The organism is Kitasatospora sp. NPDC005856 (assembly GCF_040629945.1).
Taxonomy (GTDB): domain Bacteria; phylum Actinomycetota; class Actinomycetes; order Streptomycetales; family Streptomycetaceae; genus Kitasatospora.
Genome location: NZ_JBEXWT010000001.1, coordinates 456,793 through 514,463 on the forward strand (window position 1 = coordinate 456,793; position 57,671 = coordinate 514,463).

General features: G+C 73.3%; 46 protein-coding genes, 1 tRNA gene and 2 riboswitches (2 of these 49 only partly in view). Of the genes, 25 read left to right on the forward strand and 22 right to left on the reverse strand.

The features are described 5' to 3' along the window. Nucleotides 1-591: the 5' portion of an aminotransferase class I/II-fold pyridoxal phosphate-dependent enzyme gene (locus ABZ449_RS01960; RefSeq protein WP_360338468.1), read on the reverse strand. The gene continues 459 nt to the left of window position 1, outside the view; only the first 591 of its 1,050 coding nucleotides appear in the window; the start codon lies at nucleotides 589-591; its stop codon lies off the left edge, out of view. A gap of 233 nt (nucleotides 592-824) precedes the next feature. After that, nucleotides 825-1,322, reverse strand: coding sequence for an SRPBCC family protein (locus ABZ449_RS01965; protein WP_360338471.1), 498 nt, complete (start codon nucleotides 1,320-1,322; stop codon nucleotides 825-827). Between the two features lie 248 nt (nucleotides 1,323-1,570). Here ABZ449_RS01965 and ABZ449_RS01970 point away from each other — a divergent pair, with 248 nt between their 5' ends. Together ABZ449_RS01970 and ABZ449_RS01975 are read left to right on the forward strand one after the other, a co-directional pair. After that, nucleotides 1,571-2,377 (forward strand): SAM-dependent methyltransferase, encoded by an 807-nt coding sequence (locus ABZ449_RS01970; RefSeq protein WP_360338474.1) that lies wholly within the window; start codon nucleotides 1,571-1,573, stop codon nucleotides 2,375-2,377. Between the two features lie 163 nt (nucleotides 2,378-2,540). Then, on the forward strand, nucleotides 2,541-4,652 hold the full coding sequence (locus tag ABZ449_RS01975; protein ID WP_360338477.1) for an EAL domain-containing protein: 2,112 nt from the start codon (nucleotides 2,541-2,543) through the stop codon (nucleotides 4,650-4,652). Nucleotides 4,653-4,699: 47 nt separating this feature from the next. Here the strand turns inward: ABZ449_RS01975 and ribA are convergent, their stop codons facing one another. Then, on the reverse strand, nucleotides 4,700-5,329 hold the full coding sequence (ribA, locus tag ABZ449_RS01980) for a GTP cyclohydrolase II (protein WP_360338480.1): 630 nt from the start codon (nucleotides 5,327-5,329) through the stop codon (nucleotides 4,700-4,702). 323 nt (nucleotides 5,330-5,652) lie between these two features. On the opposite strand from ribA, the gene gdhA reads away from it, so the two are divergent. The 3 genes from gdhA to ABZ449_RS01995 all read left to right on the forward strand — a co-directional run bounded on the left by gdhA (nucleotide 5,653) and on the right by ABZ449_RS01995 (nucleotide 9,162). Further along, the gene (gdhA, locus tag ABZ449_RS01985) at nucleotides 5,653-7,059 is read left to right on the forward strand and encodes an NADP-specific glutamate dehydrogenase (RefSeq protein ID WP_360338483.1); all 1,407 of its coding nucleotides are present in this window, start codon (nucleotides 5,653-5,655) and stop codon (nucleotides 7,057-7,059) included. A 182-nt stretch (nucleotides 7,060-7,241) separates the two neighbouring features. Next, complete coding sequence (locus tag ABZ449_RS01990) at nucleotides 7,242-8,117, forward strand: AraC family transcriptional regulator (RefSeq protein ID WP_360338486.1); 876 nt, start codon at nucleotides 7,242-7,244, stop codon at nucleotides 8,115-8,117. A 280-nt stretch (nucleotides 8,118-8,397) separates the two neighbouring features. Then, entirely contained in the window at nucleotides 8,398-9,162 is a 765-nt protein-coding gene (locus tag ABZ449_RS01995; protein ID WP_360338489.1) for a VOC family protein, read from the forward strand. Here the strand turns inward: ABZ449_RS01995 and lnt are convergent. From lnt to ABZ449_RS02010, 3 genes are all read right to left on the reverse strand, one after another. Further along, on the reverse strand, nucleotides 9,138-10,736 hold the full coding sequence (lnt, locus tag ABZ449_RS02000) for an apolipoprotein N-acyltransferase (RefSeq protein WP_360338492.1): 1,599 nt from the start codon (nucleotides 10,734-10,736) through the stop codon (nucleotides 9,138-9,140). The two genes, ABZ449_RS01995 and lnt, sit on opposite strands and share 25 nt — an antisense overlap. A gap of 87 nt (nucleotides 10,737-10,823) precedes the next feature. Further along, a complete protein-coding gene (gene cobN / locus ABZ449_RS02005) occupies nucleotides 10,824-14,447 on the reverse strand; it encodes a cobaltochelatase subunit CobN (RefSeq protein WP_360338495.1) in 3,624 nt (1,207 codons plus the stop codon). Continuing rightward, nucleotides 14,444-14,620, reverse strand: a complete 177-nt coding sequence (locus ABZ449_RS02010; RefSeq protein WP_360338498.1) for a hypothetical protein — start codon at nucleotides 14,618-14,620, stop codon at nucleotides 14,444-14,446. The genes cobN and ABZ449_RS02010 overlap by 4 nt, the downstream gene beginning before the upstream one ends. Before the next feature lie 47 nt (nucleotides 14,621-14,667). Next, a riboswitch (cobalamin riboswitch) is annotated at nucleotides 14,668-14,753 on the reverse strand. 272 nt (nucleotides 14,754-15,025) lie between these two features. Between ABZ449_RS02010 and ABZ449_RS02015 the strand changes: the two genes are divergently transcribed. Genes ABZ449_RS02015 through ABZ449_RS02025 form a run of 3 tightly spaced genes read left to right on the forward strand, consistent with a single transcriptional unit; the run spans nucleotide 15,026 to nucleotide 18,512 of the window. Next, nucleotides 15,026-16,363, forward strand: coding sequence for a hypothetical protein (locus tag ABZ449_RS02015; RefSeq protein ID WP_360338501.1), 1,338 nt, complete (start codon nucleotides 15,026-15,028; stop codon nucleotides 16,361-16,363). Next, on the forward strand, nucleotides 16,360-16,986 hold the full coding sequence (locus ABZ449_RS02020) for a precorrin-8X methylmutase (RefSeq protein WP_360338504.1): 627 nt from the start codon (nucleotides 16,360-16,362) through the stop codon (nucleotides 16,984-16,986). The genes ABZ449_RS02015 and ABZ449_RS02020 overlap by 4 nt, the downstream gene beginning before the upstream one ends. Before the next feature lie 8 nt (nucleotides 16,987-16,994). Continuing rightward, on the forward strand, nucleotides 16,995-18,512 hold the full coding sequence (locus ABZ449_RS02025) for a precorrin-2 C(20)-methyltransferase (protein WP_360338507.1): 1,518 nt from the start codon (nucleotides 16,995-16,997) through the stop codon (nucleotides 18,510-18,512). 65 nt (nucleotides 18,513-18,577) lie between these two features. On the opposite strand, the gene ABZ449_RS02030 is transcribed toward ABZ449_RS02025, so the two are convergent. Then, nucleotides 18,578-20,317 carry a TIGR03767 family metallophosphoesterase gene (locus tag ABZ449_RS02030; RefSeq protein WP_360338510.1) on the reverse strand — a complete coding sequence of 580 codons (1,740 nt, stop codon included), beginning with the start codon at nucleotides 20,315-20,317 and terminating at the stop codon, nucleotides 18,578-18,580. Nucleotides 20,318-20,685: 368 nt separating this feature from the next. Between ABZ449_RS02030 and ABZ449_RS02035 the strand changes: the two genes are divergently transcribed. Both ABZ449_RS02035 and ABZ449_RS02040 read left to right on the forward strand, forming a co-directional pair. Then, the gene (locus tag ABZ449_RS02035; RefSeq protein WP_360338513.1) at nucleotides 20,686-21,915 is read left to right on the forward strand and encodes a cobalt-precorrin-5B (C(1))-methyltransferase; all 1,230 of its coding nucleotides are present in this window, start codon (nucleotides 20,686-20,688) and stop codon (nucleotides 21,913-21,915) included. Nucleotides 21,916-22,061: 146 nt separating this feature from the next. Beyond that, entirely contained in the window at nucleotides 22,062-23,591 is a 1,530-nt protein-coding gene (locus ABZ449_RS02040; RefSeq protein ID WP_360338516.1) for a UDP-N-acetylglucosamine 1-carboxyvinyltransferase, read from the forward strand. Between the two features lie 25 nt (nucleotides 23,592-23,616). Here the strand turns inward: ABZ449_RS02040 and ABZ449_RS02045 are convergent, their stop codons facing one another. The 6 genes from ABZ449_RS02045 to ABZ449_RS02070 form a co-directional block, all read right to left on the reverse strand. Continuing rightward, nucleotides 23,617-24,123, reverse strand: coding sequence for a protein phosphatase (locus ABZ449_RS02045; protein WP_360338519.1), 507 nt, complete (start codon nucleotides 24,121-24,123; stop codon nucleotides 23,617-23,619). Nucleotides 24,124-24,182: 59 nt separating this feature from the next. After that, nucleotides 24,183-24,686, reverse strand: coding sequence for a DinB family protein (locus tag ABZ449_RS02050; protein ID WP_360338522.1), 504 nt, complete (start codon nucleotides 24,684-24,686; stop codon nucleotides 24,183-24,185). 320 nt (nucleotides 24,687-25,006) lie between these two features. Continuing rightward, nucleotides 25,007-25,747: a cobalt-precorrin-6A reductase gene (locus tag ABZ449_RS02055; protein WP_360338525.1), complete on the reverse strand. Its 741-nt coding sequence runs from the start codon at nucleotides 25,745-25,747 to the stop codon at nucleotides 25,007-25,009. Next, nucleotides 25,744-26,505: a precorrin-4 C(11)-methyltransferase gene (gene cobM / locus ABZ449_RS02060; RefSeq protein ID WP_360338528.1), complete on the reverse strand. Its 762-nt coding sequence runs from the start codon at nucleotides 26,503-26,505 to the stop codon at nucleotides 25,744-25,746. Before cobM ends, ABZ449_RS02055 begins: the two co-directional genes overlap by 4 nt. After that, nucleotides 26,502-27,767: a precorrin-6y C5,15-methyltransferase (decarboxylating) subunit CbiE gene (gene cbiE, locus ABZ449_RS02065; protein WP_360338531.1), complete on the reverse strand. Its 1,266-nt coding sequence runs from the start codon at nucleotides 27,765-27,767 to the stop codon at nucleotides 26,502-26,504. Before cbiE ends, cobM begins: the two co-directional genes overlap by 4 nt. A 208-nt stretch (nucleotides 27,768-27,975) precedes the next feature. Next, entirely contained in the window at nucleotides 27,976-28,407 is a 432-nt protein-coding gene (locus ABZ449_RS02070) for a gamma-glutamylcyclotransferase family protein (RefSeq protein ID WP_360338534.1), read from the reverse strand. 131 nt (nucleotides 28,408-28,538) lie between these two features. Between ABZ449_RS02070 and ABZ449_RS02075 the strand changes: the two genes are divergently transcribed. Further along, nucleotides 28,539-29,660: an EamA family transporter gene (locus ABZ449_RS02075; RefSeq protein ID WP_360338536.1), complete on the forward strand. Its 1,122-nt coding sequence runs from the start codon at nucleotides 28,539-28,541 to the stop codon at nucleotides 29,658-29,660. A 121-nt stretch (nucleotides 29,661-29,781) separates the two neighbouring features. On the opposite strand, the gene ABZ449_RS02080 is transcribed toward ABZ449_RS02075, so the two are convergent. The 5 genes from ABZ449_RS02080 to ABZ449_RS02100 form a co-directional block, all read right to left on the reverse strand. After that, on the reverse strand, nucleotides 29,782-30,345 hold the full coding sequence (locus ABZ449_RS02080) for an EF-hand domain-containing protein (RefSeq protein WP_360338539.1): 564 nt from the start codon (nucleotides 30,343-30,345) through the stop codon (nucleotides 29,782-29,784). Between the two features lie 319 nt (nucleotides 30,346-30,664). After that, entirely contained in the window at nucleotides 30,665-32,416 is a 1,752-nt protein-coding gene (locus ABZ449_RS02085) for an ABC transporter ATP-binding protein (RefSeq protein ID WP_360338542.1), read from the reverse strand. A gap of 14 nt (nucleotides 32,417-32,430) precedes the next feature. Further along, nucleotides 32,431-33,423: an ABC transporter permease gene (locus ABZ449_RS02090; RefSeq protein WP_360338545.1), complete on the reverse strand. Its 993-nt coding sequence runs from the start codon at nucleotides 33,421-33,423 to the stop codon at nucleotides 32,431-32,433. A 189-nt stretch (nucleotides 33,424-33,612) separates the two neighbouring features. Further along, the gene (locus ABZ449_RS02095) at nucleotides 33,613-35,373 is read right to left on the reverse strand and encodes an ABC transporter substrate-binding protein (RefSeq protein WP_360338548.1); all 1,761 of its coding nucleotides are present in this window, start codon (nucleotides 35,371-35,373) and stop codon (nucleotides 33,613-33,615) included. Between the two features lie 73 nt (nucleotides 35,374-35,446). Next, entirely contained in the window at nucleotides 35,447-36,427 is a 981-nt protein-coding gene (locus ABZ449_RS02100) for an ABC transporter permease (protein ID WP_360338551.1), read from the reverse strand. A 303-nt stretch (nucleotides 36,428-36,730) separates the two neighbouring features. Further along, nucleotides 36,731-36,827, forward strand: a riboswitch (ZMP/ZTP riboswitch). 20 nt (nucleotides 36,828-36,847) lie between these two features. On the opposite strand from ABZ449_RS02100, the gene ABZ449_RS02105 reads away from it, so the two are divergent. Next, nucleotides 36,848-38,305, forward strand: a complete 1,458-nt coding sequence (locus tag ABZ449_RS02105) for a glycine hydroxymethyltransferase (RefSeq protein WP_360338554.1) — start codon at nucleotides 36,848-36,850, stop codon at nucleotides 38,303-38,305. Nucleotides 38,306-38,478: 173 nt separating this feature from the next. Here ABZ449_RS02105 and ABZ449_RS02110 read toward each other — a convergent pair whose 3' ends face one another. The 3 genes from ABZ449_RS02110 to ABZ449_RS02120 form a co-directional block, all read right to left on the reverse strand. After that, complete coding sequence (locus ABZ449_RS02110) at nucleotides 38,479-39,915, reverse strand: aldehyde dehydrogenase family protein (protein WP_360338557.1); 1,437 nt, start codon at nucleotides 39,913-39,915, stop codon at nucleotides 38,479-38,481. Between the two features lie 375 nt (nucleotides 39,916-40,290). After that, complete coding sequence (locus tag ABZ449_RS02115; protein WP_360338560.1) at nucleotides 40,291-41,931, reverse strand: APC family permease; 1,641 nt, start codon at nucleotides 41,929-41,931, stop codon at nucleotides 40,291-40,293. A 315-nt stretch (nucleotides 41,932-42,246) separates the two neighbouring features. Then, nucleotides 42,247-42,331 (reverse strand) — tRNA-Leu (locus ABZ449_RS02120). Nucleotides 42,332-42,800: 469 nt separating this feature from the next. Here ABZ449_RS02120 and ABZ449_RS02125 point away from each other — a divergent pair. Next, nucleotides 42,801-43,220, forward strand: coding sequence for an ATP-binding protein (locus ABZ449_RS02125; protein ID WP_360338811.1), 420 nt, complete (start codon nucleotides 42,801-42,803; stop codon nucleotides 43,218-43,220). 84 nt (nucleotides 43,221-43,304) lie between these two features. Here ABZ449_RS02125 and idi read toward each other — a convergent pair whose 3' ends face one another. Further along, nucleotides 43,305-43,958, reverse strand: coding sequence for an isopentenyl-diphosphate Delta-isomerase (gene idi / locus ABZ449_RS02130; protein WP_360338563.1), 654 nt, complete (start codon nucleotides 43,956-43,958; stop codon nucleotides 43,305-43,307). A 594-nt stretch (nucleotides 43,959-44,552) separates the two neighbouring features. Here idi and ABZ449_RS02135 point away from each other — a divergent pair. From ABZ449_RS02135 to ABZ449_RS02190, 12 genes are all read left to right on the forward strand, one after another. Next, the gene (locus tag ABZ449_RS02135; RefSeq protein ID WP_360338566.1) at nucleotides 44,553-45,308 is read left to right on the forward strand and encodes a phosphocholine cytidylyltransferase family protein; all 756 of its coding nucleotides are present in this window, start codon (nucleotides 44,553-44,555) and stop codon (nucleotides 45,306-45,308) included. Then, nucleotides 45,296-46,357, forward strand: coding sequence for an iron-containing alcohol dehydrogenase family protein (locus ABZ449_RS02140; protein ID WP_360338569.1), 1,062 nt, complete (start codon nucleotides 45,296-45,298; stop codon nucleotides 46,355-46,357). The genes ABZ449_RS02135 and ABZ449_RS02140 overlap by 13 nt, the downstream gene beginning before the upstream one ends. 91 nt (nucleotides 46,358-46,448) lie before the next feature. Continuing rightward, nucleotides 46,449-47,186: a CDP-alcohol phosphatidyltransferase family protein gene (locus ABZ449_RS02145; protein ID WP_360338813.1), complete on the forward strand. Its 738-nt coding sequence runs from the start codon at nucleotides 46,449-46,451 to the stop codon at nucleotides 47,184-47,186. Continuing rightward, on the forward strand, nucleotides 47,183-48,082 hold the full coding sequence (locus ABZ449_RS02150; RefSeq protein WP_360338572.1) for a glycosyltransferase: 900 nt from the start codon (nucleotides 47,183-47,185) through the stop codon (nucleotides 48,080-48,082). Before ABZ449_RS02145 ends, ABZ449_RS02150 begins: the two co-directional genes overlap by 4 nt. Before the next feature lie 152 nt (nucleotides 48,083-48,234). Further along, nucleotides 48,235-49,176: an ABC transporter permease gene (locus ABZ449_RS02155; RefSeq protein WP_224281122.1), complete on the forward strand. Its 942-nt coding sequence runs from the start codon at nucleotides 48,235-48,237 to the stop codon at nucleotides 49,174-49,176. A gap of 7 nt (nucleotides 49,177-49,183) precedes the next feature. Beyond that, the gene (locus ABZ449_RS02160; protein ID WP_360338816.1) at nucleotides 49,184-49,981 is read left to right on the forward strand and encodes an ABC transporter ATP-binding protein; all 798 of its coding nucleotides are present in this window, start codon (nucleotides 49,184-49,186) and stop codon (nucleotides 49,979-49,981) included. Between the two features lie 271 nt (nucleotides 49,982-50,252). After that, on the forward strand, nucleotides 50,253-51,215 hold the full coding sequence (hpnC, locus tag ABZ449_RS02165; RefSeq protein ID WP_360338575.1) for a squalene synthase HpnC: 963 nt from the start codon (nucleotides 50,253-50,255) through the stop codon (nucleotides 51,213-51,215). A gap of 41 nt (nucleotides 51,216-51,256) precedes the next feature. Next, the gene (hpnD, locus tag ABZ449_RS02170) at nucleotides 51,257-52,114 is read left to right on the forward strand and encodes a presqualene diphosphate synthase HpnD (protein ID WP_360338819.1); all 858 of its coding nucleotides are present in this window, start codon (nucleotides 51,257-51,259) and stop codon (nucleotides 52,112-52,114) included. Nucleotides 52,115-52,241: 127 nt separating this feature from the next. After that, nucleotides 52,242-53,675, forward strand: a complete 1,434-nt coding sequence (hpnE, locus tag ABZ449_RS02175; RefSeq protein WP_360338578.1) for a hydroxysqualene dehydroxylase HpnE — start codon at nucleotides 52,242-52,244, stop codon at nucleotides 53,673-53,675. A gap of 299 nt (nucleotides 53,676-53,974) precedes the next feature. Beyond that, nucleotides 53,975-54,979, forward strand: a complete 1,005-nt coding sequence (locus ABZ449_RS02180) for a polyprenyl synthetase family protein (protein WP_360338822.1) — start codon at nucleotides 53,975-53,977, stop codon at nucleotides 54,977-54,979. Nucleotides 54,980-55,064: 85 nt separating this feature from the next. After that, nucleotides 55,065-57,068, forward strand: coding sequence for a squalene--hopene cyclase (gene shc / locus ABZ449_RS02185; RefSeq protein WP_360338825.1), 2,004 nt, complete (start codon nucleotides 55,065-55,067; stop codon nucleotides 57,066-57,068). After that, a protein-coding gene (locus ABZ449_RS02190; protein WP_360338581.1) for a 1-hydroxy-2-methyl-2-butenyl 4-diphosphate reductase crosses the window boundary here: on the forward strand, nucleotides 57,065-57,671 show its 5' portion. It continues 74 nt past the right edge of the window; the window shows 607 of its 681 coding nt (coding positions 1-607); the start codon lies at nucleotides 57,065-57,067; the stop codon falls past the right edge of the window. The genes shc and ABZ449_RS02190 overlap by 4 nt, the downstream gene beginning before the upstream one ends.

The window sequence follows — 57,671 nt, forward strand, 5'->3', positions numbered from 1 at the left end:
GACGGAGTTGAGGGTGACGACGTGGGACCGGTGCTCCGGGTCGGCGGTGGTGACGGCGACGGGGTGGGCGCGGCCGGGGTGGGTGAGGTCGCCGTGCACCTCGTCCGAGACCAGCAGCGCGCCGCTCTCGGCCGCCCACGCGGCGAGACCGCGCACCGCGCCGATGGGCCACACGGTTCCGGAGGGGTTGTGCGGGTTGCTCAGCAGTACGGCGCCGGCGGGGCGGGGGAGCGGGCCGCGTGGGAGGCGGTAGCCGTTCGTGCCCAGGTGGAGCGGCAGCGCGCGGTACGGGAGGCCGGCCGCGCGGCAGAGCTGGGCGAAACCGCCCCATTCGGGGGTGGGGAAGAGGACGGGGGCCTGCGGCCTCGCCGTCTCCAGCAGGATGCGCAGCGCGGTGCGCGGGCCGCAGGGCAGCAGCAGGACCCAGTCCGGGTCCACCGCGGCGCCGTGCCGGGCGCGGTACCAGTCGGCCACCAGGGTGCGGCCGGCCGGGTCGCACACCGTGTAGCCGTACGCGCGGTGGTGGGCGCGCCGCTCCAGCGCCTCGGCGACGGCGGGCGGGCCGGGCAGGTCCATGTCGGCGAGGCCCATCGGGATCACCCCGGGGGCGTCCGCGCGGGCCCACTTGCTGCTACCGGTGCCGGTCCGGTCGAAGGGGGTGTCGAACCCGAAATCGAACCCGAAATCGGGGTCGAGGGCGGGGTCGAGGACGGGACCGGGGGCGGGGTCGAGGACGGGATCGGGACCAGGTCCGAGGTCGGGGGTGCTGCGAACAGATGACAGATTTCGAAATCTGTCATCTGTTCGCTGAAAGCTGTCGTCCGTCATCTGTTCGCCGCCATCCGTCGCCCGTCGTTCGCCAGGTGGGCGGCGAGCCCCCGCCGCCCCCGGCGCATCATCACCGCGTGGTTGAGCCGGAACAGCGGGTGCAGCGGCAGGGCGAGCCGGCGCAGCAGCGGCTTGCCGGGCCGGGTGTCCTCCTCGAACAGCACCCGGCTGCCCGCGCCGCCCGCGCCGCCCGCGCCGCCCGCCGCGTCCGGCGTCACCGTGAACCGGGACCACCCGGTCAGGTCGCCCCGCATGATCACCTCCAGCACCCCGGCGACCGGGTCGCGCCGGCTCGCCACGAGGCCGACCACCAGTCGGTAGGGCAGCAGGGCGCGGATCACCACGTCCCCGTGGTCCTCGCCGGTCGGCCGGACCTCGCGGATCTCCGGCCACCACAGCGGGTAGCTCCGCACGTCCTCCAGTGCCGCGTACACGGCGGGAGCCGGAGCCGCGAGCCGCCAGACGCCCCGGAATCGGTAGTGGTTGGGATCCACCACCCCACCCTAGTCGGGCCCGGCCGGTCCCAGGGGCGAACAGCGTTGGACCGTTGCCGAGTTGGTTCACGGCGTCGGTCCGAACCGGATGGCGGGCGGTCCGGTGGGGTTCGCCGTGTTGGAACGGTGCACTCCGCTTGCACGCGTTCGGGGTGCGGGGGAGGATCTTGTGTGCTTGTAGTCTCAACAGTCACAGCAGTGCCCCCCGGGTGCTGCCGTCCCAGAACCGGAGTGAAGGAGTCACAGGCATGCGGCGACCGAGCTGGGTACCGGAGGGTACGGACCTGGACAAACCGAACGCCGCGCGGGTCTACGACTACTACCTCGGGGGCTCGCACAACTTCGAGGTCGACCGGGAGATGGCCCGCAAGGCGATCGCCCTGTGGCCGGAGCTGCCCCAGATCATGCGCGCCAACCGCGCCTTCCTGCGCCGCGCCGTGACCTTCCTCGCCGAGCAGGGCGTCACCCGCTTCCTGGACATCGGCTCCGGCATCCCGACCTTCAGCGCGGTGCACGAGATCGCCCGCGAGATCCGCCCCGAGGCGAAGGTCGTCTACGTGGACCGCGACCCGGTCGCCGTCGCGCACAGCCGCCTGCTGCTGGAGGGGGACCCGGACAGCGCCGTCGTCCAGGCCGACCTGCGCGACGTGGCCGACCTGCTGGCCCGCCCCGAGGTCGCCGAGCTGCTGGCGGCCGGCGAGCCGGTGGCCGTGCTGCTGGTCGCCGTCGCCCACTTCGTCAGCGACGAGGAGGACCCGTGGAAGCTGATCGGCACGATCCGTGACGCCCTCCCGCCCGGCAGCGCGCTGGTGCTCTCGCACGCCGCCCTGGAGAGCCGCCCGGACCAGGCGGAGGACCACCAGAAGCTCTACCGGATGACGCCGACCCCGCTGACCATGCGCACCCACGAGCAGATCACCGCGATGTTCTCCGGCTTCGAGCTGGTCGAGCCGGGCGTGGTCCACCTGCCGCTGTGGCGTCCGGACCAGCCCGGGACGGTCGGCGAGCACCCCGAGCGGATCGCCGGGGTGGCGGGCGTGGGGATCCGCCCTTGAGCGGACGCGACGGACGGGGCACCGGCGGTCGTACGCCCGTCGGCGGTACGCCCGCCCACGGGACGCGTGGCAGCGGTCGCGGTGGTGGCGGCCGTACCCGCCGAGCGGCCGTCGCCGGGCCCGCCGGAGCCGGCGAGCACACCAGAGGAACCAGGTCCAGCAGATGAGTACCACCCCGGGGCGCGGCAACGCGGAGCGGTTCCACGAGGACTGGGCCCGGCTGCTCTCCGCCGACCACGGCATCGCCGTCCACCCCGGTCTGCTCGGCCGGCTGGTCGCGCGCACCGCCGCGCTGCTGCACCGGGCCCAGGAGAACGACCCGTTCGAGCCGCGGCTGGCCGCGCAGGCCGGCGCCGAGCTGGTCGACGCGCACTTCACCGACCCGGTCCTGCTGGCCCGGGCGGTCGAGCTGCTCCAGGCGCAGCCCGTCCACGACGACCGCGGCCCGGCTCTGACCGGCGCCTTCGCGGCCGGCTGGGCCGGCGCCCTGCGCGAGCGCACGCTGATCGAGCAGGAGGCGATCCGCACCGCCGCCGACGCCGCCCGCAAGGAGGCCGAGCGGGCCCTGCGTGCCTCCGAGGCCCGGTTCCGGGCGCTGTTCGAGAGCGCCGCGATCGGCATCGCCATCGGTGACACCGACGGCAACATCCTGGCCGTCAACAAGGCCGTGCAGGAGCTGTTCGGCGCGGGCCCGGACGACATGGTCGGGCGCCGGGTCGACGACCTCGTGCACCCCGAGGACACCCCGGGCGTGTGGGAGGCGTACGAGGAGCTGATCAGCGGCAAGCGCGACTACTTCCAGTTCGACAAGCCGTACTACCGCCAGGACGGCGAGGTGGTCTGGACCCACCTGACCGTCTCGCTGATCCGCGACGACGACGGCACCCCGCAGTACCAGGTCGCGATGCTGGAGGACGTCACCGACCGCTACCGGCTCCAGGAGCGGCTGCGCCACCAGGCCACCCACGACCCGCTGACCGGCCTGCCCAACCGCGCGGCCTTCTTCGAGCGGCTGGAGAAGCTGTTCGAGGAGCCCGAGCCGGGCGCCCGCTTCGGCCTCTGCTACGTCGACCTCGACGGTTTCAAGATCGTCAACGACAGCCTCGGCCACGACATGGGCGACCAGCTGCTGTCCGCCGTCGCCGCCCGGCTGAAGGCCGCCCTCAGCCCGCTCGGCCACCTGGTGGCCCGGCTCGGCGGTGACGAGTTCGTCGTCCTGCTGGAGAGGTGCCGGGGCGAGCAGGAGGCGGTGGCCGCCGCGAAGACCGTGCTCAAGGCGCTCTCCGGGCCGGTGCTGATCGGCGACCACAAGCTCGCCGTCGGCGCCAGCGTCGGCGTGCTGGAGCGGCGGGTGTCCACCACCACCCCGGGCGCCGCCGTCCGCGCCGCCGACCTCACCCTGTACCGCGCCAAGGAGGCCGGCCGCGGCCGCTGGACGCTGTTCGACCCCAAGGAGAACGCCCGCGCGGTCAGCCGCTACGCGGTGTCGGTGCGGATGCCCGCGGCCCTCGACCGCGGCGAGTTCTTCATCGATTACCAGCCGCTCTACCGCCTCGCGGACGGCCGGCTGGCCGCCGTGGAGGCGCTGGTGCGCTGGCGCCACCCGCAGCTCGGCGTGCTCGGCCCGGACGAGTTCGTCACCACCGCCGAGGAGACCGGGCTGATCATGCCGCTCGGCCGCTGGGTGCTGGAACAGGCCTGCGGCCAGGCCGCGGACTGGATCAAGCGGTACGGCGACGCCGCGCCGCAGCTCAACGTCAACCTGGCGGTCCGGCAGGCCCGCAGTGCCGCGCTGGTCACCGACCTCGGCCGGATCCTCGACGGCACCGGACTGGACCCGGCCCGGCTGCAGCTGGAGATCACCGAGTCGACCGTGGTCGGGCCCGAGGACGAGGCGCTGCGCACCCTGCACGGGCTGGTCGACCTCGGGGTGTCGCTGGCCGTGGACGACTTCGGCACCGGCTGGTCCAACCTCGCCTACCTGCGCGACCTGCCGGTCTCCGGGCTGAAGATCGCCGGCTCCTTCGTCGGCGACCTGCACGAACCGGGGAAGGACGAGTCCACCGGCTGGCGGATCGTCAGCGGACTGGTGTCGATGGCGCACGCGCTCGGTCTGAACGTCACCGCCGAGGGCGTGGAGACCCGCCGGGACGCGGAGCGGCTGCGGACCATCGGCTGCGACTGGGCGCAGGGGTGGCACTTCGGACGCCCGGTGCGGCCCGAGGAGATCGCCCGGCGGATCGTGGAGGAGCCGGCGGGGCGCCCGGTCGGCTAGCGCCGGGGGAGCTCGGTTGCCGGCTCTCGCCAGTCGCCCGCCGCTGCTCAGCCGACCAGCCGGGAGAGCTCGATCGAGTGCCCCGTCCGCTCCACCTTCGCCCGCAGGTAGCGGACGTTGCTGGCCGACAGGTGCACGCCCGTCGGCACCCGGTGTCGCACGGTGATCCCCAGCTCGGCCAGCTGCGCCGCCTTGTCCGGGTTGTTGCTCAGCAGGTCGATGTCCGTGGTGCCGAGCGCGGCGAGCATCTGGGCGGCCGCGCCGTAGTTCCGGCCGTCCTCGGGCAGGCCGAGCGCGGTGTTGGCGTCGTACGTGTCCAGGCCGGAGTCCTGGAGGGCGTAGGCGTCCAGCTTGTTGTAGAGCCCGATGCCGCGGCCCTCCTGCCGCAGGTAGAGCAGGTAGCCGCCGGCCTCGCTGATCCGCTCCACCGACTCGCGCAGCTGCGGCCCGCAGTCGCAGCGGTCCGAGCCGAAGACGTCGCCGGTCAGGCACTCGGAGTGCAGTCGCACCAGCGGGGTCCCGCCCTCGGGGACCGTGCCGAGCGCGAGCGCCAGGTGTTCGGCGCCGTCGGAGAGGCCGTGGAAGGTGAAGGTCTCCGCCTCGGCGCGGTAGCCGTCGGGGAAGGTCAGCGGGATGCGCACGCGCGAGCGCACCGTGGCGGAGCCGGGCTGCGGCATGGGTGGGCCTCCGAGGGTCGGGGGGTGGACCGGGACGAACCGGGCGGGTTCGACCGGACCCGGACGGATCGTGGTGGATCGGAGGTCGACCGTACTAGGTAGTTCCAATTTGAACAACTAGTGGCCGGTGGGACGGGGCTCGACCGCGGTGGCGTGCGACGCCCCGTCGGCCCCGGTCGCACCGAGCAGGCTTTCCAGCATGTGGATGGCGCGGGACCCGCGGTGTGGACACTGCGAGACTTGCGCCGTTTCCTGGGCACGTCCCCCAGGCCCGCCGGGACACCGCGCACGCCCAACGACGACCACGGAAGGGTCCTGACCAGATGCCGATGACCCCCGCCAACTCCCACTCCTCCCTCACCGCCTCCCCCGGCTCCTCCCTCGAAGCCGAGCAGCGCGCGACGGCGGCGCTCTACGCCGACGTCGTCCGCCGCAACCGGGGCGAGGACGAGTTCCACCAGGCCGTCCACGAGGTGCTGGAGACCCTCGCTCCGGTGCTCGCCCACCGCCCCGAGCTGCTCGACGCCCGGATCATCGAGCGGATCTGCGAGCCCGAGCGGCAGTTGATGTTCCGGGTGCCGTGGACGGACGACTCCGGCGACATCCACGTCAACCGCGGCTTCCGGGTGGAGTTCAGCAGCGCCCTCGGGCCGTACAAGGGCGGGCTGCGCTTCCACCCCTCGGTGAACCTCGGGATCGTCAAGTTCCTCGGCTTCGAGCAGATCTTCAAGAACGCGCTCACCGGCCTGCCGATCGGCGGCGGCAAGGGCGGCTCCGACTTCGACCCCAAGGGCCGTTCGGACGCCGAGATCATGCGGTTCTGCCAGTCCTTCATGACCGAGCTCTACCGCCACCTCGGCGAGTACACCGACGTGCCGGCTGGGGACATCGGCGTCGGTGGCCGGGAGATCGGCTACCTCTTCGGCCAGTACAAGCGGATCACCAACCGGTACGAGAGCGGTGTGCTCACCGGAAAGGGCCTCGGCTGGGGCGGCGCGCAGGCCCGCACGGAGGCCACCGGCTACGGCTGCGTCATGTTCACCTCCGAGATGCTGCACAGCCGTGGTGAGAGCCTGGAGGGGCGCCGGGTGGTCGTCTCCGGGTCCGGCAACGTCGCGGTCTACGCGATCGAGAAGGCGCAGCAGCTCGGCGCGACCGTGCTGACCTGCTCCGACTCCTCCGGTTACGTGGTGGACGAGAAGGGCATCGACCTCGACCTGCTCAAGGAGGTCAAGGAGGTCCGGCGGGGCCGGGTCTCCGACTACGCCCGACTGCGCGGTGGCCACGTCCGGTTCGTCGAGGGGCCGGGGGTGTGGAGCGTCCCCGGTGACGTCGCCCTGCCCTGCGCCACCCAGAACGAGTTGGCCGAGGCCGACGCGCTGGCCCTGGTGCGCAACGGGGTGCTGGCCGTCGCCGAGGGCGCGAACATGCCCACCACCCCGGAGGCGGTGCGGGTCTTCCAGGAGGCCGGGGTGGCCTTCGGCCCGGGCAAGGCGGCGAACGCGGGCGGCGTCGCGACCAGCGCCCTGGAGATGCAGCAGAACGCCTCGCGCGACTCCTGGAGCTTCGAGCACACCGAGGAGCGGCTGGCCGGGATCATGAAGCACATCCACGACTCCTGCTTCACCACCGCCGAGCGGTACGGCCACCCGGGCAACTACGTGGTCGGCGCGAACATCGCCGGCTTCGAGCTGGTCGCGGACGCGATGCTGGCCCAGGGCCTGATCTGAGCCGTCGTCCGTCGACTGCCGTCCGTCGACTGCCGTCCGTCGACTGCTGCCTGTCGACTGCCGTCCGTCGACCGCCGTCACCCGGCGATCGGTGACCCGACCGGAGCGGGCACCGATTGTCGGGTGCGGCAGGGTGGGTCCTTCCTACGGTGAACATCAGCAAGGGAAGGACGGGGGTCGGTGTGCTGGAGCACCTGAACCGGGCGATGGACCGGATCGAACAGGACCTGGACCGTGAGGTCGAGGTGGCCGAGCTGGCGCGGATCGCGATGACGTCGGAGTATCACTTCCGGCGGTTGTTCTCGATGCTCGCCGGGATGCCGCTGTCGGAGTACGTCCGGCGTCGGCGACTCACCGTCGCCGGGGCCGAAGTCCTGGACGGCGAGCGGACGTTGCTCGACATCGCGGTCCGGTACGGGTACTCCTCGGGCGAGGCGTTCGCCCGGGCGTTCCGGGCCATGCACGGAGTCGGTCCGGGTGAGGCCCGGCGCGACGGTGCGGTGCTCGTCTCCCAGCCCCGGATGTCCTTCCGACTCGTCGTGGAGGGAAGCAGCAGCATGGAATACCGGATCGTCGAGAAGCCGGACTTCCGGATCATCGGCAAGAAGGCCCGGGTCACCCTGATCTACCAGGGGATCAACCCGGGGATCGCCGAGTTCATCAAGGGGCTCGGCAAGGAGACGGTCGAGCGGATCGCGGCCCTGTCCGGGGGCGACCCGGCCGGGATCCTCTCGGTGAGCGACGACTTCTCGCCGAACCGCGAGGAGGGGTCCGAACTCGACTACTGGCACGCGGTGGTGGCACGCGAGGGGGCTGCCGTCCCGGCCGACCTGGACGTGCTCGACGTCCCGGCCGGCACCTGGGCGGTGTTCACCAACACCGGGCCGTTCCCGCAGGCCCTGCAGGAGATGTGGGGAGACGTGGCCAGCCAGTGGTTCCCGTCCAACCCGTACGAGGCGCGGCCGGGCCCGGAGATCCTCCAGCTCCGGCCCGTACCGGGGACGGTCGACGCGGAGGCGGAGCTGTGGATCCCGGTGGCGCGGGCCGTGCGGAGCTGACGGGCGGCGGCGGCAGCCGACGGACAACCGACAACCGACAACCGACAACCGACAACCGAAGACCGACAACCGACAGCCGATAACGGATAACCGATAACAGATGACAGCTGACAGGTTTCGAAATCTGTCAGCTGTCATCTGTTCGTCCACCCCGCCCACCCCATTCGGCCCACCACCGCCCGCCAAGCTCCGCTCCCGCCCCGCATGCTGGGGCAGGAGGTGCGGGGGCCGAGGCGCCGAAAACCCGGGAGTTCCCGAGCAAGCTGCGAGGACAGACGTCATGAAGCAGACCTCCGTGACCACCAACGCCCCCTGCTGGACGGAGCTGGGCACCTCCGATCCGCCCGCCGCCCTGGCCTTCTACACCGAGATCTTCGGCTGGCAGGTGGACGACACGGCCCGCCCCGGGGACGGCGACTACGCCCAGATGCTGGTCGGGGGAGTCCCGGCCGCCGCCATCACCCCGCGCTACGCCCCGCAGCAGCCGATCGCCTGGACGGTCTGCATCGCGGTCGCCGACGCCGACGCCACCGCCGCGCGGGTCAAGGAGTTCGGCGGCCGGATCCTGAAGGACCCCACCGACGTCTCCGACTTCGGCCGCTTCTCGGTGACCGCCGACCCCTCCGGCGCGGTGCTCATCCTCTGGCAGGCCCGCGCCTTCCGGGGCGCCGGGGTGTTCAACGAGCCCGGCTCGCTCGGCTGGGTGGAACTGCTCACCCGTGACCCGTCCGGCGCGCTCGCCTACTACCCGAAGGTCTTCGGCTGGTCCGTCGCCCCCTCCGAGCACTACCCCCAATGGGGCGTGGACGGCCGGGACTTCGGCGGCATGCTGACGATGGACGACCGCTTCCCGCCCCAGGTGCCGCCGCACTGGCTGCCGTACTTCGCGGTCGCCGACGTCGACAACACCGTCAGCCGGGCCGCGGCGCTCGGCGGGGACGTCCTGATGCCCGCCACCGGCGTGCCGGGAGGCCGGCGGATCGCCGTGCTGCGCGACCCCCAGGGCGCCGCGTTCGGCGTCTACACCGCCGGCGTCGAGGGCTGAGCGGCCCGCCGGACGACGCGCGAGCGACGCCACCCGGCCACGGCCACCAGCGCCGCTCCCGCGCTGACCAGGAGCGCCCCGAGCGGCACCACGTCGCCGATCCGGTCGTACCAGGTCAGCGTCCCGGGCGCGGTGAGCGGCAGCCGGACGCTCAGCACGCCGGTGCCGCCGGTACCGAGCCGGGCGAGCTCCCGGCCCTGGGCGTCGAAGGCGGCCGAGACCCCGGTCAGCGAGCCCTGTACGGCCGGTCGGCCGGTCTCGGCGGCCCGGATCGCCGCCAGCGAGACGTGCTGCTCGGGCGCCCAGGTGTGCTGGAAGGTCGAGGTCGAGGACTGGTAGACCAGCACCCGGGCACCGTCCCGGGCGGCGGTGCGGGCCATGTCGGGGAAGGCCGACTCGAAGCAGATCAGCGCCCCGACGGGCAGCGGCGCGCCCGCCCGGTCGGTGGCGGGCAGGACGTGGAAGGACGTGCCGGGTGCCCGGTTCTCGCCCGCGGCCCGGCTGACCCCGGCGATCCAGCCGAGCACCGGCCGCAGCGGGATGTACTCGCCGAACGGCACCAGCCGGATCTTGCGGTAGCGGTCCACCACGCCGGCGGGGGAGACCAGCACCGCGTCCTTGGAGATCCGCCCGTCCGCCTTGCGCGCGTCCTCCCCGGCGACGACCTCGGCGCCGGTGGTCGCGGCGAGTCGGCGCAGCGTGTCCAGCGCGGCCGGGTCGCGGTCCAGGTCGGCGGTGCTGCTGCTCTCGCCCCACACGACCAGGTCCACCGGCTGTCCGACGAGTCCGGCCGTGATCCGCGCGCTCGCCTCGAACCGGACCTGTGGGTCCTCCACGATGCCGGGCTGGACCAGTGCGACGGTCACGGCCCCGTCCGCGGCGGGCGCCTCGCGCAGCGCGAACAGCAGCGGACCGCAGGCCAGCACCAGCACGACGGACCCGGCGGCGAGGGCCCGCGGCCGCCAGTGCACCGCGGTCAGCGCGATCAGCACCCCGGTGTTCACCGCCGCCACCGCCGCGCTGACCAGCCAGATCCCGCCGGCCGAGGCCAGCGCGAGGACCGCCGGGTGCTGCCACTGGGTGGCGCCGAGCAGCGCCCACGGGCCGCCGAGCGCCGGCCAGGAGCGCGCGTACTCGGTGGTCACCCAGACCGCCGGCACGACCAGGAGCGCCAGGAGTGCCCGAGGAGCGGACAGCTGAGGGTGCAGCAGCCGGTGCACGGTGTACCCGACGCCGCTCTGGAGCGCCCCGAACAGCACCGCGAGCACCGGCAGTCCCGGCCCGATGGACGGGACCAGCCAGCACATCGCGGTCAGGATGAACCCCGCGCCGAACCACCAGCCGCGCACCGCGGCCTCCCGGCCCGACGGCGCCCGCTGCATCAGCAGCAGTCCGGGCACGAGCGCGATCCAGGCCAGCCAGGCCTGCCCGGCCGACGGGAACGCCAGCACGGGCACCGCCCCGCACGCCACCGCCCCCACCCGCCCCCGGTACCGGTGCGGCGCGTGCGGCTCCCGTTCCCCGGTGGCACTCGTGCTCGGGGCCGGGCTGGTGGGAGCGGAGCGACGCGACATGACTCGCATTGTCCGCCGGGAGGGCGTGCACCACCAGTACGCCGGGGGGCGGCTCGGCGAGGCCGCCCCCCGGTCCCGCGCCGGAGGTCAGTCCTCGCCGCCCTCCAGGTCCCCCTCGGTCTCCAGGAACGCGGCCTGCAGCTGCTCGATCAGCTTCGGGTCCGGCTGCTCCCACAGCCCGCGGCTCGCCGCCTCCAGCAGTCGCTCGCTGATCCCGTGCAGCGCCCAGGGGTTGGCGCCCGCCAGGAACTCCCGGTTGACCGGGTCCAGGACGTACTCCTGGGTCAGCTTCTCGTACATCCAGTCCGCGACCACGCCCGTGGTGGCGTCGTAGCCGAACAGGTAGTCCACCGTCGCGGCCATCTCGAAGGCGCCCTTGTAGCCGTGGCGGCGCATCGCCTCCATCCAGCGCGGGTTGACCACCCGGGCGCGGAAGACCCGGGCGGCCTCCTCGGTCAGGGTGCGGGTGCGGACCGTCTCCGGACGGGTCGAGTCGCCGATGTAGGCGGTCGGCGCCTTGCCGGTGAGCGCGCGCACCGTGGCCACCATGCCGCCGTGGTACTGGAAGTAGTCGTCCGAGTCGGCGATGTCGTGCTCGCGGGTGTCGGTGTTCTTCGCGGCGACGGTGATCCGCTTGTACGCGGTCTCCATCTCCTCGCGCGCCGGGCGCCCGTCCAGCCCGCGGCCGTACGCGTAGCCGCCCCAGACCGTGTACACCTCGGCCAGGTCGGCGTCGGTGCGCCAGTCCCGGCTGTCGATCAGCTGGAGCAGACCCGCCCCGTAGGTGCCCGGACGGGAGCCGAAGACCCGGACGGTGGCCTTGCGCTCGTCGCCGTGCACGGCGAGGTCGGCCTGGACGTGGGCGCGCACGAAGTTCGTCTCGGGGGACTCCTCCTGGGCGGCGGCCAGGCGCACCGCGTCGTCCAGCAGCGCGACCACGTGCGGGAAGGCGTCCCGGAAGAAGCCGGAGATGCGCAGGGTGACGTCGATGCGCGGGCGGCCCAGCTCGGCCGGCGGGATCGGCTCCAGACCGGTGACCCGGCGGGAGGCGTCGTCCCAGACCGGGCGGACGCCGAGCAGGGCGAAGGCCTCGGCGATGTCGTCGCCGGCGGTGCGCATCGCGCTGGTGCCCCAGAGCGAGAGCCCGACCGAGGGCGGGTAGGCGCCGTCGTTGTCCGCGCGGTAGCGCTCGACCAGCGAGGTGGCGAGCGCCTGGCCGGTCTCCCAGGCGAGCTTGCTGGGCACGGCCTTCGGGTCGACGGAGTAGAAGTTGCGGCCGGTCGGCAGCACGTTGACCAGGCCGCGCAGCGGCGAGCCGGACGGGCCGGCCGGGACGAAGCCGCCCTGGAGCGCGTGCAGCACGGCGTCCAGCTCGTCGGTGGTGGCGCCCAGCCGCGGCACCACCTGGGTGGCGGCGAAGGCCAGCACCTCGCGGACGGCGGGCTGGACGGCCTCCGGCAGCCCGGCGGTGACCTTCTCCACCGCCTCGGGCGCCCAGTCCTCGGCCTCCATCGCCTCGACCAGGGCGCGGGCCCGGGCCTCGGCCGCGTCGGTGGCGCCCAGGGTCAGCGCCGCCTCGTCCAGGCCGAGCGCCTCGCGCAGACCGGGCAGGGCGCTGACGCCGCCCCAGATCTGCCGGGCGCGCAGGATGGCGAGCACGATGTTGACCCGGTCGGTGCCGACCGGGGCCTGGCCGAGGACGTGCAGACCGTCGCGGATCTGGGCGTCCTTGACCTCGCAGAGCCAGCCGTCGACGTGCAGCAGGAAGTCGTCGAAGCCGTCGTCCTCGGGGCGCTCGTCCAGGCCGAGGTCGTGGTCGAGCTTGGCGGCCTGGATCAGGGTCCAGATCTGGGCGCGGATCGCCGGCAGCTTGGCCGGGTCCATCGCGGCAATGTTGGAGTGCTCGTCCAGCAGCTGCTCCAGGCGCGCGATGTCGCCGTAGGAGTCGGCGCGGGCCATCGGCGGGACGAGGTGGTCGACGAGCGTGGCGTGGGCCCGGCGCTTGGCCTGGGTGCCCTCGCCCGGGTCGTTGACCAGGAAGGGGTAGACCAGCGGCAGGTCGCCGAGGACGGCGTCCGGGCCGCACTCGGCGGACAGCGCGGCGGTCTTGCCGGGCAGCCACTCCAGGTTGCCGTGCTTGCCGAGGTGGATCACCGCGTGGGCGCCGAAGCCGCCGTCCTCCTGGGCGGCCTCGATCCAGCGGTAGGCGGCCAGGTAGTGGTGGCTCGGCGGCAGGTCGGGGTCGTGGTAGATGGCGACCGGGTTCTCGCCGAAGCCGCGCGGCGGCTGGATCAGCACGAGCAGGTTCCCGGAACGGATCGCGGCCAGCACGATGTCGCCGTCCGGGTTCTGCGAGCGGTCGACGTACAGCTCGCCGGGGGCCGGGCCCCAGTGCTCCTCGACCTGCTCGCGCAGGGCCCGCGGGAGGGTGGCGTACCAGCGGCGGTAGTCGGCGGCCGGGATGCGCACCGGGTTGCGGGCCAGCTGGTCCTCGGTGAGCCAGTCCTGGTCGTAGCCGCCGGCCGCGATCAGGGCGTGGATCAGCGCGTCGCCCTCGTGGCCGCTCTCGCCGTCGTCGAAGGCGGGGAGGTCGTTCCCGAGGTCCATGCCCTCCGCGCGCAGCCGCTCCAGCAGCCGCACCGCACTGGCCGGGGTGTCCAGGCCGACGGCGTTGCCGACCCGGGCGTGCTTGGTCGGGTACGCGGACAGCACCAGGGCGAGGCGGCGCTCGGCGGCCGGGACGTACCGCAGCCGGGCGTGCTTGACGGCGGTGCCGGCGACCCGGGCGGCGCGCTCCGGGTCGGCGGCGTAGACGGTGAGGCCGTCCTCGTCCAGTTCCTTGAAGGAGAACGGGACGGTGATCAGGCGGCCGTCGAACTCCGGAACCGCGATCTGGGTGGCGGTGTCCAGCGGGGACAGGCCGTCGTCGCTGGCCTCCCACTGGGCGCGGGACCAGGTGAGGCAGAGCGCCTGGAGGATCGGCCGGTCGAGCGCGGCCAGCGCGCCCGCGTCCCAGGCCTCCTCGTCCCCGCCGGCCTGGGCGTCGGCCGGGCGGGTGCCGCCGGCGGCGAGCACGGTGGTGACGATCGCGTCGGCCTCGCCGAGCGCGGCCAGCAGCTCGGGCTCGGCGCCGCGCAGCGAGGCGCAGTAGTACGCCCGGGCCTGGGCGCCCTGGTCCTCGACGGCCCGGCAGAGCGTTTCCACGAAGGCGGTGTTGCCGCTCATGTGGTGGGCGCGGTAGTAGAGCACCGCGACGGTCGGGCCGTCGTTCGTACGGGTTTCGCGCTCCAGCGGGCCCCAGGCCGGGGCGGAGGCGGGCGGGGCGAAGCCGTGGCCGGTCAGCAGCACGGTGTCGGAGAGGAAGGCGCCCAGCTCGGCCAGGTTGGCCGCGCCGCCGTGGGCCAGGTAGGCGTGCGCCTCGGCGGCGATGCCGGCCGGCACGGTGGACAGCTCCATCAGCTGGGCGTCGGGGGCCTGCTCACCCGTCAGCACGACGACCGGGCGGGGGCCGGCCAGCAGCGCGTCCAGGCCCTCCTGCCAGGCGCGGCGCCCGCCGAGCAGGCGGACCACGACGAGTTCGGTGCCCTCCAGCAGCGCGGGCAGGTCCTCGGGGGCGAGCCGGGCCGGGTTGCCGAGCCGGTAGCGCACCGGGCCCTCGGAGGCGCGGGCGCTGAGCAGGTCGGTGTCGGACGTCGACAGCAGCAGGATCATGCGAAGGCCCTCCCGGCCTCGTGGGTGGCCAGGTCGGCCGGGATCTGGGCCGGGGCGGCCGTGATGGCGGCCGGAACGGCCGGGCGGTCGACCGGGGTGGTCGTGGCGGCGGCCGGAACGGCCGTGGTGACGGCCGAGGACGCGGGCGCGGGCATGCGACAGCGCTGGAACATTTCTGCCTTCCTCGGGGTCCGCGCCCCGGGCCGGTGGAGGACGGCAGGAGTTCCTGGCTCCCGCGGCCGACCGGTCTACCGGTGAACCGCGGTCACAGTGGCGGGACCGCACCGGGTTCGCACCGGTTTCCTCCCCTGCGCCGTCGCTGGCGTGTGGGCGGCCTGTCGGGACCGCCCGTCAGCATCGTACGGGGTACGGCTGACCTGGGGGAGGGTGAGCTTTCGGACGTTCCGGCACGCGAGGTGGGGCGGGGCGGTGGCGACGCGGCGGCGAGGCACCGGCGTCGCCGAGGGCGAGGCCGGTGGTGAGCTCCGTGGTGAGCGTGCCGGTGGGCTCGGTGGCGACGCCGGGGTGTGATGCAGCGGACGGAGGCAAGCGATCGGATCATCTGTATGCTCGCCGCCATGTCACCGACACCCGACGCCACCGCGCCGGGCGCCGCAGGACCCGACCGGGAGGTGCCCGACCGGGAGCGTGCGGACGCCTGTCCCGGAGCGCTTCGTCTGCATGCGGCCGACGACGGCGCCCTCGCCCGGATCCGCCTGCCCGGCGGACTGCTGACGGGCCGTCAGGCCCTCGCGCTGGCCGAGGCGGCCGAGGCCCTCGGCGACGGCGAACTGGAGACCACCTCGCGCGGCAACGTCCAGCTGCGGGGCCTGGCCCCGCACTGCGCGGCCGAGCTCGCCGACCGGCTGCGCGCCGTCGGACTGCTGCCCTCCGACACCCACGAGCGGGTCCGCAACATCGTCGCCTCGCCGGCGGCCGGACTGGACGCCGCCGAGGGCCCCGGCAACGCCGAAGTGCAGGCCTGGGTGCGGGAGTTGGATGCGCGACTGTGCGCGAGCGACTGGGCCGCCGGACTCTCCGGCAAGTTCCTGTTCGCGCTGGACGACGGACGGGGCGACGTCGCCGCGCTCGACGCCGATGTGACATTGATCGCAGGCCCGGACGGTGCCCGGCTGCTGCGCCTCGGGCGCGACGACCACGGGCACCCGGTCGAGGCCGGGCAGGAGGTGACGGCCGTACTGGACGCGGCCCGCTCCTTCCTGGCGGCGCTGCGGACCAGCGGGCGCAAGGCCTGGCACCTGCGCGAGGTCCCCGGACTGCTGCCGGCCGGCTCGGTGCCGCTGCCCGCCTTCGCCGGCGCCGCGCCCGTCGTCGGCGCGCTGCCCGGCGGCCTCTCGGTGGGGCTGCGCTTCGGCCGGGCGAGCGCCGCGCAGTGGCGGACGCTGGTCGAGGCCTCGGCCGGCGAGCTGCGGCTGACCCCCTGGCGCGGGGCGGTGCTGCCCGGCGCTCCGGCCGACCGACTGCCCGTGCTCGCCGCGGCCGGCTTCCGCACCGGAGCCGGCTCGGCCTGGGAGCGGGCCACCGCCTGCACCGGGCTGCCGGGCTGCGCCAAGTCGCTGGCCGACGTCCGTACGGACGCGGCCCGGGCGCTGGACTCCGGTGCCACTGCGGGAGCCCGTGCCGTGGCCGGAGCCGGTGCCGCTGCGGGAGCCGGTGCCGGCCCCGGCGGCCTGCTGCCCGTCCACTGGTCGGGCTGTGAACGGCGCTGCGGCCACCCGGCCGGGCGGTGGGTGGACGTGCTCGCGACCGGGCACGGCTACCGGGTGACGGTGAACGGCGCGGGAGCCGGTGCGACGGCTGCCGCCGCGCCGGCCGTCAAGGATGCGACGAGCGTCGACGTGACGAACGAGGAGATGGCCGAGGCGGTCGCCGAGGCCAGGAGGACCACGAAGTGATCGAGTACGAGAAGGACGGCGCGTCCATCTACCGCCAGTCCTTTGCCACCATCCGTGCGGAGGCCGATCTGGCCGCCCTCCCGGCGGACGTCTCCCAGGTCGCGGTGCGGATGATCCACGCCTGCGGGATGGTCGACCTGGTCGAGGACCTGGTGTACTCGCCCGGCGTGGTCGCCTCCGCGCGCGCCGCGCTGCACGCGGGTGCGCCGATCCTCTGCGACGTCAACATGGTGGCGAGCGGTGTCACCCGCAAGCGGCTGCCCGCCGACAACGAGGTGATCTGCACCCTCACCGACCCGTCGGTGCCCGAACTCGCCCGGAAGATGGGCAACACCCGCAGCGCCGCGGCCATGGAGCTGTGGCTGCCCCGACTGGAGGGCGCGGTGGTCGCCGTCGGCAACGCGCCGACCTCGCTGTTCCGGCTGCTGGAGATGATCGAGGCCGGCGCACCGCGACCGGCCGCGGTGATCGGCGTCCCGGTCGGCTTCATCGGCGCCGCCGAGTCCAAGCAGGCCCTGGCCGAGCACCCGTCCGGCCTGGAGCACCTGGTGGTGCGCGGCCGGCGCGGCGGCAGCGCGATCGCCGCCGCCGCCGTCAACGCGATTGCGAGCGAAGAAGAGTGACGGAGCACGTGACCGAGCAGCAGAACGCCACGGGCCGGCTGTACGGCGTCGGGCTCGGCCCGGGCGACCCGTCGCTGGTGACCGTCCGGGCCGCCGAGCTCATCGGCAAGGCCGACGTGGTGGCCTACCACAGCGCCCGGCACGGGCGGTCCATCGCGCGTTCGATCGCCGAGCGGTACCTGACGGGCGGCCAGGTCGAGGAGAAGCTGGTCTACCCGCTCACCGTCGAGACCACCGACCACCCGGGCGGCTACCGCGGCGCGCTGGACGACTTCTACGAGGAGGCCGCCGCCCGGCTGGCCGCCCACCTGGACGCCGGGCGCGACGTGGTGGTCCTCGCCGAGGGCGACCCGCTCTTCTACGGCTCCTACCAGCACATGCACAAGCGGCTCGCGCACCGCTACCCGACCGAGGTGGTGCCGGGCGTGACCTCGCTCAGTGCCGCCGCCGCCCGGCTCGGACAGCCGCTGACCGAGGCCGAGGAGACGCTCACCGTCATCCCCGGCACGCTGCCCGAGGAGGAGCTGACGGCGCGGATCGCGGCCGCCGACTCGGCCGTGATCATGAAGCTGGGGCGCACCTTCCCGACCGTCCGCCGGGCCCTGGAACGGGCCGGGCGGCTGGCGGACGCGCAGTACGTGGAGCGGGCCTTCATGACGGGGGAGCGGGTCGCGCCGCTCGCCGAGGTCGACGAGGAGACGGTGCCCTACTTCTCGGTCGCGGTGCTGCCGAGCAAGGTCGCGCCGCTGGAGCCGGAGATCCGGCTGTCGGACGGCGTCGGCAGCGTGACCGTGGTCGGCACCGGGCCGGCCGGCCCCCTCTGGCTGACCGCCGAGGCGCGCGGCGCGCTGTCCGAGGCCACCGACCTGGTCGGCTACACCACCTACCTGGACCGGGTGCCGGAGCGGCCGGGGCAGCGGCGGCACGGCTCGGACAACAAGGTGGAGTCGGAACGTGCCGAGTTCGCCCTGGACCTCGCCCGGCGCGGGCGCCGCGTCGCGGTGGTCTCCTCGGGTGACCCGGGGGTGTTCGCGATGGCCACCGCGGTGCTGGAGGTCGCCTGCGAGGAGGACTACCGGGACGTCCCGGTCCGGGTGCTGCCGGGGATGACCGCCGCCCACGCGGCCGCTTCCCGGGCCGGCGCCCCGCTCGGGCACGACTACGCGACGATCTCGCTCTCGGACCGGCTCAAGCCCTGGGACGTGGTGGCGAAGCGGCTGCGTGCCGCGGCCGAGGCGGACCTGGTGCTCGCGCTGTACAACCCGGGCTCGAAGTCCCGGACCACCCAGGTCGGGCTCGCCCGGGACCTGCTGCTGGAGTACCGGTCGCCGCAGACCCCGGTGGTGATGGCCCGCGACGTCGGCGGCCCGACCGAGCGGGTGCGGATCGTCCGGCTGGGCGAGCTGGACCCGGCCCTGGTCGACATGCGGACCATCCTGCTGATCGGCTCCTCGCAGACCCAGGCGGTCGAGCGGAGCGGCGGCGTGGAGGTCGTCTGGACGCCGCGGCGGTACCCGGAGGAGTGACGGATGACGGATGACAGCGAACAGGTTTCATCATCTGTTCGCTGTCATCCGTCTGCCGTCATCCGTTACCGGGTCGGCTTGGTGATCAGCAGCTCCGTGTTGTGGTCCGTGCCCGTACCCAGCAGGGACGTCACCCGGCCGTTCGGGTCGTTGTACGACAGCTCGCGGTAGAGCGCCGCGAGGTTGGCGTCCGAGGTGCCGCCGAAGTCCGTCCCGTACGGTGCGGAGGACTCGATCAGCGTGGTGAACAGCGAGAGCGTGCCGTCCCCGTTGTCCGCGATCTCGATGATCCGCCCGTGCTGCGGGTAGTCGATGTGCGAGGCGGTGTTGATCTCCCAGAACGCCCGCTCCGGCACCGCGTGGCCGTGCGGCGTGATCTTGTTCGCGTGAGTGTGCCCGTTCACCCACGCGACCACGTTCGGGTAGCGCTGGAGCAGCGCCACCAGCTCGTTGCCGTCGTGCCGCCCCTCGAAGATGTTGCGCGGGTCCGGCAGCAGGTTGCCCATCGAGCCGCTGGTGTGGTGGCTGAAGAGGAGGATCAGCTCGTCCGTGCTCCCACCCGTCACCCGGCGCCCGTCGGCGTCGTACCAGTGCCCGCTGTGCGCCTGCAACTGCTGCTCCAGCCACCGCAGTTGCGCGGTGCCCAGCGAACCGTCGGCGAACCCGGCCTGGTTGGTGGTGTCCAGGCTGATGCCGACCACCTTCTCCGAGATGCGGAAGGCGTAGTAGAGCTTGCCGCTGTTGACCATGTCCGAGGTGAAGCCGTGCCCGTACGGGCCGGCGCCGGTGACCGCCGGGTTCAGGTGGGCCTTGGCGAACTCCTTGAGCGTGAACGGCTTGCGGCGCTGGTCCGGGGTGATCTCGCGCACGAGGTCGCCGCTGGCGATCAGCTTCGCCAGCAGCAGCACGGCGCCCGCCGGGTCGCGGCGCAGCGAGTCCATCAGCTGGGCGGCCGTGGCGTCGTCGCAGCCCTCCAGCTTGAACCGGCCGGTGTACAGGTCGTTCAGCAGCCCGAAGTCCGGCAGCGTGCCCTCGATGCTGTCGTCGTGGTTGCCGACCGTGGTGTACCAGGGCGTGCGCAGGCCCGGCGCGTCGAAGGGGCGGCCGGCGGCGGACAGGAAGCCGGGTATCTGCGGGAAGCCCTGTGCCTTGTAGCCGTCGTTGTAGGAGAGTTCGGGGTTCCAGTAGGCGGCGTTGCCGGAGTTCTGCACGCCTTCGTAGCGGCTGGGGTCGCCGGTGTTCTGGGCCAGCCGGCCGCCGCCCATGACCTTGAGGTACCAGTCGAGTTCGGCGACCTCGTGGTTGTCCGTGTTGTCGCCGGTGGCCATCACCATGCTGAACGGCATCCCGGTGTAGGGGCCGCCGGCGAGCGAGTTGACCCGCTCGACGAGGGCCGAGACACCGCGGGCGTTCAGGGCCTCCTGCGGCCGGTACGCGCTGCCGTTGAGCTTCGCCAGGTACTCGAAGCGCACCGGGGACTCGGTGTCCACCAGGTGCAGGTCGCTGAACTGGACGAAGCTGGCGAGGCCGGTCCGGCGGTCGTCCCGTCCGGCGGTCGCCGACGCCAGGTCGCCGCGCACCACCAGCGGCCAGCCCGGTCCGGCCGTCAGCCGCTTGTAGCCGCCGGTGCCGACCGGGGTGGCCACCTGCTCCAGCGTGGTCCCGGTGATCGTGACCGCCCGCGCGGCCGTCGTCGCGAGCGCCTGGTCGCGCGTCGCCGCCGAGGCGAACTGCGCGCCGCCCAGCGACAAGGCCGACCAGGCGGCGGCCACCGACGTACCGGTGAGGAACGTACGCCGACTCATCCCTGCCACAAAAACCCCCATGCTGATGGCCCGGCGAGGCTCGTCGACCCCGGCCGGGTCCCACGTCTGTCATGAACCCGCTTCTGGCGGACCGCCAGATTACTCACTGGTAGGCATGGTGGGCGAGGCCCGTGCAGAGAACTCTTCGGGAACGCCGGGCGGCACTCCTCCGCAGCTCATGCACGGGATTCCTCCGCGCCGCGCGCGACGCGGGCGCCGCCGCCCCGGTGGGGTGCCGCCACCCCGGTCGGGCGCCGCCACCCCGGTCGGGCCCCACCCGGCCCGGTGAGGGAAAATCGGCGGCGGCGGCCGGTGCGGCCGGCGGAGCGGAGCAGGACGGCGCGGGTGCCGTCGGAAACGGGGCGCAGGTGGTCGCAGCGGGAGCCGAGGCGGGAGCCGGAGCGGGAGGCCGGGCCGGTCAGCTGAAGAGCAGCGGCCTGCGGCCCGGCTGGACGACGGGCGCCTGCGCCACCGCGGCCACCAAGGCCGCGTACACCGCGCTGCTCACCGGCGAGTTCCCGGACCCGGTGGTCATCACCCTGCCCAAGGGTCAGCAGCCGGCCTTCGCCCTCGCCGCCGAGGAGCTGACCGTCGGCGGCGAGCCGGCCGGCGGTGCGGAACCGACGGTCGGCACGCGTCCGGTCGATGGCACGGAGGGTGCGGCCGCCTCCCGCAGGCGCCTTGCCGCCATGGTCGGGGTGGTCAAGGACGCGGGCGACGACCCCGACGTCACCCACGGCGCGCTGATCCGCGCGACCGTGCGGCCCGGCGCGCCCGGCACGGGAGTGGTGTTCCGGGCCGGTCCCGGGGTGGGGACGGTCACCAAGGCCGGTCTGCCGCTGCCCGTCGGCGAGCCCGCCATCAACCCGGTGCCCCGGCAGATGATCCGGGACGCCGTCGCCGAGGTGGCCGCCGCGCACGGTGGCAGCGGGGACGTGGTGGTGGAGGTCTCGGTCGACCACGGCGAGGAGATCGCCCGCTCCACCTGGAACCCCCGGCTCGGCATCCTCGGCGGCCTGTCCATCCTCGGCACGACCGGAGTGGTCGTCCCCTACTCCTGCTCGGCCTGGATCGATTCGATCCGCCGCGGGGTGGACGTGGCCCGGGCGGCGGGGCGCACCCATGTGGCCGGCTGCACCGGGTCGACCTCGGAGAAGGTCGCGGTGGCGGAGCACGGGCTGCCCGAGGACGCGCTGCTGGACATGGGCGACTTCGCCGGTGCCGTGCTCAAGTACCTCAAGCGCCACCCGGTGCCCCGGCTGACCATCGCGGGCGGCTTCGCCAAGCTGTCCAAGCTCGCGGCCGGCCACCTCGACCTCCACTCGGCGCGCTCCCAGGTGGACAAGGGGTACCTGGCCGACCTGGCCCGCCGGGGCGGGGCCGACGAGGCGCTGGTCGGGGCGGTCGCGGGCGCCAACACCGCACTGGAGGCGGTGCAGTTGTGCCGGGCGGCCGGGGTGCCGCTCGGGGACCTGGTCGCCGAGGCGGCCCGGGCGACGGCGCTCGGCGTGCTGCTGGGTTCGCCGGTCGCGGTGGACGTCATCTGCATCGACCGCGCGGGCACCGTCGTCGGCCGGGCGGAGCCGCTCGGGCCGTGACGATGTCACGACTGTCATCGCCGTGCGACAACCTCACCTGGTGATGTGAAGAACTGACGTCCATACGGGGCGAGAAACGGACAAATGGAGCAGTGTGTCGACCCCCCGTTCTGTCGCCATCTCAGTCATGAGATATCGTCTGGCGAGTGACAGGCGACTACCTCACCCGTATCGGCACCCTCATCCGTACCGCGCGCCAGCACCGCGGCTGGTCCCAGGCACAGCTCGGAGAGGCCCTCGGAACCAGCCAGAGCGCGGTCAACCGCATCGAACAGGGCAAGCAGAACGTCAGCCTTGAGATGATCGCCCGCATCGGCGAAGCCCTCGACAGCGAGATCGTCTCCCTCGGTTACTCCGGACCGATGCACCTGCGCGTCGCCGGCGGTACCCGGCTCTCCGGCGCGATCGACGTCCGCAGCAGCAAGAACGCCTGCGTGGCGATCCTCTGCGCCTCCCTGTTGACCACCGGCCGCACCACGATCCGCAGCGTCGCCCGGATCGAGGAGGTCTACCGCATCCTCGAGGTGCTCACCAGCATCGGCGTCAAGAGCCGCTGGATCAACGAGGGCCGCGACCTCGAGCTCACCCCGCCCGCCGAGCTGGACATCGCGGCGATGGACGTCGAGGCGGCCCGCCGCACCCGCAGCGTGCTGATGTTCCTCGGCCCGCTGATGCACCGCGCCCAGCGCTTCGCCATCCCCTACGCGGGCGGCTGCGACCTCGGCACCCGCACCGTGCAGCCCCACCTGACCGCGCTGCGCCGCTTCGGCCTGGAGGTCGCCACGACCGGCGGCGCCTACCACGCCTCGGTCGAGCCGGGCGCCCCGATGGACCGCCCGATCGTCCTGACCGAGCGCGGGGACACCGTCACCGAGAACGCCCTGCTGGCCGCCGCCCGGCACGACGGCGTCAGCGTCATCCGCAACGCCTCGCCCAACTACATGGTCCAGGACCTCTGCTTCTTCCTGGAGAAGCTGGGCGTGAGGATCGAGGGCATCGGCACCACCACCCTCACCGTGCACGGCGTCCCGGAGATCACCTGCGACGTCGACTACACCCCGGCCGAGGACCCGGTGGAGGCGATGAGCCTGCTGGCCGCCGCCGTCGTCACCTCCTCCGAGCTGACCATCCGCCGGGTACCGATCGAGTTCCTGGAGATCGAGCTCGCCGTGCTGGAGGGCATGGGCCTCGACTACGACCGCACGCCCGAGTACCGGGCCCACAACGGTCACACCCGGCTGGTCGACCTCACCGTGCGCCCGTCCAAGCTGACCGCGCCGATCGACACCATCCACCCGATGCCGTTCCCCGGCATCAACATCGACAACGTGCCGTTCTTCGCCGCCATCGCCGCGGCCGCGCACGGCACCACGATGATCCACGACTGGGTGTACGACAACCGGGCGATCTACCTGACCGAGCTGACCCGGCTCGGCGCCGACGTCAAGCTCCTCGACCCGCACCGCGTGCTGGTCCAGGGCCCGACCCGCTGGCGCGCCGCCGAGATGATGTGCCCGCCGGCCCTGCGCCCCGCCGTGGTCATCCTGCTCGCCATGCTCGCCGCCAAGGGCACCTCCGTGCTGCGCAACGTCTACGTCATCAACCGCGGCTACGAGGACCTCGCCGAGCGCCTGAACTCCATCGGCGCCCAGATCGAGACCTTCCGCGACATCTGACGGTCCGTCATGCTGCCGGCCGTCCTCACCCGTCGAGTTCGGCCAGCAGTGCGGCAACCTCCAGCCCGGTGTTCAGGTAGTCCACGAACACCGGGTTGTTCAGTGCCCAGGGCGAGCGCCGCTCCCGGACCAGCCGGACCGCCTCGCCGCTCTCGTGGCCGAGGCCGATCAGCGCCTGCGCCACCACCAGGCCCGAGCGGTTGTACCCCGAGTGGCAGCGCACCAGCGTCCGCCGGCCCCGGCGGACGGCAGCCGCGGTGAGCTCGGCCGCCTCCTGTACGGCGAGCAGCTGACCGTGGGCGAGCGGAGCGTCGGGCACCTCCTGGACGAGGTGCTCCACCCCCGGTGCCGGACCGTGCCCGGGGTGCGTGTACAGGCTGACGACCAGGTCGAACTCTGCCCCCACGATCACGAGTTCCAGCTCACCACCGGGCGGGGTGAAGTAGTGCCCGCCCATCCAGAGCCCGGGGACGATCTCGTTCCACGGCTCGGACGGCCCGGGGGTGTCGCGCTCCTTCTGGCGGGTCCGCACTTCCTGCTCACTCCCTCGCTGCCGGCGCTGCTCCGGCTCTGTTCGGCGGCCCTCCGGAGCTACTCGCCAGTGGCGCCGTCGAGGTGCTCGCGGAGGAGATCGGCGTGGCCGTTGTGGCGGGCGTACTCCTCGATCATGTGGGTGAGGATCCAGCGGAGCGAGAAGACCTCGTCGCCGTAGTGGCCCAGGGCGTCCAACGACTCCGCGGCGGCCACGAGTTCCCTGGCGTGGTCGCACTCGCGGCGCCAGATCGCGAAGGCCTCGTCGGGGTCGGCGGTGTCGGCGTCGAACTCGGCGAAGGAGCCGTCCGGGTGCTTCCAGAAACCGGGCACGCCCTCCTTGTTGAGGACATTGCGGAACCAGCTGCGCTCCACCTCGGCGAGGTGGCGGACCAGCCCGAGCAGGGAGAGCCCGGACGGTTCCAGCACGCGGGCGCGGAGCTGCTCCGCGGTGAGCCCCGCGCACTTCATCGCGAGGGTGTCGCGCTGGTAGTCCAGGAACCCTGCCAGGGTGGTGCGTTCGTCGGCGGTGCGAGGGGTCTGCGTGCGCTGATCATCACTCATCGGACCATCCTGCCCGCCAGCGGACGGGACCGCCCGCGATTTCTCCGGGGCCCGTGCGGAGGTCCGGCGCGGTGAGACCGGCCCGGCGTCGGCCGGCCGGTGGCGATCCTTCCGGAGGGCCGACCTGCCGGAAGGGCGTCAACCGGCGCTTTCCCCGGCCGGGTTCGGGCCGTACGCCCGCCCTGTGACGCCGGGAGGGGCGATCTGCTGTCGCCGGATCGCGCGGCTGCGGCGGCTGCCACGGCTGCGGTGGTCACGGCGGCTGCGGCGGTCACGGCGGCTGCGGCGGTCACAGCGGCGAACCGTGGTCGCCGTGCGCCCTACCGCAGTTGCTCCAGCCAGCGCAGCGCGCCCGGGACGTCGGATGCGACCGGTACGCCGTCCGGGACGGGCGGGCGCTCCACGATGATCACGGGCAGGCCGAGTCCGCGGGCGGCGGTCAGTTTGGGGGAGGTCGCGGCGCCGCCGCTGTCCTTGGTGACCAGGACGTCGATGTCGTGCCTGCGCAGCAGCGCCTCCTCATCCGCGATCGTGAACGGGCCGCGGTCCAGCAGGACTTCGAACGAGGGCGGAAACGGCGGCTCGGGCGGGTCCACCGAGCGGGCGAGGAAGTGGACCCCGTCGAGGTGGGCGAAGGCGGCGACGCTCTGCCGACCGGTGGTGAGGAAGACCCGCTCGCCGCGCCGGGGCAGCAGGTCGGCCGCCGCGGCGAGGGAGGGGACGGGGAGCCAGCGGTCGCCGTCTACCCGGGTGAAGCCGGGGCGGCGCAGCACCAGCAGGGGGACGCCGGTGGCGGCGGCCGCGAGGGCGGCGTTCCGGGAGATGCCGGCGGCGAACGGGTGGGTGGCGTCCACCACCGCGTCCACCTGCTCAGCGCGCAGCCAGTCGGCCAGGCCCTCCGGTCCGCCGAAGCCGCCGATCCGCACCTCCCCGGCGGGGAGCCGGGGTCGGGCGACCCGGCCGGCCAGCGAACTGGTGACCCGCTGCGCGGTCGGGGCGAGTTCGGCGGCCAGCGTCCGCCCTTCGGTGGTCCCGCCGAGGATCAGGACGTGCCGCATCACGCCCCGCAGGGCTCGTGCGGGCGCTCGCGCTCCGACGAGTAGAGGTGGCTGTCGCGGAACTGCTGGGCGGCCAGCGTGCGGCCGACGATGATGACGGCGGTGCGGACCACGCCGGCCGCCTTGACCTGCTCGGCGATGTCGCCGACGGTGCCGCGCAGCACCAGCTCGTCGGGGCGGCTGGCCATCGCGACCACGGCGGCCGGGCAGTCGGCGCCGTAGTGCGGGAGCAGCTGCTCGACCACGTCGTCCACGTACCCGGCGGCCAGGTGCAGTACCAGCAGGGCGCCGCTGCGGCCGAGGGTGGCGAGGTCCTCGCCCTCGGGCATCGGGGTGGCGCGCTTGGCGATCCGGGTGAGGATGACGGTCTGGCCGACGGTCGGGACGGTCAGTTCCCGCTTCAGCGCGGCCGCGGCGGCGGCGAAGGCGGGCACGCCGGGGACCACCTCGTACGGCACGCCGGCCGCGTCCAGGCGGCGCATCTGCTCGGCGACGGCGGAGAAGACCGACGGGTCGCCGGAGTGCAGCCGGGCCACGTCCTGGCCGGCCTCGTGCGCGGCGACCAGCTCGGCGGTGATCTGGTCCAGGTTGAGCTGCGCGGTGTCGATCAGGCGGGCGCCGGGCGGGCACTCGTCCAGCAGCTCGCGCGGGACGAGGCTGCCCGCGTACAGGCAGACCTCGGCACGGGCCAGGATGCGCTGGCCGCGCAGGGTGATCAGGTCGGCGGCGCCCGGGCCGGCTCCGATGAAGTGGACGGTCACGAGGCGTTCTCCTGAGGGGTTTCGGGCTTGCGGGTGTCGGCCTCGCCGTCGGGCTTGACGGCCGACCACTGGGTGACGGGCATGGCCTGGCGCCACCCGGTGAAGCCGCCCACCGGGACGGCGTGGGCGACGGCGAGTTTGACGAGTTCCCCGCCATGGCGCCGGTACCACTCGGTGAGCAGTGCCTCGGACTCCAGCGTCACGGTGTTGGCGACGATCCGGCCGCCCGGGCGCAGCGCGGTCCAGCAGGCGTCCAGCAGGCCGGGCGCGGTGAGGCCGCCACCGATGAACACGGCGTCGGGGGCGGGGAGTCCGGTGAGCGCGTCGGGGGCGGGGCCGGTCACCACGCGGAGCCGGGGCACCCCGAGTGCGGCCGCGTTGCGGGCGATCCGCTCGGCCCGCACCGGGGTGCGCTCGATGCTGACGGCCCGGCAGTCGCGGTGGGCACGCAGCCACTCGATGGCGATCGAGCCGGAGCCGCCGCCGACGTCCCAGAGCAGCTCGCCGGGGGAGGGCGCCAGCGTGGCGAGGGTCGCGGCGCGGACGTGGCGCTTGGTGAGCTGGCCGTCGCTCTCGTACGCGGCGTCGGGCAGGCCGGGGACGAGGGAGGCGCGGGGGCCGTCGCCGAGGTCGACGGCGATGACGTTCAGCGGGTCGCCGGGCGGGTGTGGCCAGCCGTCGGCGGGGCCGTCGAGGTGGCGTTCGGCGGGGGCGCCGAGCTGTTCGAGCACCCGCAGACGGGCGCTGCCGTAGCCGCGGGCGGTGAGCAGTCCGGCGACGGCGGCCGGGGTGGCGGCGTCGGCGCTGAGCACCAGCAGGCGGCGGCCGGGATGGAGGACCAGGGAGAGCGTGTCGAGCGGCCGGCCGACCAGGCTGACCACTTCGGTGGCCTCCAGCGGCCAGCCGAGCCGGGCGCAGGCGTAGGAGACGGAGGAGGGGTGCGGCAGGACGCGCAGGCGTTCGGCACCGACGGTCTCGGCGAGGGTGCGGCCGATGCCGTAGAACATCGGATCGCCGCTGGCCAGGACGGCGACGCGGCGGCCGGCGTGGGCGGCGAGCAGCCCGGGGACGGCGGGGCGCAGCGGGGACGGCCAGGGGACGCGCTCGGCGGTGACCTCGTCGTGGGGGAGCAGGTCCAGCTGGCGGGGGCCGCCGACGACCGTCTCGGCCTCCCGCAGCGCGGCCCGGGAGCCGGCGGCGAGGCCGGGCCAGCCGTCCGCCCCGATCCCGACGACGGTGATCGGAGGTGGCAGCTCGGGCACCGGTGGCTCCTCGTCGGTCGACAGGCCGTGAGTAGGAAATCTGACAGCCGGGGCAGCCTACCTGGCGGTCTGTGCGAGGTCGGGCGGGGGATGACAGCCGACAGCCGACAGCGGACGACGGGCAGCGGACAGCTGACGGCCGACAGATTTCAGACGACAGACAACAGATGACAGATGACAGATTTCAAACTCTGTTCGCCGTCACCTGTCACCCCTCGCCCGCCCCCCAGTCCCCCGACTCGATCAGCGCCGGCCGCTCCCGCAGTCGCGCCTCGGCCCTCGGCCCGGCGAGGTACACCCAGGCCTCCCTCAGCTCGCCCGCCGCCGTCCGTACCGCCATCCGCCGCCGTACGTACAGCCCGGTCCCGTCCGGCCGGCAGTCCTCCAGCCGGTCCAGGGCCTCCAGGGCTCCGGCGTACGCGCCCGGGCGTACGGTGACGAGTTCACCCAGGATCCGGTGCCCGGGCGCCGGATCCCGCACCGCGTACGGGAAGCCGGGGCCGTCGTGCAGCGCGGCGCCCTCCAGGACCGCCGGCCGGATGTCGGCGCAGCGTCCGGCCAGGTGGACGGCATGGTTGCGGCCGCCACTGCGCAGCGTGCCGTACACGAAGAACGGCAGGGCCTCCTCGGACGCGGACACGGGTGCGACCTCCTCGCTGGGGAGCGCCCACCGTACGTCCTGCGGTCCGGCTTCCGATACCGACTGGCGCACCGGGCCTCCATGCGCTGTCATGTCGGATGTTCGGCCAGCACCGTCCAAGGGGGACACCCATGACATCGCCTGCTTCGCCCTCCCAACCGGCCTCGACCCCCGGCTCCGCCCCAGACGTTCCCGCCACCGCAACCGACGTCGCCGTCGATGCCGCCACCACCGAGGCCGCCACCACCGACGCCGCCGCCACCGCCGAGGCCACGGTCAAGGCCAAGGCGGCCCCCACCCGCGCCCCCCGCCTCGGCGGCGCCGTCTGGCTGGCTCTCCTGGTGGTCTACATCGTCTGGGGTTCGACCTACCTCGCGATCCGGGTCGCGGTGGAGACGATGCCCTCCTTCCTCTCCGCCGCCGCCCGCTTCCTCGTCGCCGGCCTGCTGCTGGTCGGCTACCTCCTGGTCCGCCAGGGCCCGGCGGGCCTGAAGGTGACCGGGCGACAGCTGGCCTCCTCCGCCCTGGTCGGCCTGCTGCTGCTGACCGGCGGCAACGGCCTGGTGGTCCTGGGCGAGACCTCCGTCCCCTCCGGCCTGGCCGCCCTGCTGGTGGCCGCGGTCCCGCTGTGGATGGTGGTGCTCACGGCGGCCGGCGGCGAGCGCCCGAGGGTCGCCGAGCTGGCCGGGGTGCTGCTCGGACTGGTCGGCCTCGGCGTCCTGTCGGCTCCCGCGATCGGCGGGTCGGTGGAGCCGGTCGGGGTGATCCTGATCATCGTCGCCACCGTGCTCTGGGCGACCGGCTCCTTCGTGACCAAGAAGATCCCGATGCCCGGCAACGTGCTGGCTGCGAGTGCCTACCAGATGCTGGCCGGTGGAACCGCCGACCTGCTGGTCGGACTGGGCCGGGGTGAGCACCACGGGCTGGACCTCGGGGCGATCTCCGGCCGCTCCTGGGTGGCCCTCGCCTACCTGGTGATGTTCGGCTCGCTGCTCGCCTTCACCGCGTACGCCTGGCTGCTGCGCTCCGCCCCGCTGACCCTGGTGGGCACCTACGCCTATGTGAACCCGGTGGTCGCGGTGCTGCTGGGCTGGCTGATCCTGGCCGAACCGCTGACCGGCCCGACCCTCGCGGGCGGCGCGATCGTGGTGGCGGGCGTCTGTCTGGTGGTGAGCGTCAGCCGGGGTTCGGGCCGTTCGTCGCGCGCCGGGAGCCCGGCCCGCCCGGCACGGGAGCCGTCCACCCGCAGGTGAGCCCGGCCCACCACCGCGCCCCGGACACGACGTCGCACGAGGTGCGCAACGCTTCACGGCGGCCCGCCCCCGCGCTTCCGGCTCGCGTGGGCGGGGCGGGGCGGGCCGCCCGAGGTGCGGCTCAGAAGGCGTACGGCGGCTTGCCCGTCCACCAGTTGCCGGGCGCGTCCGGGTCGCGGCTGGTCCAGTACTCGATGATCGCGGTGGTGAACTCGTCCGCGGAGAGCACGCCGTCGCCGTCGGTGTCGAGGTGGCGGAAGGCTTCGTCGGCGTCGTCGCGGGAGAGGCCGACGAAGTGGCCGCGCTGGAAGACGAAGAACTCGCCGGCGTCCACCGTCCCGCTGCGGTCGGCGTCGGCGACGGAGAGGAAGGCCTCGGCGAGCGCGCCGAGGATGTCGCGCGCGGCCTCGGGGTCGTCGGCGAGCGAGCTGGTCGAGGTGACGAACTGCTGGCGGGTGATCGCCTCGGTGCCGGCGGGCAGCCGGGCGAGGTGCAGGTCGTGCCAGGTCGTCAGGTAGGCACGGACTATCACGGCCTCCGCCTCGGAGCCCTCCTGATGGCCGAGCGAGCGGGCTACCGAGAGGCCCATCAGGACGTGGTCCCGCTCGGTGAGCAGGCCGTCGCCGTCGGCGTCGAGGTGATCGAAGCCGTGGTTGATCTTTGCGATGAGCAGGTCGTCCGACAAATGTGCCCCCTCGGTTGGTGATTCCTTGCCCGGGTCTCCTACGTCACATCGCCTGCACGCTAGCGCCTTGAGCCGGACCGGCGCAGCCGAACGAATGGCGAACGACCTGCCCGTTCACACCCACGTCACCCATTCGGCCGCTCCCGCACGACCCACCCGTTCACTCGCACGACCCGCCCGCCCGACCCGCCCGCCCGGGCCACCCGCCGAGCGGGGCCACCCGGTCACCCCCCCCGTGCCACCCGGCCACTCCCGAGCGGCGTCACCCGGTTGCCCGCCGGGCGCGGTGCCACCCAGGCCCCCGGACGCCTCGACCGGCTCAGTGCACCGCCGCCAGCAACTCCCGCGTGTAGTCGGTGTGCGGGGCCTCGAACAGCTGGTCCCGGTCGGTGGACTCGACCAGCCGGCCCCGGTGCATCACCGCCACCCGGTCGCAGAAGTGCCGCACCACCGCGAGGTCGTGGGAGACGAACAGGAAGGCGACGCCGAGCCGTTCGCGCAGCTCCATCAGCAGGTTGAGCACCTGGGCCTGCACCGACACGTCGAGCGCGGACACCGGCTCGTCGGCGATGATCAGTCGCGGCTGCGAGGCCAGCGCCCGGGCGATGCCGATCCGTTGGCGCTGCCCGCCGGAGAACTCGTGCGGGTAGCGGTCCAGGTGCCGGGCCTCCAGCCCGACCTGCTCCAGTAGCTCGACGGAGCGCTCCCGCCGCTCGGCCGGGCCCAGCGAGGTGTGCAGGCGCAGCGGGGTGTCCAGGGTCCGGCCGATGGTCCGGCGGGGGTTGAGCGAGGCGTACGGGTCCTGGAAGACCAGCTGGACCTCCCGGCTGAGCCGCTTGCGCAGCTCCCGGTCCGGCCGGGTGACGTCCTGTCCGTCGTACGACACCCTGCCCCCGGTGGGTCGTTGCAGTCCGGCCAGGACCCGCGCGGTGGTGGACTTCCCCGAGCCGGACTCGCCGACCAGCCCGAGCGTCTCACCGGGGGCGATGCGCAGGCCGACGCCCTCGACCGCCCGGACCGGTTCGGCCCGCAGACCGGGGAAGCGCCCCTGCCCGGTGAGCTTCCGCCGCCCCGGGAAGTGCACGGACAGGTCGTCCACCTCGACCAGCCACCGCTCGGGACGCTCGACGCTCCGCGGCCGGAACGTCCGCGACGGCGTCGGCTCGTCCACCGTCGGCAGGGCGGTGCCCGGCACCGAGTCCAGCCGGAGTGCCGCGCCCACCAGCGCCCGGGTGTACGGCTCGCGCGGTGCGGCCAGCAGTTCGGCGGTCGTCGCGGACTCGATCGCGACTCCGCCGCGCAGCACCAGCGTGCGGTCCGTCGTCCCGGCGACCACGCCCAGGTCGTGGCTGACCAGCAGCACCGCCGTCCCGTGCTCGCGCTGCAACTCGCCGAGCAGGTCCAGGACCTGGCGCTGGACGCGGGCGTCCAGGGCGGTGGTCGGCTCGTCCGCGATGAGCAGCCGGGGGTCGTTCATCAGCGCCATCGCGATCATCACGCGCTGGCGCATGCCGCCGGAGAACTGGTGCGGGTAGTCGCCCGCCCGGGCCGCCGCGATGCCGACCCGGTCGAGCATCTCGGCCGCCCGCCGGCCGGCCTCGGCGCGGCCCGTGCCCGGGTGGTGAAGCCGGTACATCTCGGCGAGCTGGGCGCCCACGGCGTGGAAAGGGCTGAGCGAGGTGAGCGCGTCCTGGAAGACCAGCGCGGCCCGTCCGCCCCGCACCCCGCGCAGTGCGGACTCCTCGGCGCCGACGATCTCCTGCCCGCCCAGCCGGATCGAGCCGGTGACGGTGGTGGTGCGCGGGTCGTGCAGGCCGAGGACGGCGAGTCCGACGGTCGACTTGCCGGATCCCGACTCGCCCACCAGGCCCAGGACTTCACCCGGCGCGAGGTCGAAGGAGAGGTTCCGGACGGCGGTCACCGGTGCGCCGCCGCGCGGGTCGGCGAAGGCGACGGTCAGATCGCGGACGCTCAGCACGGGTTCGACGGCCTTCGCCGAGCTGCCCCGTGTTTCCGCGCCGCTCCGCGCTGCCGCGGTCCGCACGCCGTCCCCCGGCACGGTGGATTTCATCGAAGGACTCCCCATCAGCTCAGCCGCACACGCGGGTCGAGCCAGGCGACCGCGAGGTCGGCCAGCGCGACGAACAGCACCATGAAGCAGGCGGCCAGCAGTACCGCCCCGACCACGGCGGGCAGGTCCTGCCCGGCGACGGCCTCCGCCGCGAACCGCCCGACCCCGTTGAGCCCGAACACCGTCTCGGTGATCACGGCTCCGCCGAGCAGTACCCCGGCCTCCAGCCCGATCAGCTGCACCAGCGGCCCGGCGGCACCGCGCGAGGTGTACTTGAGGTGGGCGCGCAGCCGTCCGAGGCCCTTGCCGCGGGCCGTGCGGACGTACTCCTCGTTCATCGTCTCCAGCAGCTGCGAGCGCGAAAGCCGGGCGAACACCGCCGAGTTGACGAAGCCGAGGACGAACCAGGGGAGCAGCATCCCGCCCGCCCAGGCGGCCGGGTCGTCGGCCGGCGGGGTGTAGGAGGGCAGCGGCAGCAGCCCGGTGGAGTACACCAGCAGCCACTGCGCGACGTACCCGAGGAAGTAGATCTGCACGCTCGCGCCGACCAGGGTGAAGCCGGAGAGCAGCCGGTCGGTGCGCCGCCCGTGCCGCAGCGCGGAGACGAACCCGGTGCCGAGGCCGAACACCAACAGGACGGCGAGCGCCCCGGCGGTCAGCGAGAGGGTGACGGGCAGGTGGTCGGCCAGCGCCTCGGTGACGGGCTGGTGCAGCCGGTAGGAGTAGCCGAGGCAGGGGGCGTCGCAGTGGATGGTCGAGCCGTCCACGTCGCCGATGTCCCGCCCGGCGACCACTCCGACCAGGTAGTCGGTGTACTGGGTGAGCAGCGGCTGGTCCAGGCCCATGCTCTGGCGCACCGCCGCGACCTGCCCGCTGTCGCAGCGCGGGCCGCAGGCGGCGCGGGCCGGGTCGGCGGGCGCGGCGTAGAAGAGGGCGAAGGCGGCGGCGGAGACCGCGACCAGGACCGCGAGGGCCTGGGCGGTCCGCCGCAGGACGAAGGAGAGCATGGCCGATCCGGGGTCGACGTGACGGGGAGGCGGAAGGACGCAGGAGGACGCGGGTGGGCAGAAGACGGAAGGCCGAGGAAGCCGGGCCCGCTCTCGCTCCGCCGTGGAACGCGGGCAACGCGACGATCGCGAGCAACACGAGCAACACGAGCAACACGAGCAACACGGAACGGGAGCGGGCCCCGGCAGTCAGGACTTCAGGTACAGCCAGGCGAGCGAGACGGTCCCGTAGATCGGGTGGACGAACGCCCCGCCGACGTTGCTGCCGCGCAGCTGGTTGACCGTCGGGTAGGCGAACGGCAGCACCGGCACGTCCTTCATCACGGTCTGCTCCAGCGCGTACAGCTCCTTCGCCTTCGCGCGCGGTTCGCCGATCTGGTTGATCCGGTCGATCTCCTTGTCGACCTCCGGATTGCGGTAGCGCGCGGAGTTGATGTCGCTGCCGGCCCGGCCGTCGAAGGAGAACGGGACGAGGGTGGACGGGGTCGGCCAGTCGACCGAGCTGGTCTCCTCGAACAGGTCGTACGGGGAGTCGGCGCGGTGCACCTCGTCCAGGAAGGCCTTGGGGTCGACCGGCTTGGGCACGACGGTGATGCCGGCCTTGCCGAAGCCCTCGACCAGCACCTGCGCGACGCGTTGCCCGGTCGGGGTGTTCTTGTAGGCGTAGGTCAGGCTCCCGGGCGCCTGCTTGGCCTTGGCGAGCGCGGCCTTGGCGGCCTCCGGGTCGCCCTCGGGCTTGACCGGGTAGAGGTCGTACTTCTGGTAGTCGATCAGCGCGGGCGAGCTGAGCGTGGTGGCGAGTTCGCCGGTTCGGGCGCCGCCCTGGACCTGGCGGGCCTGCTGGCGCGGGTAGGCCAGGTGCAGGGCCTTGCGGACCTCGACGTCCGGCACCCGCTCGTTGTTGATCATCAACTGGGTGACGAAGGCGCCCTGCCGCCCGGAGACCACCAGTTCCCTGGCCTTCGGGTCGGTGTCGGTGGTCTGGTACAGCTCGGCGGAGAGGGTGTCGGCGGCGGTGGTGGCGTTGGCGCCGCCGTCCCGCCCGGAGAGGATCTCCTGGTTGAGGTTGAGCGCCTCCTTGCCGTACGTGAAGACGAACTTCTCCGGGTACTGGCTGCGGATCGGGTCGGTCTCGGGCTTCCACGCCGGGTTGCGCTCCAGCACCATGCGGGTGTTCTGGACGTGCTCGACGATCCGGTACGGGCCGGTGGCGAACGGAAGGCGGTCGTAGTCCGTCCCGGTGTCCTTGTCCCGGCGCACCGGCGAGGAGGAGGACTGCGCGGCCATGTACGGGACGTCGGCCTGCGGCTGCGGGAAGTGGAAGACGATGGTGCGCTCGTCCGGCGTCTCGATCGCGTCCAGGTCGCCGGCCTGCGGGCCCGCGTACTTGGCGCGCGCCGCCTCGTAGTTGGCCTCGCCGGTGAGCCACTGCGGCCAGTACGGCGGGCCGACCTCGTACCCCTTGCCGAAGGTGCGCTCGATGCCGTACTTGACGTCCTGGGAGGTGATCGGCTGCCCGTCCTCCCAGGAGACGCCCGGCTTGAGCCGGTACGTCCAGGTGCGACCGCCGTCGGCCGGGGTGCCGGTGTCGGTGGCCAGGTCGCCGACCAGCTTGGCCTTGCCGTCCACGACCTGGTACTGGGTCAGCTGGCGGCCCCAGAGCAGCGAGGCGTTGTAGGTGGCGCCCGCGTAGACCTTCTGCGGGTCGAGGTGGCGGAACTCGACGCTGTTGTACACGTTCACCGTGCCGCCCGCGCGGGCGCCGGGGACGGCCGGGGCCGGGCCGACGCTCTCCTGCTCGCTGCCCAGCACGGCGGTCAGCGGGGAGGTCTCCTTGGCGGAGGCTCCGGTGGTGCCGCCGGAGCCGGTGGTGCTGCCCGCGCCGGCCGAGCAGGAGGTCGCCAGCAGGGCGGTGGCGATGACGGCTAGGGACGGTCTGGTCCAGCGCATGGCGAATCTCTCCTTGCCCCGGCGGATCGTGCCGGGGCGGGCTCGGGGTGATGGATGGGGGAGGCGAGGGGTTTCAGCGGGCGGAGCCGGTGCGGGGGTCCAGCGCGTCCCGGACGGCGTCGCCCAGCAGGTTGAAGGCGATGACGAACAGCAGCAGCGCCACGCCGGGGAACACCATGTAGGTGGGGTCGGCCTGGAAGACCTCGGAGCCGCGGGCGATCATCCGCCCCCAGTCCGGGACCGGTTCGGTGACACCGACGCCGAGGAAGGACAGCGCGGCCTCGGAGGCGACGAAGGTCGGCACCGCCATGGTGGCGTGCACCAGAAGCTGCGAGCGCACATTCGGCAGAAGTTCGTGGACGACGACATGGAACCGGCCGGCGCCCTGGGCCCGTGCGGACTGCACGAAATCCCTTTCCCGGAGCGAGCGGACGGTGGCCCGCAGGGAAAGCGCGAGCGGAATCCAGCCGAATGCCGAGAAAACCAGGATCAGCACCAGGAACTGCATCCACTCCGGTTCCGCGGTGCCCGGGTCGACCAGCCGGGACTGGATCACCGGGCTGAGTGCGAGCAGCAGGAGCAGCGTCGGAAAGGCCAGCAGCACATTCGCGAGGAATCCGAACAACCGGTCCGTGATCCCGCCCAGGTAACCGACCGCGACGCCGGCCAGCACGCCCAGTGTCGTGGTCACGGCGGCGGACACGAAGGCGATCAGCAGCGAGGTGCGGATGCCGTACAGCAGCTGGGTGAAGACGTCCCGGCCGAGGCCGGGTTCCAGACCGAACCAGAAGTCCCCGGAGATCCCGCCGTTCGGCAGCATCGGCAGGCCGCCGTCACTGAGCAGGCCCGGGATGTTCTGGCCGTAGTGGTCGACCGGGTTCTTCCCGTACAGCGCGGCGACCAGCGGGGCGCCGAGGGCGAGCAGCAGGAACAGCACCACCACCGTCAGGGCGGCGGCGCCGACCCGGTCCCGCAGGATCCGGCGGAGCAGGCCGGGGTCGGCGGCGGGCACGGGCCCGGCCGCGGTGTCCGGGACGGTGTCGACCACGGCCATGAGGCGTAACCTCCGAATTCTCCGCCGCCCATGGGTGAGGGTGCGCTGGTGTGCATTTCCGGTACGGCGCCCGGGGTTTTCCCGGCGACCGTTCGGACGACATTTGATCGGATGCGTCCGAGGTTCCGCAAATCACCTTCCGCGGTCGCCCGGGTCATTCCTGCCGAACTGTTTCGGGAAATGTAGCGGCTTCATTTCGCCGAAACACCGGCGTTGCAGAAGAACGGACATCACGGGGCAAATCGGACGGCCCGTTCCGCATTCTGAGACCTCCGCCACAGTCCCTCCGGTGTTGATACGATCCCGGTGGGCCGCAACTGGCGCGTAGGGATGGAATCAACCATCGGGAAGCGGCCCCGTGAATCCTCACGTGCACTTGCCGAGCGCCTGGGCCCCCGCAATCCCCACCAGGAGACCGCCATGGCCCAGCAGCCCCACACCGCCGCCTCCGCCGCGGCCGACACCGCCTTCCGCAGCGCCCTCGACGTCGTCGCCGGCGTCGAACCGCGGATCGCCGCCGCCATCGGCCAGGAACTGGCGGACCAGCGCGCCTCGCTCAAGCTGATCGCCAGCGAGAACTACGCCTCCCCGGCGGTCCTGCTCACCATGGGCAACTGGCTCAGCGACAAGTACGCCGAAGGCACCGTCGGCCGCCGCTTCTACGCGGGCTGCCGCAACGTCGACACCGTCGAGAGCATCGCCGCCGAGCACGCCCGCGAGCTGTTCGGCGCCGACCACGCCTACGTCCAGCCGCACTCCGGCATCGACGCCAACCTGACCGCCTTCTGGGCCGTCCTCTCCCAGCGGGTCGAGAGCCCGGCCCTGGAGCGCGCCCAGGTGCGCAACGTCAACGACCTCACCGAGGAGGACTGGGCGCGGCTGCGTCAGGAGCTCGGCAACCAGCGGATGCTCGGCATGTCCCTGGACACCGGCGGCCACCTCACCCACGGCTTCCGGCCCAACATCTCGGGAAAGATGTTCGAGCAGCGCAGCTACGGCACCGACCCGGCCACCGGCCTGATCGACTACGACGCGCTGCGCGAGACCGCCCGCGAGTTCCGCCCGCTGATCATCGTCGCCGGCTACTCCGCCTACCCGCGCCTGGTGAACTTCCGCAGGATGCGCGAGATCGCGGACGAGGTCGGCGCGACCCTCATGGTCGACATGGCGCACTTCGCCGGCCTGGTCGCGGGCAAGGTGCTGACCGGCGACCACGACCCGGTCCCGCACGCCCACATCGTCACCACCACCACCCACAAGTCCCTGCGCGGCCCGCGCGGCGGCATGGTGCTGTGCCAGTCGGAACTGGCCGAGCACGTCGACCGCGGCTGCCCGCTGGTGCTCGGTGGCCCGCTCTCGCACGTCATGGCCGCCAAGGCGGTCGCCCTCGCCGAGGCCCGCCGCCCCGAGTTCCAGGCCTACGCCCGCGCCGTCGTCGCCAACGCCCAGGCGCTCGCCGAGGGCCTGCTGCGCCGCGGCGGCAAGCTGGTCACCGGCGGCACCGACAACCACCTGGTCCTCGCCGACGTCTCCGGGTACGGCCTGACCGGCCGCCAGGCCGAGGCGGCCCTGCTCGACTCGGGCATCGTCACCAACCGCAACTCCGTCCCGCAGGACCCGAACGGCGCCTGGTACACCTCGGGCGTCCGCCTCGGCACCCCGGCCCTCACCACCCGCGGCCTCGGCACCGCGGAGATGGACGAGATCGCCGACCTGATCCACACCGTCCTGGGGGCCACCGCCCCCACCACCACGGCCAAGGGCTCCCCGTCCAAGGCCACCTACACCCTGGACGCCGCGCTCCGCGACGCCATCGCCAAGCGCGCCGCCGACCTGCTCGCCCCGTACCCGCTCTACCCGGGCGTCGACCTGGTCTGACAGCCGCCCGGAGACCGGAAGGGGCGCCCCGTGGTGGGGGGGGCGGGCGGCCCCCGCCCCCCCCCCCCCCCGCGGGGCGCCGACGGGTACACACCCCCCCCCGGACCCGCCGGGGGGCCCCCGGGGGGGCCGGCCCCGGCCGCCCCCCCCACCACCGCCCACCGGCGGTCCGGTCAGTACTGCAGCGACTTGTACTGGAGGAACTCCTCCAGTCCGTGGCGGCCCAGCTCCCGGCCGAGGCCCGAGCTCTTGTAGCCGCCGAAGGGTGCGAGCGGGTTGAAGCGGCCGCCGTTGAGGTCCACCTGGCCGGTGTCGAGGCGGCGGGCGAAGGCGGCGGCGGTGTCGGTGTCGCGGGCCCAGACGCCGCCGGACAGACCGTACGGGGTGCCGTTGGCGAGTTCGACGGCGTGGTCCTCGTCGCGGTAGCGGAGGATCGCCAGGACCGGGCCGAAGACCTCCTCCTGGGCCACCGTCATCTCCGGGGTCACGTCGGCGAGCACGGTCGGGCGGACGTAGTAGCCGGTGGGCGGTTCGGCGACCGGCTCCGAGCCGCCGACGACGAGCCGGGCGCCCTCGGCCAGCGCGCCGTCGACGTAGCCGCGCACCCGCTCCAGCTGCCGGGCGCTGACCAGCGGGCCGATCCGGGTCTGCGGGTCGGTCGGGTCGCCCGGCCGGTACTGGGCGGCGAGCTCCCCGGCCCGGGCGACCGCCTCCTCGTACTGGTCCTCGTGCACCAGCAGCCGGGTCAGCGCGCTGCAGGTCTGGCCAGAGTTGGCGAACACGTTGGCGATGTTCACCTTGACCGCGCGGGCCAGGTCGGCGCCCGGCAGCACCACGTTGGCCGACTTGCCGCCCAGCTCCAGGGAGACCCGCTTCAGCCCCCGGCCGGCCGTCTCGGCGACCTGCCGGCCGACGGTGGTGGAGCCGGTGAAGGAGACCAGGTCCACCTCCCGGTGCGCGACGAGTGCCGCGCCCGCCACCGCGCCGGTGCCGGTCACCAGGTTGAAGGTGCCCGCGGGGAAGCCCGCCTCGTGCACCAGCCGGGCGAACAGCCGGGCCACCAGCGGGGTGTCCTCGGCCGGCTTGAGGACTACGGGGCAGCCGGCCGCCAGCGCCGGGACGGCCTTGGCCACGATCTGGTGCAGCGGGTAGTTCCACGGCGTGATCGCCGCGACCACTCCGGCCGGCTCGGCGTGCACCACCGAGTTGCCGATCCGCTCCTCGAAGGGGTGCTCGGCGAGCAGGGTCAGGTAGGACGTCGCCACGGAGAGCGGCAGCCCGGCGTGCACCGCCCCGGTGAAGCCGATCGGCGAGCCCAGCTCGGCGACGACCGTCTCGGTGATCTCGTTCTGCGCGGCGGCGATCCCGTCCCGCAGCCGGGTCAGCAGCGCCAGCCGCTCCTCGCGGCCGGTCGAGCCCCAGCCGCGGGCCGCCCGGCGGGCCGCCGTCACCGCCGCGTCGACGTCGGTCGAGCCGCCGGCCGGCACCGTGGCCAGCACCTGTTCGGTCGCCGGGTTCAGTACGGTGATCGACCCGGTGTCACCGGAGGGCCGCCACTCGCCGTCGATGTACTGGTCGCCGTGCTCCGGGTACTGCGCGTCCTGCCGCACCGATCGTCCTCTCGTCCACTCAGCCGCCCTTTAACTAGCAGCGCTAGTCGGAGGCCAGTCAATGCGGCACGGGCGGTCGCGCGCAAGAGTCAATCCGGACCGGCGGACCTGACGGTTACTTCGGGGCGAACCGCGCGGTGCACTCGTCGAACGGCTCGATGCCCACCTCGGCGCGTCGCCCGTCCGGCCGTTCAGGGGTCCTCGCACGGCCACGGCGCCGGGTGGCCGTCCGTCGTCACCGAGCCGGTCTGTGTCCGTACCGCTGCTCCCGGCCGTCGTCGACCGCCGGCCGGGAGCGCGGCGCGCCCACTCCCGCGACGGACGCCGAAGGGCCGGTCGGAGGAATCCGACCGGCCCTTCGGCGTGTGGGGAGGATCAAACCCGGGAAGGCTCCGCCGCCCGGGCGCTCTCGGCCTCCGTCGCCATCTCCTCGCGGACCGCGGCCAGCGACGGGTTGGCCCAGGCGCTGGCGACGCCCCAGCGGTAGAACGCGAGCCCGATCGCGGCGACGATCAGCAGGTCCCAGCCCTCCGGCAGGTAGTCGTGCCCGCCGAAGTCGGCACTGCCCGCCCAGGAGACGCCGGCCATCACGAACAGGTAGGCGACCATCCAGGCGCCCGCCTTCAGGTGCGGCTTCAGCTCGGCGAACGGCTTGCGCAGCTCGTACCAGGCCCAGATCGGCAGACCGGCGGCCATCAGCAGGATGACCTTGCCGGTGAGCGGCCAGCGGGCCCAGTAGAGCACCAGCGAGCCGAACACCATCGCGACCGGGGCGATCACCGGCATGGCGCGCAGCCGGACCGGCCGCGGCAGGTCCGGGGCCAGGCGGCGCAGCGCCATCACGGCGACCGGGCCGGTGATGTACGAGATCACGGTGGCCACCGAGACGATCTCGGCCAGCGAGCCCCAGCCGCGGAAGACCGCGAGGAACAGGAAGGCGACGACCAGGTTGAGCAGCAGCGCCGGGCGCGGGATGCCGGTCCGGGCGTCGACCTTGCCGAAGATCTTGGGCAGGTGGCCGTTCTCCTGCACGCCGTGGATCATGCGCGAGGTGGTGGCGGCGTAGATCATGCCGGTGCCGGAGGGCGAGATGAAGGCGTCCGCGTAGAGCAGGATCGCCAGCCAGTTGAGGCCCCAGGCGATGGCCAGGTCGGCCAGCGGCGAGGTGTAGGAGAGGTTGCTCCAGCCGTTCGCCAGGTCGCCGCCCGGGACGGCGCCGAGGAAGGCGATCTGCAGCGCGACGTAGATCACCAGGGCGATCAGGATCGAGCCGATGACGGCCTTCGGCAGCGACTTGCCGGGGTTGCGGGCCTCACCGGCCAGGTTGAGCGGGGACTGGAAGCCGTTGAAGGCCCAGACGATGCCGGAGACCGCGACGGCGGTGAACACCGAGCTCCAGCCGTTCGGCGCGAAGCCGCCGTGGTCGGTGAAGTGCGCCGAGTCGAAGTGCGCGAAGAGCAGTGCACCGGCGGTGACCGTCGGGACGATGACCTTGAAGACGGTGATCGCCGTGTTGGTCTTGGCGAACAGCGTGATCGCGAACCAGTTGAGGACGAAGTAGACGACCAGCAGCACGCTGGCCAGTGCCACGCCGCTGAGGGTCAGCTCCTTGCCGTCGTACAACCCCTGCGCCCAGCCGAAGTGCCAGGAGCTCATGTACTGCACGGAGGCGGTGGCCTCGCCGGGGATGACCGAGACGATGGCGATCCAGTTGGCCCAGGCGGCCAGGTAGCCGGCCAGCGAGCCGTGCGAGTACTGGCCGTAGCGGACCATGCCGCCGGCCTTGGGGAACATCGAGCCCAGCTCGCTGTAGGTGAGCGCGATGGTCAGCGCCACCGCGGCGCCGATCACCCAGGCGAGGATCGAGGCGGGTCCGGCGAGCTTGGCGGCCCGCTCGGCGCCGAACAACCACCCGGAGCCGATGATCGACCCCAGCCCGACGGCGGTCAGGCTGATCGTGCCGAGCGATCGGCGGTAGTTCTGGTGTGATGCCGTCGACGATTCGGGCTCACTCAACGTATCGGTCCTCTCGCTCGTGGTTCATCGGGTGGTGTCGGTGTTTTTACGATTTTGAGTCGCTATTTCGGACAAACGGAGAGCAGCCTATGGTCCGAAAACGGGCGAAAACCTCAGGGGAAGCTCAAACCGTCCGATTGTTGCCATCTCGTGTCCGGCTTCCGGGTCGGTGCGGACCGGCGAGGAGGCCGGCGTCACAGCGCCCGGAAGGGCGATGGCCGGGAATGGCGACCGGGGCCGGCCCGAAAAGTCGGGGCGGCCCGAAAAACGAAATTCCCCGTGAGTGCCTCTCGGCTCCCACGGGGAATTCGGCTGTGTCCGAGGGGGGACTTGAACCCCCACGCCCGATAAAGGGCACTAGCACCTCAAGCTAGCGCGTCTGCCATTCCGCCACCCGGACCGGGTGTGTGCTTCGGGGGCTTTTTCCTCGCCCCCTCGGCGACAGAGAGAACATTACCAGGGTTCTGGAGTGCTTCTCACCTGCGCTTCCTCGGGCCGGGCCGCCGGGGCCCTCCGGAGCGGCCCCGGCGGCCCGCACAGGTTGGTACGGCCTGAGAACGCGCTCGAATCCGGCCCGAACCGGTGGCGTCCGCGAAGGAACCGGTCGACTCCCGCACCGCCCACGGTCGGTTGCGGCCGGAAACGGTCCGACACGGGCAACTTGTCGACGGTGCCACGGCCGCCGCGACGGCTCTCGTAGCGTCTGTGGACCGAGGGCGCCATGAAGCGGATCGCCTGATTCCCGGGTCGCGGACGAAGGGCGGCTGGACGTGGAGCAGATCAGCGGAGCGGCGAAGGCCGAACCGAGACGCGGCAGGCGGAAGGAGGGCCAGGGCGGGGCGACGGCCTCCGGAGGTCCCGCCGAGGGTGTGTGGCGCTTCCCGGTGCCCGCCACCGAGGCCTCGGTGCCGCTCACCCGGCACGCGGTGCGCGACCGCCTGTGGGCCCAGGGCATGACCGGGGTGCGCTACCAGGAGCTGGTGGACGACCTGCTGCTGATCGTCTCGGAGCTGGTGAGCAACGCGGTGACGCACGCCGCCGAGCTGTCCCCCCAGGTGGTGACCGAGCTGTCGGTGCTCGGGGCCTCGGTGCGGGTGGCGGTCGAGGACGGTGACCCGTACCGGCCGAAGGCGCTGGAGAACGACACCGCGAGCACCGGTGGGCGCGGCCTGCTGCTGGTGAAGAGCGTCACCCTGCAGGCCGGCGGGGTGTGCGACGTCGAACACACGGGGGAGGGCGGCAAGGTCATCTGGGCCTCGCTGCCCGTCCCCCCGGAGCCCGGCCGCTGACCGGCCGGGCCGTCCGGGTCGTCCAAGCCGTCCGGGTCGTCCAAGCCGTCCAAGCCGTCCGGGACGGCGGCCGGTGCGGCCGGACTACCAGTCCCGCCCGGCGATCTCCCGGATGCCCGGCAGCGCGGCCTCGAAGACCGTCTCGAACCAGACCGAGAACGGCCGCTCCGAGCGCAGCTCCCGCAGCTCCTGCGCGGTCACGAAGGCGAAGTCGTCCACCTCCTCCGGGTCGGGCTCGACGGGCGCGGTGACCAGTCCCACGAACAGGTGGTTCCACTCGCGCTCGATCAGCCCGGAGGCCTCGTCCGGCAGGTCGTAGCGGACGGTGCCCGCCTCGCACAGCAGCGCCGGTGCGACGCCCAGCTCCTCGGCGGTGCGCCGGGCGGCGGCGACGAACGGCGGCTCGTCCGGGTACGGGTGGCCGCAGCAGGTGTTCGACCAGACGCCGGGGGAGTGGTACTTGCCGAGCGCCCGGCGCTGGAGCAACAGCCGGCCCTGGCGGTCGAACAGGAAGACGGAGAAGGCCCGGTGCAGCCGGCCCGGCTGCTGGTGGGCCCAGAGTTTCTCACCGGTGCCGATCGTGACGCCCTCGTCGTCGACCAGTTCCAGCAGGATCTCGGCTCCGGCGGGGGCGGACCCGGTGGCCCGGGGGTCGACCGTGACATCGGTCTCCACGTCGAGGCCGGTGTCGATCTCGGCGGCGAAGTGCGTCGGGTCGGTCGGCAGACTCTGGGGCATGGGGCCTCTTTCGGGAACGGGAGCAACGGAAGCATCGGGCGTCTCCGACGCACCGGGTGGAGTGCGGCGGACACAGCAGGGGCACCGGCGCCGGCGTCGGGCTCCAGTCTGCCGTATGGGTGGCACTCACCAGGGGTCCCACGCACAACCGGACGGATCATGACTCAGAGGAGTCGGAAACCGGCCAGAGAAGGATCCAGGAAGCCCCCGAAAGAGTCACGGAATTCGCAGAATCGTTCGTCGCCCGTTCGGATCCCGTTCGACCGGCCCGCGGCGGATTCCAGGGCGGAACCCACGGCGGGCTCCGGGGCGGACTCCCGGACGACCCCGCCGCCCCTGCCGCCGCCACCCCGGCCCGCCGCCCGGCCCGCCGTCGGCCGGCGCCCCCGCCGCCCCTGCCCGCCGCCCTGGCCTGCGGGCGCGTTCTGGCCGGTCGCCCCGGTCGCCTACCATCACATACGACACGGTGCCCGGATCTGTGCCGGCACCGGCGCGCCGCCGCCCGGCCCGGTCGAACGCCGGTCCGGGCGAACCAGTGGCGCCGCCGACCTCCGGCGCGGCCCCGCGCACAGCACGACGGATCAGGAGACCCGCATGATCGGCCTCGTTCTGGCAGCCGGCGCCGGCCGCCGGCTGCGCCCCTACACCGACACCCTGCCCAAGGCGTTGGTGCCGGTCGACGGGGAACGGACCGTCCTGGACCTCACGCTCGGCAACTTCGCCGAGGTCGGACTGCGCGAGGCCGCGATCGTCGTCGGCTACCGCAAGGAGGCGGTGTACGACCGCAAGGACGCCCTGGAGAGCAAGTACGGCGTCAAGCTCCACCTGGTCGAGAACGACAAGGCCGAGGAGTGGAACAACGCCTACTCGCTCTGGTGCGCCCGCGAGCTGTTCGCCGAGGGCCTGCTGCTGGCCAACGGTGACACCGTCCACCCGGCCTCCGTCCAGCAGACCATGCTGGAGGGCAACCGGCGACTGATCGACGCCGGCACCGCCCCCGGCATCCTGCTCGCCCTCGACACGGTGAAGAAGCTCGCCGACGAGGAGATGAAGGTCGTCGTCGACCCGGCCACGGGCATGCGCCGCATCACCAAGCTGATGGAGCCGACCGAGGCGACCGGCGAGTACATCGGCGTCACCGTGATCAACCCGTCCGCCGCCGCCGACCTGACCGACGCGCTGCGCGCCACCTACGAGCGCGACCCGCAGCTGTACTACGAGGACGGCTACCAGGAGATGGTCAACCGCGGCCTGCGGATCGACGTGCAGCCGATCGGCGAGGTCTCCTGGGTCGAGGTCGACAACCACGACGACCTGGCGAAGGCGCGGGAGATCGCGTGCCGGTACTGACCCGACTGGTTCCGTCGCCGCTGTTCGTCGAGATCCGCCCGGGTGCGCTGGACGCGCTCGGCGGCATCCTCGCCGACCAGCGGCTGTCGGCCTCGGGCCGGATCGCGGTCGCGATCAGCAACGGCTCCGGCTCGGCCATGCGCCGCCGCCTGGAGCCGGCCCTGCCCGGAGCCGACTGGTACAACGTGGACGACGGCAGCCTGGACAGCGCGGTGCGGCTGGCCGAGGAGATGCGCGGCGGACACTACGACGCGATCGTCGGCCTCGGCGGCGGCAAGATCATCGACGCCGCCAAGTACGCCGCGGCCCGGGTCGGCCTGCCGCTGGTCGCGGTCGCCACCAACCTGGCCCACGACGGCATCTGCTCGCCGGTCTCCACCCTGGACAACGACGCCGGGCGCGGCTCCTACGGGGTGCCCAGCCCGATCGGCATCGTGGTCGACCTGGACGTGATCCGGCAGGCCCCGCAGCGCTTCGTGGCGGCCGGCGTGGGCGACGTCGTCTCCAACATCTCCGCGTGCGCGGACTGGGAGCTGTCGCACGCGGTGACCGGTGAGCCGGTGGACGGGCTGGCCGTGGCGATGGCCCGTTCGGCGGGCGAGAACCTGCTGCGGCACCCGGGCAGCACCCGGGACCAGGACCTCCTGACGGCGCTGGCCGAGGCCCTGGTACTGTCCGGCATCGCGATGAACATCGCGGGCAGCACCCGGCCCTCGTCGGGCGCCTGCCACGAGATCTCGCATGCCCTGGACGTGCTGTATCCCAAGCGGTCCGCCCAGCACGGCGAGCAGGTCGGCCTCGGCGCCGCCTTCGCCAGCTTCCTGCGGGGCGAGCGCGAGCTGTCCGGTCTGATCGTGGAGCGCCTGGCGAGCCACGGGCTGCCGGTGACCGCGGCTCAGATCGGCTTCACCGAGGCGGAGTTCACCGAAGCGGTGCACTACGCTCCGAACACCCGACCGGGGCGCTTCACCATCCTCGAACACCTCGACCTCTCCCCTTCCGCAATCAGGGACGCGTACGCCGACTATGTCCAAGCCGTCAACAGCTGACCCCTCCACCGCGGGAGCCCAACGGCCCCCGGTGGACCTGACCCGCCGGCCCTCGATCGAGGAACTGCGCGCGGTGATCCACCCGGAGGGCATGCTCCAGCGCCGTAGCGCCGAGCACTGGGCCGGCCGCCTGTACATGCGGAAGATCTCGCTGCGGATCACCCGCGTGCTCTCCACCATGACGGCGATCACGCCCAACGGCCTGACGTACCTGATGATGTTCACCGGCATCCTGGCCGGTGCCGCGCTGGTCGTGCCGGGCATCGCGGGCGCCGTCCTGGGCTTCCTGCTGATCCAGGTCTACCTGCTGCTGGACTGCGTGGACGGCGAGGTGGCCCGCTGGCGCCGGCAGACCTCGCTCACCGGCGTCTACCTGGACCGGGTCGGCCACTACATGTCCGAGGCGGCCCTGCTGACCGGCCTCGGCCTGCGCGCCACCGACCTGCTGCACCGCGAGGGCGCCGGCTCGCACTGGGAGTGGGCCTTCCTCGGCACCCTGGCCGCGCTCGGCGCGATCCTGATCAAGTCCGAGACGGACCTGGTGGACGTGGCCCGGGCCCGCAGCGGCATGACGGCCGTCGAGGACAGCGCCTCGGTTCCGCGCTCGTCCTCCGTCGCCAGGGCCCGCCGGGCGGCCTCCTTCCTGAAGTTCCACCGCCTGGTCGGCGCGGTCGAGGCCTCCCTGTTCATCCTGGCCGCCGGCGTCGCCGACGCCGTGCACGGCGGACTCCTCTTCACCCGGCTCGCGGTGGTCGTCCTGGCGGCGATCGCCATGCTCCAGACCGTGCTGCACCTGCTGAGCATCGTCCTCTCCAGCAGGCTGCGATGAACGCGACGACAACCGCGGAGAACTTCCGCCTCGGCGCCGTGATCATCACCATGGGCAACCGGCCCGCCGAGCTCAACACCCTGATCGAGGCCGTCCGCGCGCAGGAGGGCCCGGCGGTCGAGCTGGCCGTGGTCGGCCAGGGCGTGAAGCTGCCCCCGCTGCCGGAGGGCGTGCGCAGCGTCGAGCTGGCGGAGAACCTCGGCATCCCGGGCGGGCGCAACGTCGGCATCGAGCTGTTCGGCCCCGACGGCGCGGAGGTCGACGCCGTCCTCTTCCTGGACGACGACGGGAACCTGCCGCGCACCGACTCGGCCCGTCTGCTGCGCGAGGCCTTCACGGCCGACCCGGAGCTGGGCATCGTCTCCTTCCGGATCGCGGACCCGGACACCGGGGCCACCCAGCGCCGCCACGTTCCCCGGCTGCGTGCCAGCGACCCGCTGCGCTCGTCCCGGGTGACGACCTTCCTCGGCGGCGCGAGCGCGGTGCGCTGCAAGGTGTTCGAGCAGGCCGGGCAGCTGCCCGCCGAGTTCTTCTACGCCCACGAGGAGACCGACCTCGCGTGGCGCGCGCTGGACGCCGGCTGGGCCATCGACTACCGGGCGGACGTGGTGCTGCACCACCCCACGACCTCGCCGGCCCGCCACGCGACCTACTTCCACAACGTGGCCCGCAACAGGGTCTGGCTCGCGAGGCGGAACCTTCCGGCCCTGTTGGTGCCTCTCTATCTGGGAACCTGGTTCCTGCTGACCCTGGCCCGCCGCCCCTCCCCGGAGGCGCTGAAGGCCTGGTGGGGCGGATTCCGGGCGGGTTGGCGCGAACCCTGCGGTCCGCGGCGGCCCATGCGGTGGCGTACCGTTTGGCGACTGACCAGGCTGGGCCGACCACCGATCATCTGATCACATCTGATGGCATCCGCATCGAATGATCGATCGCTGCGGCCGGTGCCCACCCACCGGCCGGCTCCCCCGAGATCCCAGTGGATCCCCATCGGTGCACCGGCGGCCCCCGCCGACCGGCCGCCCCGACCGATCCCGCGTGAAGGACGAATGTGTCGACAGTGAGTGAACCCGTCAGCCTCTCGGCCCCCAGAGGGGCGGACGCGGGCCTGACCCCCAAGCAGCTTGCGGACAAGTACGGTCTGGCGGTGAGCGGCGCCCGTCCCGGCCTGTTCGCCTACTCCAAGCAGCTCTGGGCCCGGCGCCACTTCATCTGGGCCTTCGCCACCGCCCGCCTGGTGGCGCAGTACACCAACGCCAAGCTCGGCCAGCTGTGGCAGGTGGTGACCCCGCTGCTCAACTGCGCGGTGTTCTACCTGGTCTTCGGCGTGATCCTGGCGAGCAAGCAGGGTTTCCCGGACAACACCTACATCGCCTGGCTCTGCATCGGCGTCTTCGTCTTCCAGTTCACCCAGAACGCGGTGCAGGCCGGCACCCGGGCGATCTCCGACAACCTCGGCCTGATCCGGGCGCTGCACTTCCCCCGGGCCAGCCTCCCGATCGCCTTCACCGTGATCCAGCTCCAGCAGCTGCTGATCTCCATGGTCGTCCTGGTCGTCACCGTGCTCGCCGCCGGCATCACCCCGGGCCGGACCTGGCTGCTGATCATCCCGGCGCTGCTCCTGCAGACGCTCTTCAACACCGGCATCTCGCTGGTGATGGCCCGGATCGGTTCCAGGACCAGCGACATCTCCCAGCTGATCCCGTTCGTGATGCGCGCGTGGATGTTCCTGTCCGGTGTGATGTTCAGCATCCAGGACAAGATCACCCACTGGCCGCACTACATCCAGACGCTGATGGCGGCCAACCCGGCCTCGGTCTACATGGACCTGCTGCGGCACGCCTTCGCGCCGGTCATCTACAACCCGCACCAGCCGGTGCACCAGACCCTCCCGCCGCACCTGTGGGTGTACGGCCTCGGGTGGGGCGTGGGCATGTTCGTCATCGGATACGTCTTCTTCTGGAAGGCCGAGGAGGAGTACGGCCGTGGCTGACACCGACCTGAGCACCACCACCGACACCGTCCGGGACACGGACGTGGCCCGCGAGCCCACCGTCGTCGTCGACGACGTGCACATCGTCTACAAGGTGCACGGCGCCGGCTCCGGCAAGGGCAGCGCCACCTCGGCGCTGAGCCGCATCATCAGCCGCAAGCGCGCCTCCGGCGTGCGCGAGGTGCACGCGGTCCGGGGCGTCAGCTTCACCGCGTACAAGGGTGAGGCGATCGGCCTGATCGGCTCCAACGGCTCCGGCAAGTCGACCATGCTGGCCGCCATCGCGGGCCTGCTGCCGACCGAGAAGGGCGGCATCTACACCAACGGCCAGCCCTCGCTGCTGGGCGTCAACGCCGCGCTGATGAACGAGCTCACCGGCGAGCGCAACGTCATACTCGGCTGCCTGGCGATGGGCATGACCCCGGCCCAGGTGAGGGCGCGCTACCAGGAGATCGTCGACTTCTCCGGCATCAACGACAAGGGCGACTTCATCTCCCTGCCGATGCGCACCTACTCCTCCGGCATGGGCGCCCGGCTGCGCTTCTCGATCGCGGCCGCCAAGACCCACGACGTGCTGCTGATCGACGAGGCCCTCGCCACCGGCGACCAGGCCTTCCAGCAGCGCAGCAAGCGCCGGATCGACGAGCTGCGCAAGTCCGCCGGTACGGTCTTCCTGGTCAGCCACGACAACAACTCGATCCGCGAGGTCTGCGAGCGGACGATATGGATCGAGGCCGGCGAGCTGGTCATGGACGGACCCACCGAGGAGGTCGTGAGCCGCTACGAGCGCGGCGAGCGACCGTAGTCTCCGTCACCTCCCGCAGGGCCGGCTCCGGATCTTCCGGAGCCGGCCCTGCGCCGTGCCCGCCGCCCTCCGCGGGGAGAGCGCCCGGTGCCCCGGGCGGGGCGGTCTTTTCCGGCGGGCTCCGGCGTGCCAGCCTGGTGGTCTCGGGGGCGGTGTGCCGTGCGTGACCCCCGTGCTCGGACGCGTGTCCGAGTCGGGCCGGTCGTGCCACGCGGTGTAGAACGGGGGAGTGACAGCAGTGTCGGCTTCGGCCCAGCCCAGAGATACGCCGGTGAACGGTTCCGCAGGACAGACCCTGGACAAGGCGGGCGCGGAGAACTTCCCCGTCGCGCCGTTCTTCCTGCCCGCGGCCTGGCGCGACGACCTGATGGCGGTGTACGGCTTCGCCCGCCTGGTCGACGACGCCGGCGACGGCGACCTGGCCGATCCGGCCGCCACCGCCCGTCTGCTCGGGGTCGAGCAGGCGCCTCCCGCCACCCCTTCGGCCCAGCCCGGCCCGCCGAGCCCGCAGGAGACCGCCTTCCGGCTCGCCCTGCTCGACGGCCTGGAGCACGACCTCGACCGGGTGTTCGAGACCGCGCTGCGCACCGCCGGCGGTTCCGCGGCCGGCGCTGACCGGCCCCGCCACCCGCTGATGAGCGCGCTCGTCCCGCTGGTCGACCGGCACGGCCTGACCCCCGAGCCGTTCCGCCGTCTGATCGAGGCCAACCGGGTGGACCAGACCACCGCCCGCTACGCCACCTTCGACGACCTGATCGGCTACTGCACCCTCTCCGCGGACCCGGTCGGCCGCCTGGTGCTGGCCATCGCCGGCGTCTCCACCCCCGAGCGGATCGAGCTCTCGGACGCCGTGTGCAGCGGTCTCCAGGTGGTCGAACACATCCAGGACGTGGCCGAAGACCTGGCCCACGGCCGGATCTACCTGCCCGCCGAGGACCTGGCCCGCTTCGGCGTCACCGAGGCGGACCTCGCCGCCCCGTCCGCCGACGGCGCGGTGCGCGAGCTGATCGCCTTCGAGGTCGAGCGGGCCCGCACCCTGCTCGACCGCGGCGCACCATTGGTGGGTACGGTTCGGGGGAGGCTCCGACTGCTCCTGGCGGGATTCACCGCAGGCGGCTACGCGGCCCTGGCGGCCGTCGAGGACGCCGGGTACGACGTGCTCGCCCAGCAGGCGAAGCCTGACAAGCGCCGCCTCGCAGCGAAGGCGGCGGCCATCTTCGCGAAGGGAAGGTGAACGCCCGAGTGGCGGCATCACCACTGGCGTCGGCCCAGGTCATGGCGGCGTACCGGTACTGCGAGGCAGTCACCGGACTGCAGGCGCGCAACTTCAGCTACGGCATCCGCCTGCTGCCCGAACCCAAGCGGCTGGCCATGTCGGCCCTGTACGCCCTGGCCCGCCGGGTGGACGACATCGGCGACGGCGACCTCCCGGACGACCGCAAGGCCGAGGCACTGCTGCGCACCCGGGAACTGGTGGACGAGGTCCGCTCCGGGGTGGTCTCCGAGGACGACACCGACCCGATCAAGGTGGCCCTGGCCGACGCGGCCCGGCGCTTCCCGATCCCGCTCGGCGGCTTCGACGAGCTGATCGACGGCGTCGAGATGGACCTCAAGGGCGCCGAGTACCAGACCTACGAGGAGCTGAAGGTCTACTGCCGCTGCGTCGCGGGCGCGATCGGGCGGCTCTCGCTGGGCGTCTACGGCTGCGACGACCCGGAGCTCGGGGCGCGCTACGCGGACACCCTGGGCCTGGCTCTGCAGCTCACCAACATCCTGCGCGACCTGCGCGAGGACGCCCTGAACGGCCGCACCTACCTGCCCGCCGAAGACCTCGTCCGGTTCGGCTGCGAGCAGGGCTTCGCCCTGCCCGAGCCGCCGGTCGGCGCGGACTTCACCGGTCTGGTGGCCTTCGAGGCCGCCCGCGCCCAGGCGGCCTTCGAGGAGGGCCTGCGGCTGCTGCCGATGCTCGACCGCCGCAGCCGCGCCTGCACCGCCGCGATGGCCGGGATCTACCACCGGCTGCTCGGCCGGATCGCCGCCGACCCGGAGTCGGTGCTGCGCGGCCGGGTCTCGCTGCCGGGCTGGGAGAAGGCGTACGTGGCGCTTTCCGGGCTCGCCGGGGGGCGTTCTTGATTCTCACAACAGTTCTGTCACGCTGTGTCAGCGTGGAATCACATGCGGGTAGGTCCGTGCCGACCGGACGGGTACCGGCTTCAGCGACCGCCCGCGGGCGGTCCACCGACTGCGAGGGGGAGGGCCGATGACCGGGCGAGCCGATGCCGCGCGCCCGGCCGCCGTGGTGGTCGGCGGCGGACTCGCCGGGATCACCACCGCGCTGCGCCTGGCCGAGGCGGGCCATCGGGTCACCCTCGCCGAGGGGCGGCCCCGACTCGGTGGCCTGGCCTTCTCCTTCCAGCGCGGCGAGCTGACCGTCGACAACGGCCAGCACGTCTACCTGCGCTGCTGCACCGCCTACCGCGGACTGCTGGAGCGGCTCGGCGCCACCCGGCTGGTCCACCTCCAGGACCGCCTCGACATCCCGGTGCTCTCCGTCGCCGGGCCGCAGGCCGCCCCGGTGCGCACCCTCGGGCGGCTGCGCCGGGCCGGCCTGCCCGTCCCGCTGCACCTGGCCGGCAGCCTGGCCCGCTACCCGCACCTGTCCCCGGCCGACCGCGCCCGGGTGGTCCGCGGCGCGCTCGCCCTGCAGCGCCTGGACCTCGCCGACCCGGCGCTGGACGAGCTCTCCTTCGGCGACTGGCTGCGCCGCAACGGGCAGAACGCCGCCACCCAGGCGGCCCTGTGGGACCTGGTCGGCGTCGCCACCCTGAACGGCCGGGCCGACCAGGTGTCGATGGCGCTCGCCGGGATGGTGTTCAAGACCGGCCTGCTCTCCGACCCGGGCGCCTCGGACATCGGTGTCTCCGCCGTCCCGCTCGGCACGATCCACCACGACCGGGCGCTCGCCGAACTGGAGCGGGCCGGCGTCCGGGTGCTGCTGCGGGCCCGGGTGGCCGAGCTGAAGCCGGCCGCGCCGCAGCACGCCGTCCGGCTGGAGGGCGGGGAACTGCTCACGGCCGAGACCGTCGTGCTGGCCGGCGCCCAGGACAGCGCGGCCGCGCTGCTGCCGCCGAACGCGATCCCCGGCCAGGAGCGGCTGGCCGGCTTCGGCACCGCGCCGATCCTCAACGTGCACGTGATCTACGACCGCAAGGTGCTGCGCCGGCCCTTCTTCGCCGCGCTCGGCTCCCCGGTCCAGTGGGTCTTCGACCGCACCGCGCACTCCGGCCTGGCCGCCACCCCGCTGGGCCGGGCCCACCCGGGCGCCCAGTACCTGGCGCTGTCGCAGTCCGCCGCGCAGGACGAGATCGACCTGCCGGTCGCCGAGCTGCGCCGCCGCTACCTGCCCGAGCTGGGCCGGCTGCTGCCGGCCGCGGCGCAGGCGGCGGTGCTGGACTTCTTCGTCACCCGGGAGCGCACCGCGACCTTCGACCCGGCCCCGGGCAACGGGGTGCTGCGCCCGTCGGCCCGCACCGGCGTCGCCGGGCTGCTGCTGGCCGGCTCGTGGACGGCCACCGGCTGGCCCGCGACCATGGAAGGGGCCGTGCGCAGCGGCCACGCCGCGGCCGACGCCGCGCTCGCCTCGGCCGGTGCCCGGGCGCCGGTGGACCGCGGCGACGGGAGGTGGCCCAGGTGACGGCGGGCCCCGTCGCCGGAGAGCCCGCCAGAGCCGACGGGCGTACCGTCGAGCGCATCGGCGCGACCACCGGGAGCGGCCCGGCCGGGCGCACCGGCACCACCGCCACCACTGGCACCACCGGCACCGGCACCGGCAGTCGATTCGACACCAGCCGCACCGACAGCACCCGGCCGCCCCGTGCGGTCCGGCACCACGAGGGAGAGGGAACGCACGTGGAGTCACGCACCGGCTTCGCCGTCGGAGGCACGGCGCACGCCGAACCGGTCTCGGTGCCGGAGCTGCTCGCCCGCAGCCGCATGCTCTGCACTCCGCCACTACGGGCCGCGGTCGCCCGTTTGGCCGCACCCATGGACACCGTCGCCGCCTACCACTTCGGCTGGATCGACCGGGACGGCACCCCGGTGACGGGGGACGGCGGCAAGGCCGTGCGCCCGGCGCTGGCCCTGCTGTCCGCCCGGGCCACCGGTGCGGCGGAGGAGGTGGGAGTGCCCGGCGGGGTCGCGGTTGAACTGGTGCACAACTTCTCCCTCCTTCATGATGATCTGATGGACGGTGACGAGACCCGACGGCACCGGGCCACCGCCTGGACGGTCTTCGGGCCGGCCCAGGCGATCCTGGTCGGCGACGCCCTGGCGACGCTCGGCACGGAGGTGCTGCTCGACGCCGCGGTGACCGGCGGCACGAGCGCCACCGACGCCGCGCGTGCCGTCCGGCTGCTCACCACGGCGACCCGCCGGCTGATCGACGGCCAGGCCATGGACGTCGCCTTCGAACAGCGCGACAGCGTCACGGTCGCGGAGTGCCTGGAGATGGAGGGTGGCAAGACCGCGGCCCTGCTGGCCGCCGCCTCGGCGATCGGCGCCGTCCTGGCCGGCGCCGACGACAAGGTCTCCGGCGCGCTCCAGCGCTACGGCCACCACCTGGGTCTGGCCTTCCAGGCGGTGGACGACCTGCTCGGCATCTGGGGTGCCACCGAGGTCACCGGCAAGCCGCACTGGGGAGACCTCCGCCAGCGCAAGAAGTCCCTGCCGGTGGCCGCCGCACTGGCCGAGGGCGGAGCGGCCTCGCGCCGGCTCGCCGAGCAACTGGCCGACCCGAAGGGACGCGGCGAGGAGAGCGAGCCCGAGCTCGCCGACCGGGCCGCGCTGATCGAGGAGGCCGGCGGCCGCGCCTGGACCCAGGAGGAGGCGCGCCGCCAGCACACGACTGCCCTCGCCGCCCTGGACGAGGTGCCCATGACCGACGGGGTGCGCGAGCACTTCGTCGCACTCGCCGAATTCGTGGTGGTACGAGAGAGGTGACGTTACGTTGACAGCAACCGCGGACGGCCGGCTCGACCCTGAGTACGATCCCGAGCCGGTCGCGGTGGGCGACCGCCCCCCGGCCCTGCTGGGGCCGGGGCGGTGGCAGCCCGAGGACACCGACCAGCTCCGGCCGGCCGGTGGGGCGGACCTCCGGCCGGCCGACGCGCGGGAGGCCCTGGCCCGCGCCACCACCCACCTGCTCTCCCTGCAGTCGTCCGAGGGCTGGTGGAAGGGCGACCTGGAGACCAACGTCACCATGGACGCCGAGGACTTACTGCTCCGCCAGTTCCTGGGAATCCGCACCGAGGAGCAGACCCGCGCCACCGCCGAGTGGATCCGCTCCCAGCAGCGCGAGGACGGCACCTGGTCCACCTTCCACGGCGGGCCGCCCGAACTGTCCACCACCGTCGAGGCGTACGTCGCGCTCAAACTGGCCGGCGACGACCCGGACGCCCCGCACATGCTGGCCGCCGCCCGCTACGTCCGCTCCGCCGGGGGCATCGCGGCCGCCCGGGTGTTCACCCGGATCTGGCTCGCCCTGTTCGGCTGGTGGCCCTGGGAGCGGTTGCCCGAGATGCCGCCCGAGATCATCTTCCTGCCCAAGTGGCTGCCGCTGAACATCTACGCCTTCGGCTGCTGGGCCCGCCAGACCATCGTCCCGCTGACCGTGGTCTCGTCCCACCGCCCGGTCCGTCCGGCCCCCTTCGCGCTCACCGAGCTGCACACCGACCCGAACGACCCGTACCCCCACCGGCCGCTCGCCCCCGCCACCACCTGGGACGGCCTCTTCGAACGCCTCGACAAGGCGCTGCACGCCTACCACCGCCGGGCCTTCCGCCCGCTGCGCCGACTGGCCGTGTCGCAGGCCTGCCGCTGGATCGTCGAACGGCAGGAGGCCGACGGCTGCTGGGGCGGCATCCAGCCCCCCGCCGTCTACTCGCTGATCGCCCTCCACCTGGAGGGCTACGAGCTGGAGCACCCGGTCGTGAAGGCCGGGCTCTCCTCCTTCGACCGCTTCACCGTGCACACCGAGGACGGCAAGCGCTGGCTGGAGGCCTGCCAGTCCCCGGTCTGGGACACCTGCCTGGCCACCATCGCGCTGGTCGACGCCGGGGTGCCGGCCGACCACCCGGCCCTGGTCTCCGCCGTCGACTGGATGCTCGGTGAGGAGATCCGCAAGGGCGGCGACTGGGCCGTCCAGCGGCCCGGACTCGCCCCCGGCGGCTGGGCCTTCGAGTTCGAGAACGACACCTACCCCGACATCGACGACACCGCCGAGGTGGTGCTCGCGCTGCGCCGCGTCGCCCACCCCGACCCGGGCAAGGTCACCGCGGCGGTGGACCGGGGTGTGCTGTGGAACCTCGGCATGCAGTCCAAGAACGGCGCCTGGGGCGCCTTCGACGTGGACAACACCAGCACGCTGCCCAACAAGCTGCCGTTCTGCGACTTCGGCGAGGTGGTCGACCCGCCGTCCGCCGACGTCACCGCGCACGTGGTGGAGATGCTCGCCGAGACCGGCCGCGCCCGCGACCCCCGGACCAGGCGCGGCATCGAATGGCTGCTGCGCAACCAGGAGGCGGACGGCTCCTGGTTCGGCCGCTGGGGCACCAACTACATCTACGGCACCGGCTCGGTGCTGCCCGCCCTGGTGGCGGCCGGCGTCCCCGACGAGCACCCGGCGATCCGCCGCGCGGTGCGCTGGCTGGAGGACCGGCAGAACGCCGACGGCGGCTGGGGCGAGGACATGCGCTCCTACGACGACCCGGCGCGCTGGGCCGGACGCGGCGACTCCACCGCCTCGCAGACCGCGTGGGCGCTGATGGCGCTGCTCGCGGCCGGCGAGGGCCCGCAGGGCCGGGCCAATCCGGCGGTGGAGCGCGGTGTGGAGTGGCTGGTGCGCACCCAGCTGCCCGAGGGCACCTGGGACGAGCCGCAGTTCACCGGCACCGGCTTCCCGTGGGACTTCTCCATCAACTACCACCTGTACCGGCTGGTCTTCCCGGTCACCGCGCTCGGCCGCTACCTCAACGGCGCCCCGGGCACGAGCCGGGCCGACGGAGCCCCGGCGATCGGGGCGGCGCGGTGACCACCGCGCCGCTGCTGGTGCTCTGCGCCCTGGGCCCCGAGGTCTGGGCCCTGCGCGGCGGTGACTGGCGCGGCGCGGCCGGCGGGCCCCCGGTACTGCTGCGCACCGGGGTCGGCCGCAGGCGCGCCGGGGCGGCCGTCCGCCGGCTGCTCGGCTCCGCCCCCGCCGGCTACGGCGCCGTGGCGGTGGCCGGCTTCGGGGCCGCGCTCGGCCCGGGAGTGCAGCCCGGCGACGTGGTCGCCGCCGACGGCGTGCGCGACGCCGAGGGCCACCTGTACCCGCTCGACTCCGGGGCCGCGCTCACCCGGGCGCTGAAGGAGCGCGGCCTGACCGTCCACACCGGCGTGCACCACACCGCCGACCACGTGGTCCGCGGCATCGAGCGGCGGGCACTGCACCTCCAGGGCGCGCTCGCCGTCGACATGGAGGCCGCCGCCGTCCTGGCCGCGCTCTGCGAGGTCCGGCCCGCGCTGCCGGCGGCCGTCCTGCGGGTGGTGGTGGACACGCCCGAGCACGAGCTGCTGCGGCTCGGCACCCTCCCGGCCGGGGTGCGTGCCTGGCGGACCCTGCGGGCGACGGTGCCCGCCCTGGTCGACTGGTACC

Bases quoted from the DNA above. Each gene is read 5' to 3' on its own strand.
- ABZ449_RS02015 (WP_360338501.1), top strand. From the start codon at position 15,026: ATGTCACCGACACCCGACGCCACCGCGCCGGGCGCCGCAGGACCCGAC.
- lnt (WP_360338492.1), bottom strand. From the start codon at position 10,736: ATGTCGCGTCGCTCCGCTCCCACCAGCCCGGCCCCGAGCACGAGTGCC.
- ABZ449_RS02050 (WP_360338522.1), bottom strand. From the start codon at position 24,686: ATGAGTGATGATCAGCGCACGCAGACCCCTCGCACCGCCGACGAACGC.
- ABZ449_RS02150 (WP_360338572.1), top strand. From the start codon at position 47,183: ATGAACGCGACGACAACCGCGGAGAACTTCCGCCTCGGCGCCGTGATC.
- hpnE (WP_360338578.1), top strand. From the start codon at position 52,242: ATGACCGGGCGAGCCGATGCCGCGCGCCCGGCCGCCGTGGTGGTCGGC.
- ABZ449_RS02085 (WP_360338542.1), bottom strand. From the start codon at position 32,416: ATGAAATCCACCGTGCCGGGGGACGGCGTGCGGACCGCGGCAGCGCGG.
- ABZ449_RS01970 (WP_360338474.1), top strand. From the start codon at position 1,571: ATGCGGCGACCGAGCTGGGTACCGGAGGGTACGGACCTGGACAAACCG.
- cobN (WP_360338495.1), bottom strand. From the start codon at position 14,447: ATGATCCTGCTGCTGTCGACGTCCGACACCGACCTGCTCAGCGCCCGC.
- ABZ449_RS01995 (WP_360338489.1), top strand. From the start codon at position 8,398: ATGAAGCAGACCTCCGTGACCACCAACGCCCCCTGCTGGACGGAGCTG.
- ABZ449_RS02100 (WP_360338551.1), bottom strand. From the start codon at position 36,427: ATGGCCGTGGTCGACACCGTCCCGGACACCGCGGCCGGGCCCGTGCCC.
- ABZ449_RS02075 (WP_360338536.1), top strand. From the start codon at position 28,539: ATGACATCGCCTGCTTCGCCCTCCCAACCGGCCTCGACCCCCGGCTCC.
- ABZ449_RS02180 (WP_360338822.1), top strand. From the start codon at position 53,975: ATGCTCTGCACTCCGCCACTACGGGCCGCGGTCGCCCGTTTGGCCGCA.
- gdhA (WP_360338483.1), top strand. From the start codon at position 5,653: ATGCCGATGACCCCCGCCAACTCCCACTCCTCCCTCACCGCCTCCCCC.
- ABZ449_RS02090 (WP_360338545.1), bottom strand. From the start codon at position 33,423: ATGCTCTCCTTCGTCCTGCGGCGGACCGCCCAGGCCCTCGCGGTCCTG.
- ABZ449_RS02030 (WP_360338510.1), bottom strand. From the start codon at position 20,317: ATGAGTCGGCGTACGTTCCTCACCGGTACGTCGGTGGCCGCCGCCTGG.
- ABZ449_RS02145 (WP_360338813.1), top strand. From the start codon at position 46,449: ATGCTCCAGCGCCGTAGCGCCGAGCACTGGGCCGGCCGCCTGTACATG.
- ABZ449_RS02095 (WP_360338548.1), bottom strand. From the start codon at position 35,373: ATGCGCTGGACCAGACCGTCCCTAGCCGTCATCGCCACCGCCCTGCTG.
- ABZ449_RS02135 (WP_360338566.1), top strand. From the start codon at position 44,553: ATGATCGGCCTCGTTCTGGCAGCCGGCGCCGGCCGCCGGCTGCGCCCC.
- idi (WP_360338563.1), bottom strand. From the start codon at position 43,958: ATGCCCCAGAGTCTGCCGACCGACCCGACGCACTTCGCCGCCGAGATC.
- hpnD (WP_360338819.1), top strand. From the start codon at position 51,257: ATGGCGGCGTACCGGTACTGCGAGGCAGTCACCGGACTGCAGGCGCGC.
- ABZ449_RS02105 (WP_360338554.1), top strand. From the start codon at position 36,848: ATGGCCCAGCAGCCCCACACCGCCGCCTCCGCCGCGGCCGACACCGCC.
- ABZ449_RS02010 (WP_360338498.1), bottom strand. From the start codon at position 14,620: ATGTTCCAGCGCTGTCGCATGCCCGCGCCCGCGTCCTCGGCCGTCACC.
- ABZ449_RS01975 (WP_360338477.1), top strand. From the start codon at position 2,541: ATGAGTACCACCCCGGGGCGCGGCAACGCGGAGCGGTTCCACGAGGAC.
- ribA (WP_360338480.1), bottom strand. From the start codon at position 5,329: ATGCCGCAGCCCGGCTCCGCCACGGTGCGCTCGCGCGTGCGCATCCCG.